At 51.4% G+C, this 56,383-nt stretch carries 60 protein-coding genes and 1 pseudogene (1 of these 61 cut by a window edge); 31 read left to right on the top strand and 30 right to left on the bottom strand.

Features of this window, described 5'->3' with window-relative positions; translation table 11 throughout:
• On the top strand, window positions 1–913 hold the 3' portion of the coding sequence (locus L3N51_RS07500) for a serine/threonine-protein kinase (protein ID WP_238026444.1). It extends 716 nt beyond the left edge of the window; 913 of the gene's 1,629 nt are visible here — the last part of the coding sequence; its start codon lies off the left edge, out of view; it ends in the stop codon at window positions 911–913.
• Between the two features lie 82 nt (window positions 914–995).
• A complete protein-coding gene (locus L3N51_RS12565; protein WP_255776214.1) occupies window positions 996–1,127 on the top strand; it encodes a hypothetical protein in 132 nt (43 codons plus the stop codon).
• Window positions 1,128–1,316: 189 nt separating this feature from the next.
• Here the strand turns inward: L3N51_RS12565 and L3N51_RS07495 are convergent, their stop codons facing one another.
• Window positions 1,317–2,369, bottom strand: a complete 1,053-nt coding sequence (locus L3N51_RS07495) for an AAA family ATPase (protein ID WP_238026442.1) — start codon at window positions 2,367–2,369, stop codon at window positions 1,317–1,319.
• A 279-nt stretch (window positions 2,370–2,648) separates the two neighbouring features.
• Between L3N51_RS07495 and L3N51_RS07490 the strand changes: the two genes are divergently transcribed.
• The 4 genes from L3N51_RS07490 (at window position 2,649) to L3N51_RS07475 (ending at window position 6,568) form a co-directional block, all read left to right on the top strand.
• Window positions 2,649–3,623: a hypothetical protein gene (locus L3N51_RS07490; protein WP_238026440.1), complete on the top strand. Its 975-nt coding sequence runs from the start codon at window positions 2,649–2,651 to the stop codon at window positions 3,621–3,623.
• A 537-nt stretch (window positions 3,624–4,160) separates the two neighbouring features.
• On the top strand, window positions 4,161–4,763 hold the full coding sequence (locus L3N51_RS07485; RefSeq protein ID WP_238026438.1) for a hypothetical protein: 603 nt from the start codon (window positions 4,161–4,163) through the stop codon (window positions 4,761–4,763).
• A 192-nt stretch (window positions 4,764–4,955) separates the two neighbouring features.
• Window positions 4,956–5,318 carry a hypothetical protein gene (locus L3N51_RS07480; protein ID WP_238026437.1) on the top strand — a complete coding sequence of 121 codons (363 nt, stop codon included), beginning with the start codon at window positions 4,956–4,958 and terminating at the stop codon, window positions 5,316–5,318.
• A 227-nt stretch (window positions 5,319–5,545) separates the two neighbouring features.
• Window positions 5,546–6,568 carry an AAA family ATPase gene (locus L3N51_RS07475; RefSeq protein ID WP_238026435.1) on the top strand — a complete coding sequence of 341 codons (1,023 nt, stop codon included), beginning with the start codon at window positions 5,546–5,548 and terminating at the stop codon, window positions 6,566–6,568.
• Between the two features lie 79 nt (window positions 6,569–6,647).
• On the opposite strand, the gene L3N51_RS07470 is transcribed toward L3N51_RS07475, so the two are convergent.
• Window positions 6,648–7,628 (bottom strand): UbiA family prenyltransferase, encoded by a 981-nt coding sequence (locus L3N51_RS07470; RefSeq protein ID WP_238026433.1) that lies wholly within the window; start codon window positions 7,626–7,628, stop codon window positions 6,648–6,650.
• 744 nt (window positions 7,629–8,372) lie between these two features.
• On the opposite strand from L3N51_RS07470, the gene L3N51_RS07465 reads away from it, so the two are divergent.
• On the top strand, window positions 8,373–9,065 hold the full coding sequence (locus L3N51_RS07465; RefSeq protein WP_238026432.1) for a helix-turn-helix domain-containing protein: 693 nt from the start codon (window positions 8,373–8,375) through the stop codon (window positions 9,063–9,065).
• A gap of 47 nt (window positions 9,066–9,112) precedes the next feature.
• On the opposite strand, the gene L3N51_RS07460 is transcribed toward L3N51_RS07465, so the two are convergent.
• Window positions 9,113–9,538, bottom strand: coding sequence for a GlcG/HbpS family heme-binding protein (locus tag L3N51_RS07460; RefSeq protein WP_238026431.1), 426 nt, complete (start codon window positions 9,536–9,538; stop codon window positions 9,113–9,115).
• Between the two features lie 895 nt (window positions 9,539–10,433).
• Between L3N51_RS07460 and L3N51_RS07455 the strand changes: the two genes are divergently transcribed.
• From L3N51_RS07455 to L3N51_RS07405, 11 genes and pseudogenes are all read left to right on the top strand, one after another.
• Window positions 10,434–11,441, top strand: a complete 1,008-nt coding sequence (locus tag L3N51_RS07455) for a VOC family protein (protein WP_238026430.1) — start codon at window positions 10,434–10,436, stop codon at window positions 11,439–11,441.
• A gap of 554 nt (window positions 11,442–11,995) precedes the next feature.
• The gene (locus L3N51_RS07450; protein ID WP_238026429.1) at window positions 11,996–12,796 is read left to right on the top strand and encodes a toluene hydroxylase; all 801 of its coding nucleotides are present in this window, start codon (window positions 11,996–11,998) and stop codon (window positions 12,794–12,796) included.
• Between the two features lie 711 nt (window positions 12,797–13,507).
• Window positions 13,508–14,440, top strand: a complete 933-nt coding sequence (locus L3N51_RS07445) for a YHS domain-containing protein (RefSeq protein ID WP_238026428.1) — start codon at window positions 13,508–13,510, stop codon at window positions 14,438–14,440.
• Window positions 14,441–14,442: 2 nt separating this feature from the next.
• The gene (locus L3N51_RS07440; protein WP_238026427.1) at window positions 14,443–14,874 is read left to right on the top strand and encodes a hypothetical protein; all 432 of its coding nucleotides are present in this window, start codon (window positions 14,443–14,445) and stop codon (window positions 14,872–14,874) included.
• A gap of 1 nt (window position 14,875) precedes the next feature.
• Window positions 14,876–15,280 (top strand): Rieske 2Fe-2S domain-containing protein, encoded by a 405-nt coding sequence (locus tag L3N51_RS07435; RefSeq protein ID WP_238026426.1) that lies wholly within the window; start codon window positions 14,876–14,878, stop codon window positions 15,278–15,280.
• On the top strand, window positions 15,258–15,605 hold the full coding sequence (locus L3N51_RS07430; protein WP_238026424.1) for an MmoB/DmpM family protein: 348 nt from the start codon (window positions 15,258–15,260) through the stop codon (window positions 15,603–15,605). Before L3N51_RS07435 ends, L3N51_RS07430 begins: the two co-directional genes overlap by 23 nt.
• Window positions 15,606–15,608: 3 nt before the next feature.
• Window positions 15,609–16,739, top strand: a complete 1,131-nt coding sequence (locus L3N51_RS07425) for a toluene monooxygenase (RefSeq protein WP_238026423.1) — start codon at window positions 15,609–15,611, stop codon at window positions 16,737–16,739.
• A complete protein-coding gene (locus L3N51_RS07420; RefSeq protein WP_238026422.1) occupies window positions 16,736–17,200 on the top strand; it encodes a metal-sulfur cluster assembly factor in 465 nt (154 codons plus the stop codon). The genes L3N51_RS07425 and L3N51_RS07420 overlap by 4 nt, the downstream gene beginning before the upstream one ends.
• Before the next feature lie 362 nt (window positions 17,201–17,562).
• On the top strand, window positions 17,563–19,218 hold the full coding sequence (locus L3N51_RS07415) for a thiamine pyrophosphate-binding protein (protein WP_238026420.1): 1,656 nt from the start codon (window positions 17,563–17,565) through the stop codon (window positions 19,216–19,218).
• A 214-nt stretch (window positions 19,219–19,432) separates the two neighbouring features.
• Complete coding sequence (locus L3N51_RS07410) at window positions 19,433–19,771, top strand: hypothetical protein (RefSeq protein WP_238026418.1); 339 nt, start codon at window positions 19,433–19,435, stop codon at window positions 19,769–19,771.
• Between the two features lie 468 nt (window positions 19,772–20,239).
• Window positions 20,240–21,506, top strand: a pseudogene (locus L3N51_RS07405) (ATP-binding protein).
• A gap of 72 nt (window positions 21,507–21,578) precedes the next feature.
• Here the strand turns inward: L3N51_RS07405 and L3N51_RS12560 are convergent.
• Window positions 21,579–21,701 (bottom strand): hypothetical protein, encoded by a 123-nt coding sequence (locus L3N51_RS12560; RefSeq protein ID WP_255776213.1) that lies wholly within the window; start codon window positions 21,699–21,701, stop codon window positions 21,579–21,581.
• Between the two features lie 113 nt (window positions 21,702–21,814).
• Between L3N51_RS12560 and L3N51_RS07400 the strand changes: the two genes are divergently transcribed.
• Window positions 21,815–22,981, top strand: a complete 1,167-nt coding sequence (locus tag L3N51_RS07400) for an AAA family ATPase (protein WP_238026416.1) — start codon at window positions 21,815–21,817, stop codon at window positions 22,979–22,981.
• A gap of 351 nt (window positions 22,982–23,332) precedes the next feature.
• Here L3N51_RS07400 and L3N51_RS07395 read toward each other — a convergent pair whose 3' ends face one another.
• Entirely contained in the window at window positions 23,333–24,499 is a 1,167-nt protein-coding gene (locus L3N51_RS07395) for an FAD-dependent oxidoreductase (protein WP_238026415.1), read from the bottom strand.
• Between the two features lie 687 nt (window positions 24,500–25,186).
• Between L3N51_RS07395 and L3N51_RS07390 the strand changes: the two genes are divergently transcribed.
• The 3 genes from L3N51_RS07390 to L3N51_RS12555 all read left to right on the top strand — a co-directional run bounded on the left by L3N51_RS07390 (window position 25,187) and on the right by L3N51_RS12555 (window position 26,841).
• Window positions 25,187–26,368, top strand: coding sequence for an MFS transporter (locus L3N51_RS07390; RefSeq protein ID WP_238026414.1), 1,182 nt, complete (start codon window positions 25,187–25,189; stop codon window positions 26,366–26,368).
• Window positions 26,369–26,468: 100 nt separating this feature from the next.
• Complete coding sequence (locus L3N51_RS07385; protein ID WP_238026413.1) at window positions 26,469–26,717, top strand: hypothetical protein; 249 nt, start codon at window positions 26,469–26,471, stop codon at window positions 26,715–26,717.
• A complete protein-coding gene (locus L3N51_RS12555) occupies window positions 26,710–26,841 on the top strand; it encodes a hypothetical protein (protein WP_255776212.1) in 132 nt (43 codons plus the stop codon). Before L3N51_RS07385 ends, L3N51_RS12555 begins: the two co-directional genes overlap by 8 nt.
• A 210-nt stretch (window positions 26,842–27,051) precedes the next feature.
• Here L3N51_RS12555 and L3N51_RS07380 read toward each other — a convergent pair whose 3' ends face one another.
• The 6 genes from L3N51_RS07380 to L3N51_RS07355 form a co-directional block, all read right to left on the bottom strand.
• Window positions 27,052–27,513 (bottom strand): DUF2258 domain-containing protein, encoded by a 462-nt coding sequence (locus L3N51_RS07380; protein WP_238026412.1) that lies wholly within the window; start codon window positions 27,511–27,513, stop codon window positions 27,052–27,054.
• Window positions 27,514–27,643: 130 nt separating this feature from the next.
• Window positions 27,644–28,396, bottom strand: coding sequence for a hypothetical protein (locus tag L3N51_RS07375; protein WP_238026411.1), 753 nt, complete (start codon window positions 28,394–28,396; stop codon window positions 27,644–27,646).
• Between the two features lie 74 nt (window positions 28,397–28,470).
• Window positions 28,471–28,824, bottom strand: coding sequence for a nucleotidyltransferase domain-containing protein (locus tag L3N51_RS07370; RefSeq protein WP_320056943.1), 354 nt, complete (start codon window positions 28,822–28,824; stop codon window positions 28,471–28,473).
• Window positions 28,817–29,200: a HEPN domain-containing protein gene (locus L3N51_RS07365; protein ID WP_238026409.1), complete on the bottom strand. Its 384-nt coding sequence runs from the start codon at window positions 29,198–29,200 to the stop codon at window positions 28,817–28,819. Before L3N51_RS07365 ends, L3N51_RS07370 begins: the two co-directional genes overlap by 8 nt.
• A gap of 429 nt (window positions 29,201–29,629) precedes the next feature.
• Window positions 29,630–30,103: a hypothetical protein gene (locus L3N51_RS07360; RefSeq protein WP_238026407.1), complete on the bottom strand. Its 474-nt coding sequence runs from the start codon at window positions 30,101–30,103 to the stop codon at window positions 29,630–29,632.
• Complete coding sequence (locus L3N51_RS07355) at window positions 30,093–31,397, bottom strand: AAA family ATPase (RefSeq protein ID WP_238026405.1); 1,305 nt, start codon at window positions 31,395–31,397, stop codon at window positions 30,093–30,095. The genes L3N51_RS07360 and L3N51_RS07355 overlap by 11 nt, the downstream gene beginning before the upstream one ends.
• A 1,089-nt stretch (window positions 31,398–32,486) precedes the next feature.
• On the opposite strand from L3N51_RS07355, the gene L3N51_RS07350 reads away from it, so the two are divergent.
• The 4 genes from L3N51_RS07350 (at window position 32,487) to L3N51_RS07335 (ending at window position 33,874) form a co-directional block, all read left to right on the top strand.
• A complete protein-coding gene (locus L3N51_RS07350) occupies window positions 32,487–32,714 on the top strand; it encodes an AbrB/MazE/SpoVT family DNA-binding domain-containing protein (protein WP_238026403.1) in 228 nt (75 codons plus the stop codon).
• Window positions 32,698–33,081, top strand: a complete 384-nt coding sequence (locus tag L3N51_RS07345) for a PIN domain-containing protein (RefSeq protein WP_238026402.1) — start codon at window positions 32,698–32,700, stop codon at window positions 33,079–33,081. Before L3N51_RS07350 ends, L3N51_RS07345 begins: the two co-directional genes overlap by 17 nt.
• A 177-nt stretch (window positions 33,082–33,258) precedes the next feature.
• Window positions 33,259–33,504: an AbrB/MazE/SpoVT family DNA-binding domain-containing protein gene (locus L3N51_RS07340; protein WP_238026401.1), complete on the top strand. Its 246-nt coding sequence runs from the start codon at window positions 33,259–33,261 to the stop codon at window positions 33,502–33,504.
• Window positions 33,482–33,874, top strand: coding sequence for a type II toxin-antitoxin system VapC family toxin (locus L3N51_RS07335; protein ID WP_238026400.1), 393 nt, complete (start codon window positions 33,482–33,484; stop codon window positions 33,872–33,874). The genes L3N51_RS07340 and L3N51_RS07335 overlap by 23 nt, the downstream gene beginning before the upstream one ends.
• 1,826 nt (window positions 33,875–35,700) lie before the next feature.
• Here L3N51_RS07335 and L3N51_RS07330 read toward each other — a convergent pair.
• Window positions 35,701–37,209: an ankyrin repeat domain-containing protein gene (locus tag L3N51_RS07330; RefSeq protein ID WP_238026399.1), complete on the bottom strand. Its 1,509-nt coding sequence runs from the start codon at window positions 37,207–37,209 to the stop codon at window positions 35,701–35,703.
• A 148-nt stretch (window positions 37,210–37,357) separates the two neighbouring features.
• On the opposite strand from L3N51_RS07330, the gene L3N51_RS07325 reads away from it, so the two are divergent.
• Window positions 37,358–37,558 (top strand): hypothetical protein, encoded by a 201-nt coding sequence (locus L3N51_RS07325; protein ID WP_238026398.1) that lies wholly within the window; start codon window positions 37,358–37,360, stop codon window positions 37,556–37,558.
• A gap of 187 nt (window positions 37,559–37,745) precedes the next feature.
• Here the strand turns inward: L3N51_RS07325 and L3N51_RS07320 are convergent, their stop codons facing one another.
• Window positions 37,746–38,195: a tetratricopeptide repeat protein gene (locus L3N51_RS07320; RefSeq protein ID WP_238026397.1), complete on the bottom strand. Its 450-nt coding sequence runs from the start codon at window positions 38,193–38,195 to the stop codon at window positions 37,746–37,748.
• A 338-nt stretch (window positions 38,196–38,533) separates the two neighbouring features.
• Between L3N51_RS07320 and L3N51_RS07315 the strand changes: the two genes are divergently transcribed.
• The 3 genes from L3N51_RS07315 to L3N51_RS07305 all read left to right on the top strand — a co-directional run bounded on the left by L3N51_RS07315 (window position 38,534) and on the right by L3N51_RS07305 (window position 41,283).
• A complete protein-coding gene (locus tag L3N51_RS07315) occupies window positions 38,534–39,757 on the top strand; it encodes a YeeE/YedE thiosulfate transporter family protein (protein WP_238026396.1) in 1,224 nt (407 codons plus the stop codon).
• On the top strand, window positions 39,754–40,023 hold the full coding sequence (locus L3N51_RS07310; protein WP_238026395.1) for a hypothetical protein: 270 nt from the start codon (window positions 39,754–39,756) through the stop codon (window positions 40,021–40,023). Before L3N51_RS07315 ends, L3N51_RS07310 begins: the two co-directional genes overlap by 4 nt.
• A gap of 483 nt (window positions 40,024–40,506) precedes the next feature.
• Window positions 40,507–41,283 carry a hypothetical protein gene (locus L3N51_RS07305; RefSeq protein WP_238026394.1) on the top strand — a complete coding sequence of 259 codons (777 nt, stop codon included), beginning with the start codon at window positions 40,507–40,509 and terminating at the stop codon, window positions 41,281–41,283.
• Window positions 41,284–41,678: 395 nt separating this feature from the next.
• Here the strand turns inward: L3N51_RS07305 and csaX are convergent, their stop codons facing one another.
• From csaX to L3N51_RS07235, 14 genes are all read right to left on the bottom strand, one after another.
• Window positions 41,679–42,731 (bottom strand): type I-A CRISPR-associated protein CsaX, encoded by a 1,053-nt coding sequence (gene csaX, locus L3N51_RS07300; protein WP_238026393.1) that lies wholly within the window; start codon window positions 42,729–42,731, stop codon window positions 41,679–41,681.
• Window positions 42,721–43,479 (bottom strand): CRISPR-associated endonuclease Cas3'', encoded by a 759-nt coding sequence (locus L3N51_RS07295; RefSeq protein WP_238026391.1) that lies wholly within the window; start codon window positions 43,477–43,479, stop codon window positions 42,721–42,723. The genes csaX and L3N51_RS07295 overlap by 11 nt, the downstream gene beginning before the upstream one ends.
• On the bottom strand, window positions 43,476–44,960 hold the full coding sequence (gene cas3, locus L3N51_RS07290) for a CRISPR-associated helicase Cas3' (protein WP_238026390.1): 1,485 nt from the start codon (window positions 44,958–44,960) through the stop codon (window positions 43,476–43,478). Before cas3 ends, L3N51_RS07295 begins: the two co-directional genes overlap by 4 nt.
• Window positions 44,938–45,663 carry a type I-A CRISPR-associated protein Cas5a gene (gene cas5a, locus L3N51_RS07285; protein WP_238026458.1) on the bottom strand — a complete coding sequence of 242 codons (726 nt, stop codon included), beginning with the start codon at window positions 45,661–45,663 and terminating at the stop codon, window positions 44,938–44,940. The genes cas3 and cas5a overlap by 23 nt, the downstream gene beginning before the upstream one ends.
• A 2-nt stretch (window positions 45,664–45,665) precedes the next feature.
• Complete coding sequence (cas7a, locus tag L3N51_RS07280) at window positions 45,666–46,637, bottom strand: type I-A CRISPR-associated protein Cas7/Csa2 (RefSeq protein ID WP_238026389.1); 972 nt, start codon at window positions 46,635–46,637, stop codon at window positions 45,666–45,668.
• On the bottom strand, window positions 46,634–46,945 hold the full coding sequence (csa5, locus tag L3N51_RS07275) for a type I-A CRISPR-associated protein Csa5 (protein ID WP_238026457.1): 312 nt from the start codon (window positions 46,943–46,945) through the stop codon (window positions 46,634–46,636). The genes cas7a and csa5 overlap by 4 nt, the downstream gene beginning before the upstream one ends.
• Complete coding sequence (locus tag L3N51_RS07270; RefSeq protein ID WP_238026388.1) at window positions 46,911–47,174, bottom strand: hypothetical protein; 264 nt, start codon at window positions 47,172–47,174, stop codon at window positions 46,911–46,913. The genes csa5 and L3N51_RS07270 overlap by 35 nt, the downstream gene beginning before the upstream one ends.
• Window positions 47,164–47,304 carry a hypothetical protein gene (locus L3N51_RS07265; RefSeq protein WP_238026387.1) on the bottom strand — a complete coding sequence of 47 codons (141 nt, stop codon included), beginning with the start codon at window positions 47,302–47,304 and terminating at the stop codon, window positions 47,164–47,166. Before L3N51_RS07265 ends, L3N51_RS07270 begins: the two co-directional genes overlap by 11 nt.
• Window positions 47,292–48,110 carry an RAMP superfamily CRISPR-associated protein gene (locus L3N51_RS07260; protein WP_238026386.1) on the bottom strand — a complete coding sequence of 273 codons (819 nt, stop codon included), beginning with the start codon at window positions 48,108–48,110 and terminating at the stop codon, window positions 47,292–47,294. The genes L3N51_RS07265 and L3N51_RS07260 overlap by 13 nt, the downstream gene beginning before the upstream one ends.
• Complete coding sequence (gene csx7 / locus L3N51_RS07255) at window positions 48,085–48,912, bottom strand: type III CRISPR-associated RAMP protein Csx7 (protein WP_238026385.1); 828 nt, start codon at window positions 48,910–48,912, stop codon at window positions 48,085–48,087. Before csx7 (L3N51_RS07255) ends, L3N51_RS07260 begins: the two co-directional genes overlap by 26 nt.
• Complete coding sequence (gene csx7, locus L3N51_RS07250) at window positions 48,912–49,649, bottom strand: type III CRISPR-associated RAMP protein Csx7 (RefSeq protein WP_238026384.1); 738 nt, start codon at window positions 49,647–49,649, stop codon at window positions 48,912–48,914. Before csx7 (L3N51_RS07250) ends, csx7 (L3N51_RS07255) begins: the two co-directional genes overlap by 1 nt.
• 13 nt (window positions 49,650–49,662) lie before the next feature.
• Window positions 49,663–50,076 (bottom strand): hypothetical protein, encoded by a 414-nt coding sequence (locus L3N51_RS07245; RefSeq protein WP_238026383.1) that lies wholly within the window; start codon window positions 50,074–50,076, stop codon window positions 49,663–49,665.
• A gap of 68 nt (window positions 50,077–50,144) precedes the next feature.
• Entirely contained in the window at window positions 50,145–50,510 is a 366-nt protein-coding gene (gene cas6 / locus L3N51_RS07240; RefSeq protein WP_320056942.1) for a CRISPR system precrRNA processing endoribonuclease RAMP protein Cas6, read from the bottom strand.
• A 1-nt stretch (window position 50,511) separates the two neighbouring features.
• Window positions 50,512–50,670: a hypothetical protein gene (locus tag L3N51_RS07235; RefSeq protein ID WP_238026381.1), complete on the bottom strand. Its 159-nt coding sequence runs from the start codon at window positions 50,668–50,670 to the stop codon at window positions 50,512–50,514.
• Window positions 50,671–50,799: 129 nt separating this feature from the next.
• Here L3N51_RS07235 and L3N51_RS07230 point away from each other — a divergent pair, with 129 nt between their 5' ends.
• A complete protein-coding gene (locus tag L3N51_RS07230; protein ID WP_238026380.1) occupies window positions 50,800–52,443 on the top strand; it encodes a TM1812 family CRISPR-associated protein in 1,644 nt (547 codons plus the stop codon).
• Between the two features lie 345 nt (window positions 52,444–52,788).
• Here L3N51_RS07230 and L3N51_RS07225 read toward each other — a convergent pair whose 3' ends face one another.
• The 3 genes from L3N51_RS07225 to L3N51_RS07215 form a co-directional block, all read right to left on the bottom strand.
• Window positions 52,789–53,571 (bottom strand): BtpA/SgcQ family protein, encoded by a 783-nt coding sequence (locus L3N51_RS07225; protein ID WP_238026379.1) that lies wholly within the window; start codon window positions 53,569–53,571, stop codon window positions 52,789–52,791.
• The gene (locus L3N51_RS07220; RefSeq protein ID WP_238026378.1) at window positions 53,571–54,953 is read right to left on the bottom strand and encodes a purine-cytosine permease family protein; all 1,383 of its coding nucleotides are present in this window, start codon (window positions 54,951–54,953) and stop codon (window positions 53,571–53,573) included. The genes L3N51_RS07225 and L3N51_RS07220 overlap by 1 nt, the downstream gene beginning before the upstream one ends.
• 752 nt (window positions 54,954–55,705) lie before the next feature.
• On the bottom strand, window positions 55,706–56,383 hold a 678-nt coding region (locus tag L3N51_RS07215), incomplete at its 5' end, for a DUF3782 domain-containing protein (protein ID WP_238026377.1).

The raw sequence follows: 56,383 nt of genomic DNA, 5'->3' as shown, positions 1-56,383 counted from the left end.
CGAGGTCATCTCAGTGGTGGGAAGGGGAGGTAACGGCTACGTCCTCAAGGCCAGGATGGGGGAAAGGTATTATGCCATAAAGGTTCTATCCCTCACCCCATCGAACAATGCCACCCTGGTTGCCAGGTCCACCTATGAGGATCTCTATAAAGAGTCTGATAACCTCAAGAGGCTCTCGAAACATCCGGCTTTCGTGGAGATATTCGGAATCTACCTGGACTCCAACCTCATAGCCAGGGTGGTGAGGGGAGATGAGGAGACCTACCTGAGGTATCCCCCGGCAATTGTGATGGAATTCATGGAGGGAGGTAGCGTGGACAGGTTCCTGAGCGACGAGATGATCAATCAGTCAAGTTACTGGCCACTCATTGTTAAGACCATCATGAGGGAGATGGCAAAGGCTCTGGCGTTCCTTCACTCCAGCGGTTACGTTCACCTGGATGTGAAGCCCCAGAACATTTTCCTGAGAAAGGAGCCGGGAAGGACCGGGGAGGAGGCTTACAGGGACCTGCAGGGGAACCTGAAGCTTGGGGACCTGGGCACAACGGTGAGGATAGGGGAGAGGGTGATGCAGGCAACTCCGTCTTATTGTCCACCCGAGCAGGTTGAGGCAATAGTGACGGGGAAGGGAGCAAGCCCGGAAATGGATGTGTTCGCGCTGGGCATGACGGGCTACAGATTGCTGACCCTTAGGGATGATAACCCCGCGTCCCAACTGCTTGATGAAGCGTTCAACGTTGCAGGGGACAGGGCAAGGGCGCTAGGGCTTGTGGAGAGGGCGAGGGAAAGTCTAACCTCGTGGAGGCCTGTTGTGGAGGGTCCTCCAGAGCTCAGGGATGTAATTGTGAGGGCCCTGTCAGTTCAGCCGGAAAGGAGACCCAAGGCTCATGAGATCGCCATAGCGTTGAGGTAAGCAGATCTGACTCCCTCATTGGGGTTGGTTAGCATGATAATCGCATCACCTGTTCCTGAAAGAGAGTGAATCTTCGCCCTTTATGTCAGCGCTGATTTTCAGATGTCGCGTCCCCCTTCTCTTTACCCCTCTGGAAGCGCAGAGGACGTTGACCACACGTCTCTTTCAATTTAACATGAAAGGGTTAGCTGTGAGAGGAGTGCCCGAGGAATGAGGTACCCGTAGCAACTCGTGACCTAGTATCGCAATGCTTCCTCGAGATTCCGCATAGGCTTCAGGGAGTAACCGTGATCCAGATCGCGCTGGCCTGGAACGTGGTAACCTGAACAGCCCCTTGTCAACGCCGTCGTTCTCAGATCATCACTGACTTGGACCCATTAACGCGACCCATGTCCATTTCCCCTCACAGGCGTTTCACGGCCTCCCTGTACACGGGATCCAGGAACTGGTACCCGGATATCACGCTCATTCCCTCCAGCTGAGAGATGACGTTACTCAACACGCTTGACGACAGCGCAACTCCTTCTCTCTCGCTCACGCACCTCTCAAGCTTGCTCCATGAGTTCGCCCCCTCTCCCACACACTTCAGCACTTCCCTGTATCTCCTCCCCGTCACCTCCGAGATCCTGGCCTTGCTCTCTATAAGGTTTCTCAGCTCGTTCAACGCCAGCCTCACGCTCATTTCCTTCACTTCACCCAGATCCCTCCTGGACAGGTAATGGTTCCCCGCAACGGTTAACCATCCCGGTATTCCGTCAAAGAACTCCACCATCTCCTCAATCACGCTCTCCTCCACCTTCATCCCGGCCTCACTGAATCCCCTCTCCAGGAACTGGAAGCTCTGTTCCCTGCTGAACCTCTCCAGCCTCACCTCGTGATAGTACCTGGAGTAGAGTGGCGAGCCCTCGTCCTCTGTCCCCAGAAACTCGTGAAGGAGGCCTACCTCCGACCCAGTCAGGACAAAGGTCAGGTTCCTGTCGTAGTCGTAGGCGTGGGCCATGGCGTTCTTTATCTCCCCTGAATGGGGTCCCCTGAGCCTCTGGGCCTCATCCACTGCGATGATGATCCTCTTCTCGTTGAGGTGATCGAAGAGGTCACCCAGGGACACGTATCTTTTACCCTTCCACGACAGTTCCACGTAATTTCCCATTATGCCCACTCCCTGCACCCTGGAGAGGACATCCTTTAACCTGTCCAGAGAGGAGGAGAGGGCCTGGGATAGGAGGGCGTAGAGGTCCCCCAGGGAGTAGTTATCCCTCAATTTCCTTGCATCCACCACGAGGAAGGGCAGTCCGCTCTCCCTAAGCGCAACCATGAGGGTTGAGGTTTTGCCTATCCTTCTCACACCTGTGACCACAACGAGGGGTCTGTGAAGGTTGTTCACCAGTTCCTCCAGTTCCCTCTCCCTGTCGAAGAGGTCCCTCCTCTCGGTTTTAGGCCTCTCATCGAATAACAACTTCTGCCCCAGAAGTATACTTCTGCCCCAGAAGTAAAAACTTTCCGTCAGCGTTGAGGATCCTGGACGGAGTGATCCCTTCATTCAGTCGTGTAGCGGGAGTGGGGAAGTTTCGCCAGTGGTCCTTGCCAGCTTTATCCTCTGGAGTGGGCACCGTTCAAGGAGAAGGGCAAACACTTACACAAGGTACTGGCGTAACTTGCTCACGTGGAACTTTAAACTGGACTTGTCCGCCCTACCCACCTCATAACCTTTTAACCTGGGAGGAGAACCCTTCACATGGATGCCGATCAGATTGCCTCCATCCTGGAGGAGAGGGCCATCAAGGAAATTGAGGAACTACCCGAGGGCAGGTACAAGGAGGTGATTGACGGTTTCCTGAAGTCTCCCTATTTCCTCGGGATTTACCCCAACGAGGAGGTTATGCTCAACGATCTGGTTGCCTGGTTTGCCCTGGAGTACGTGAGGTCCAGCACCACCATACTGGACGAGATCCTTTCCAGCCTGGGGATTGACCGCAGGGAGGTGAAGGTTCTCCACGGTCCTTTCAGCATAAGGGATGCAGTGAAGGTTAACGACAGGTATTATGTGAAGCTGTTCCATCGTGACGCGGGGGAGGTTATGGTTGAAGTTGACCCTGAGCTGTGGAAAGACCTGAAGGGCTCGAAGAGCCGGATAGCGTTGCAGACCACAGTCCTGGTGGTGGGGAACAGCGCCACCACCATGGGGAACCTGTTGAAGGAACCCCTGATGACGGATTTGGGCTTCCTAACCTCAGGCTTCCTGGATAAGGCCATGGAGATGATTGACAGGGTGAGGCTGGAGGACCTTGAGGGCGTGCAGGTGTCCTCCCGGATGACGGTGAGGCAGGTGCTCAACAAACTTCCCGCCACCTGGGTGGAGGAAGCAAGCAGGTTACTCAAGGTTAATGGAAGGGTGAAGAAGGAGAGGATTGAGGCGCTGGAGAGGCTCTACCTGAATGAGACGGAGAGGGTGGTGAACGGTCTTCCAGCGGAGGCTAGGGAGGCGCTCAGGTTCATACTGGAGAAGGGAGGGATGGTGAGATATGGGGACCTCACCAGGAAGTTTGCAGATGATACAACGTATTTCTACCACGAACCCAGGACCCCCGTGGGACTGCTCAGGCTCTACGGCCTGGTTTTCGTGGGGAAGGCAAGGAAGGGAGAGAGGAGTTACAGGGTCGCCATAATCCCAGCGGACCTGAGGGAGAAACTTGAGAGGGTCCTGAAATGAGAGGAGAGGATCAGGAGCCGGTCTCGTGTAACGGAGTTGGTCGATCCTTATGTTGACTGAGGGGTGAGCCTCCGTCCAAATGTGGAAGCTGAAAGGCATATTTGGGCCCCTATGATTCGTTGTGTGTTCCACGTTAGGATCCCAATACGCGCGAAGTGATCCACAAGTTCACGGTGTGATACCTGCCAAGAGTTGCATCTCGTCACGGGAGGAAGTTTTCAATCCATGGTGCTGAGAACCTGTTCACCCGCCTCCTGACGGGGTTCGGTGCTGATTGATCCTGTCCTCCCCCGGCAATTGGAGCGCAGATACCTAGTACCCCATACTACTGTTTGTTCAGGGGCCCTTTAACGTGAAAACAACAACTCAACCAGTTCAATACCTAGAAGTGCTGGATATCCTCAGGTGAACTCCGGTGTCGGGGACCCACGGGGGAATCCTTGAGGACAAGCGGATTTCCACGACCGACACGGCCTCAAGACTCATCACTCCCACCCTGCTCTCAGGTTTATTTATCTCGACACTAAATTGAGTAATATGAGCGACATCGTCTCCCTGGCCACTGACATAGTGGTGGAGTACGTCAAGAGCCTCGTGGACAAGTCCAGGCAGGGGAAGAAACTCACGGAACAGGAGTACAACGTTCTCCTCACCTTCCTGACCAGCAAGAGAATAGATGACTTGAAGACCTACCTGGAAAGGAGCGTTGACGATCTGCGATCTGAGGTAAAGGGAGTGAAGGAGGAGGTTAAGGGAGTGCGGGACCTGGTGGAGAAGAAGTTTGAGGAATCCAGGGAGTACACGGAGAAGAAATTCGAGGAATCAATGCGATTCACGGAGAGGAAATTCGAGGAATCAATGCAATTCACGGAGAAGAAATTCGAGGAATCAATGCGATTCACTGAAAAGAAGTTCGAAGAGTCAAAGCAGTATACCGATAGGAAGTTCGAGGAACTTAAAGCATATGTGGATAAAAGGTTCGACGAGATGAAGGCCTACGTGGACTCGAGATTCGACGGAGTGGAGAAGAAATTTGATACTAAACTTGATGGGGTTAACATGAGAATAGATGACCTTCGGAATGACCTGAACTCTAGGTTTGATCAGCTCATAAACATTCTAACCAAGAAGGGAGAGTGACCTCTTCACTTTCCAGGGACCGGGGACGCGCCCTCAGGTCCGTTGTGAACTTCACGTCCCTTCACGCATTGCGTAACCTGGAAATCTTCCAGGGTTTGACGGGTTAGAGATTAACGTAGCCCCATTTCGTCTATTATTTCACGTATTTGAATAAAAACTATTAACAATGTACCGTTCCTTCGCACGTCAAGGATGGATAAAACTGAAACTAAGCACCATCAAGTTGTAAAACTTTTAAGGAGTAAGGTAACTCGCTTCAATTTCGCATATAACCTGTTCGGGATTTTATCTGCATTCGGGGGACCTGGATCCTTTCTGGTGGAAGGATTGATCCTGCTGGTGGTGTATATCATAGCTGTAGCTGTAGTCGAGGGAGGGAACACCGATCTCGGCAGATGGCTGAACTGGTACTCTCAGGTTTTTACCAGGGACGGCGCGTCTTCAGCCATATTACTCGTGGGTGTGATTCTGTCCATGGTTCCCATGCTGAACATATTCATAATACCCTATTCGGAGTTGCTGGCCTCGTTAATGGTCAGGAGGTACTATTGGTGAACATCGCGAGGAGGTTAACGATCCGGGCCTTCCATCAACTTAACAAGAACACATTCGGTGAACCCTTCACGGGTATCCGTTGCGTTTACAGTTAGTGTTGCCGGTTAAGGGTATCTAAGTGAACTGCCCCGCCCTCACGGATGGAGTTTTCCTCCCCCTTAACCTCAACAAGACAATCTTGAATAGCTTTATATCCGATGTTGGGTAACTTTGGGGGGTAAACTAGTTTGGGGGGCAAATCTTATTTCACCACAAAGCCTAGGGATGATCTGAGGGAGATCTTTGATCGAGATAGTGAGGTTGGGCAACTCAAGTTTCTCTTAGAGAGATATCAATGGGCCACAGTATTGGGCCCAAGGATGTCTGGAAAGACCAGTCTCGCCCTGGCTGTTTCCAGATCATTCTCGAGGAGAGTTGTGTACGTTGATCTCACTCAGGTAAGGGGAATGGGAGATTTTGTTCAGAGATTCTATCTGTCCATTCCCAAATCCTTCTCGGACAAGGTGAGGGATGCCTTGGAGTCTGTGGGAGTTAACGTTGGCCCTCTCTCCCTCAGTTTCAGGCTGAAGAATAACGTGGTCCTGGCCACAATGATCAGGAGTATTTGTGATGATACCATAGTTATCTTGGACGAGGCTCAGGACCTGAGACAAGGGATAAATCACGTGATTGCGACTCTACACGGCCTCCTCAATTCCTGTCCTAGACTGTCCATGGTGTTCACAGGATCTGCCATAGGGCTGATAAGAACTCTCCTCTCCCAGGAGGGGAAGGATCCCCTTGCAGGTAGGAGACCGACAGAGATTTCGCTGAAGTCCTGGGATGAGGACACAGCCAAGGAGTACCTGAGGACAGGTCTTCAGGAATGCAACGCTTCATTTTCGTCGAGCGAGCTGAACGAGACCATCAGGGAAATTGGAACCCTGGTGGGATGGCTGAACGTGTATGGAGTTAACAGGTGTATCAAGCCCCACGACGAAGCCCTGAGGGTCACACTGAGGGATGCCATCGAGATAGTTAAGGGGGAGATAAGAAACGTGGTTGAGGGGAACGCGTGGAGGAGAAAGGCCATGAGGATGCTCGCCTTGGGGGCAACATGGAGTGAGCTCCTCAGGGAGACAGGAGTGTCCACTAGGACCCTGTCCAACTTCCTGGATAGGCTGGAGAGGTTGTATATGATTGAGAGGCGGGGTGATACTTACGTCCTCTCAGACCCGGTTTATAGGAAGGTGGCCACTCTGAGGGAGTAAAATATCAGGGCGAGTGTCGATCTGTCTTGAGTTAAGGTTAACGCCCTTCTTTACGCTACCCTGTGTGCTCGGTAGTGTCTCACGTCCAGGCTCCCAGAAGAGTGGATATCACGTAAAGCGCTCCAAACAACATGAAGATCTGGGAGGTTTGAGCCGGGGAGTCAGGCGGAAGTTCCCTTGAAATCCTCAAAGACCTGCTGATTACAAAGTAACCAGTTAAAAGTGAGATCGTAGCTGATAGGGGAAGCAACTTCACAGCAACCAGTGAGGCCAGAGCAAGGTAGGGACAGGTCATGAAGGCCACATACAGCCTTCTCGAAAGGTCAGGGTAAAGGATTGCCAGCGTTTTAGCGCCCTTCCCCCTGTCACTTTCAATGTCTCTCAGGTTATTCACCATGAGGACTCCAGCTATGGGTAGGGCCAGGGGAATACCGTCCAATATTCCCGCCATCGAGATCGTTCCCGTGGATATGTAGTAACCGCCAAGCACTATCAGGTCATAGGTCACGAAAACCAGGATCTCCCCAAGGGCCCTATGCTTCAGGTTGAAGGGAGGCCCATTGTACATGTACAGAAGGAGAACACCCAGCAGGCCCAGAGGCAGGGCCAGGGGTCTGTAAAGGGTGAGGTAAATGGCCGTGCCTAGCCCCACCACTCCCAAAGCTATGCCAAGGATTAAGGTGTCCCTCTGGCTCAGCACTCCGTGAATGATGGGATGTACCCTGTAACCGGTGTTCTCCCTCGTGTCTATACCTCGAACGTAATCGAAGTAGTCGTTGAGAACGTTCACGGACGCATTGAGCAAAACGGTTCCCAGTAACACCAGAATGTAGAAGAGAGGGTTAAACGACCTGGTCATGTAATATCCCAAGGAAAAGGCAAAGGAGGTGCAAATCACAGGCATGATGAAGGACCAGGGCCTGCTCACCACGAAAAGGTTTCTGGAGGTGGTGATGAACCGTCTTGCTGAGATTTCAAAGGTCATCATTGCGCGATATTTTCCACGGCGCGGGATTAGGTGCCTGAGTTTAGTATCACTTAACTCGGCTAGCGATATCATAATTAAATTATAGTTTGCAAAAATTTATGGTAACTTTGCTATATTTATCCTCAAACCCATTAACGTGGTTAAACCGACAAGTAATATACCATGGCGACATATAATGATAGAGGGGAAAAGCGAAAACATATCTTAATCTGACCATGATTTGAAGGGTATTAGGACTCACAGCTATGTGAAATCGAATTTGAAATCAAGATTGATTCCTGTAAAGACTTGGCCACTCATCAGGTTAGCAGTTCCATGATAGAAATTCACAAAGAAAGAAGATGAATGGAATCAGGAATACATCTCCGCAGTTCGTATTTACATAGAAGCTGTAAACCATTGACCTATCAACGCTCCAACCGGGAGATTGAAAGACCAAGAGCGGGAGACTGTGAACTAAAAACATGAACTGAAACCTATTATCCCTACCGTTCGTATCTCAGAACAACGCGGGATCAGTTGAGAAGGCGAGGCCACGTGCGAATTTCGCGATGCTGACGGGACTCAGCTCTTCCCCTCATTCACCCATTGCATCACTTCCACCAGTGAAGTTCAAGAAATGACGGGGCACAGGTTTGGAACATGCTCCAGGAGAACGGGTGGGGACACATGAACCCGAACCACGTGTTTAGTTCCGTGTGGTTTCTTCTCCATACAGGACTCCGTTTACTTGCGTCGTGAATTTTACAATGAAAAACTCGGTTCTTTAGAGAAAGTTTAAAATCTAAAGGGCGAAAACAATATGGGTTATAGTTATTGAGGAATAACCTCAAGGAGGTTGTCATAGCCATAAATCACGAAACCTGCTGGACTAGCCTGGTTGGCAATTACCCCGTTAAAACCCTCCATCTAAACGTAAACAATGAGAAAGATTACATACGGTCCATAATAGTCGTTGACAGGAAACACAAGAATCTCATCTCTGAAATAAAGAGAACAAGGAGCTTCCTGGGTTACTCTTCACTCTCTCTAGATGACGGGGACAGGATTCTGTTCGATTTCAGGAAAAGGTACAAGAACAGTGTCATGGACACGATCCAGTCCCATGATGGTATAGTTATGGAAGGTTTAAAATTCAGGGGCAGGGAGTTCTGGAGGTTGCTGATTTACGAGAGTTATATACACGAGCTGGTGGAGGCCCTCAAGTCCAAGGGAAACCTGGAGATAATCTCAACCGGGGATCTGCAGGTTGAGGAGGATGATCTATCACCCAAGGAGTTACAGATCCTGATTACGGCATATAAGAACGGGTATTTTGACTTTCCCAAGAGGATCAAGTCTGACAGCATTTCAAAGCTTTTCGGCATGAGTAAGTCCACATTCACCTATCACCTGAGATCTGCCGAGCAGAGCCTGATAAGGAGATACCTGAGGGACCTGACGTTTCAGAACATGGTTAATGCAGTTTCCAGGGATGAAGAAAGTAATAAGGGGAGAGGATCGTTCTAATCATCCCGGGCCATCTCGTACTCTCTGGTTGCCCCGTGTTAAACAGTTCAGGAGAGGCCCAGGTATTCCAGCGCCGCCTTGGCCACTTTCATGTCCTCTTCCGCCGATCCTCCGCTTACCCCTATTCCTCCCACAACCCTACCCTCAACCGTTATGGGGTAACCTCCTCCGAACACCACCAGTTTCTCTATTTCGCAGGGAGCCCCCAGTTGAAGTGCAGGATCTCCCTTGAGCATGTCATACCACTGGTGGGTTGGAATGCCAAAACCTGCGGCAGTGTAGGCCTTGTTCATAGCCACCTGGACACTTATGTAAGGTGCGTTATCCATTCTAAGGAAGGCCTTCAGGACTCCGCTCTCATCCACCACCGCTATGACAAATGCCTTCCCCATCTCCTTTGCCTTTTTCACGGCCCCCTCCACGAGCTTGAGGGCAAGGTCCTGGGTTATACTCTTCTTCTCATATACCTCCATCCTACCACCCGATTACACTATCATACAGGCAGTTAAGAATTCGACCCATGGGTCTATCCTGAACTCGTGAGGGACCTGAGTCGCAAAATGTCTGCATTCCTTGGGAACAGCCTTTCTCAATGGTCGAAATTTGCCGAACAGCTACACGGACAGAACTCCTGTCCAGGGACAGGGTACTCGCCGGGATCCGTGTCCCTGGCCCCTGACATCACGCATGGCCTCGAATTTCGCCAGGCGAATCCTGGACACGAAAGTAAAGCGTGCACGAGCCCACATCCCTGGTAAAGCACTTCTCAGGTTGTACGTGGAATTGAGGCTGTCTCTCTCACAGCCTGGTGTGCGGAGTCATGGATCAAAGGCCTCCAGGTTTCTGCGATATGTCAAATTGAAAGAGAGCCGAAGGTGTCGCTTAACAGATTCTCCGCTCACTGCTCACCAAAAAGTTTTACAACATGGTCAACAAGTTTAAACGTCCGCCTATCTCCAACACTCCGTCATTTGGCAGAATGGTATTTTTCAGTTTCACTGGTGTGTGGAGTACCTGAGTGAATCGCAGTAGGATGAGGCTTGGTTGAGCCATGTGACACGATGGGTAAGGCTCAGTTTTCAGAAAATCCACTCTACAGTTTTATACAATAAAATTTAGTGTGTGGAGTATTTGAATGAATCACGTCAGGATAAGGCTTAGCTGAGCCATGTGACACGATGGGTAAGGCTCAGTTTTCAGAAAATCCACACACTAAATAAAATTGAAGAATATAGTTTATGTCAATCTCTATCATGTTCTAAGCCTCAAACAAGGATCATGATCTAAAGATGATGTATGCCATCATCGTGAAACTTGTTCGAACAACGCTTATTATTTCTGAGAAGATGCTACGTTATTAGTGATTTTATGGTAAACAAGTTACTCTCCCAGTTAGCTAGCGTGGAAATCCTCACGCCCAAGATTGATGATACCCTGTGGTTTTTCAAGGACATACTTGGGCTTCATGAGGTGGGGAGAAAGGGTAGATCCGTCTATTTAAGGGGATGGGAAGACTGGTACTCCTATAGTCTGAAAGTTACAGAGTCCGACACCAGCGGTGTCAATGAAATAACTTGGAGAACATACAGCGAACAGGATTTGAGGGATGCGGTGGGAATAATTGAGTCAAAGGGTCTGGGCCTTGGCTGGGATCAGGGAGAACCCGACATGGGAATAGGTAAGGGTTACAGGTTTGTGCTTCCAAGTGGTCAGGTGGGCAAGGTAGTGTGGGAGATGAAGACATGGAGGGCCTCAGGCGATCTGAGATCCGGTTACAGGGCAAGGCCCATGAGGAAACCACTGAGAGGAGTTCAGGCGAGGGATCTGTCTCATATATTCATCTTTGCCCATGATGATAACGCGTTAACTCAGACAGTGGGCCTTCTCAAACAGTTGACCTTCAAAGTTAATGAAATTCTAAAGGAGGGTGAACATTCTGTGGCTTACTGGATGGCTGTGAACGGCACAGCGCACGATCTTGCGATAGGCCTTGATCCGGAGGGCGTGCCAGCTAGATTGAATCACGTCACCTTCAATGTGGACTATGCGGACGACCTGCTGAAAGCTGCAGATTTCTACACAGACTACGGGCTTGAGATTGTGGGTGGTCCGTTACGTCACGGAATAACCGATAGTCACTCCCTATACGTCAAGGAGCCCGGAGGTAACGTTATAGAGCTACTGCATGGAGGCTACATCAACACCGTTCCTGATTGGGAACCTGTTGTCTGGAACACAAAGGAAGATGGGGATAGATGGTTATACTACTGGGGACACGTTAAGGAGGCGTTCTGGCTGGGTAGTCCAATACCCGCGAATAAGGTAAGTGATGATTTGAAAGAAATTGTCAGGCAGAAGCTTGGAGCCAAAATCTAAGTTCTCATTTTTTCCTACTTTCTCGTTCTAACTGGAAAGACGGTTCTTCATTTTCCCCGGTTTCTTCTCTGGTTCTTTAGTATGTGAAGCATCTGTTGAGTGACGTCTTTGACTCTCTTTCAATTTGACATCTGGCAGAAACTAAAGACCTTTGATTACAGTAACTCCACACACTACTCGTTCTTTTGATTATTTTTATCCTCTGGCCAGAACACCACACACAGAGCACCGGGTAAAAACTTGCACAAAGTATTAACGCCCACAGAAGGTATTTGAGGGTAATACGCTTCTTGATTCATCCCAAGGTCTGTTGCGCACTCCCTGATCCCGGTGAGGGATATCTAATATTACGAAGTTAATTTGATATATCGCGTGATAATATAAACTATTTATCAAATATTTAAACAGACGGGTCCTATCTCCTCGAAATCTATAATTTCACCATTCTTCTGAATGGATCTCATTGGGAGTAGCGCATCTAACGGCAGGCGATTCTGTTTAAACATGTTTGAAATACGTTTTTTAAAAACCAAGATCACTTCAAGTAGATGTATATGAACCCACAGGAACCTAGGTTGCCCACCAGGGATGAATACTATGAGCTAGCTAACAGACTGGAGTGGACCCCAAAATACGTGTCAGAGGAGGAACTGTTCCCAGTTGATATGACAGGTGTGCCGAATCTTCCCATAGGGGTCTGGGAGGAGCTTTATAACGCACCTTACAGGGTGACCTACAGGGAATACGTTAAGAATCAAAGGGAAAAGGATCAGAGATTTTTCGCTGTAAGGGAGGCAGGGTTAAGGTCCGAACTGGTAAAGAAGCTTGATCAGACGTATCATCAGGGCTCGTTCTGTTTTCACATAAACGCGGTCCCAATCCCAGAGTACACCGCGTCCATAGCTGAGAGCAGGATGGCCAGGTTCGGTAAGTCCGGCGAGTGGAGAAACCTGTCCACTTTCGGTTCCATGGATGAGGTAAGACACGCACAACTTCAGTTATTAATGGCCCATGATAATGTTCAGGTTAATCCAAAGTTCGCATCAGCCCACAAGATGTTCTGGGAGGACGGATGGCTTCCCATAGCTGCTAGGTCATTCTTCGACGATACCATCACCGGTACCACTGCCATAGAATTTGCCCTACTGACCACATTTGCGTTCGAGACAGGTTTCACAAACCTGCAATTCATAGCCTTTGCTGCCATGGCAAATAAGTCCAACGATTACGTGTTCTCCACCGCTACCCAGAGCATACAGACGGACGAGTCCAGGCACGCCCAGATAGGGCATCCAGTGCTCAAGGTCTTCGTGGACACCACCACATTGGCCAAAAACCTGGAGAAGAAAATCTAATTTTTTTTATTTTAGCGAATATTTAGTTAGAATTTTTCAAAAACTAGGCCCATGTTAATCATGTGGTAGCTCGGTTAAACCATGTGTTAAAGGGAAACCTTTACATAATTCAAAGCCCTCCTGGGAACATTACTAGGTAGATCTTCTGAAAATAAGCCTTATTTATCGTGACAACATGGTTCATCCAAGCCTTGTCTTGACGTGATTCATTCAAACACTCCACACACTGTAGGGACGTTGAGAAAGTTGAAGACAAGAGATGTTCGGGAATCAGGGGCGCGTTATACATTGCGCTGTAAAGTACTGTCATTGAGCCGTGCGGAGATTCAGTCAAGATTTTCGGAAACCCCTCTGATACAGACTCTCCAACTCTTTTAGTTAACACATGTGTACCTAGTGTGAGGAGTTGATGTAATCAAAGTGGTATGTGAGTCGCTTATCAAAGACCTACAGGTTTCTATGAAATGTAAAATTGGAAGAGAACCGGAGACGTACCTAAACAGATACTCCATACTCCAATATCCGGTAATATTCGTGATTCTACGTGACAAAGTCCCTGTGTCAACGTTACATGAGGGCGCAACAGTCCGGGATGGATCCATGAAAGCACACGTATCAAAATTACAATCATGATAACTAACCCGTGAAAATGTTAACTTTGTCAAACCTGTTAGAGGAATGGTTAAAATATATAAGGGATAAGCCCTGTTGATGTCGAGCGAAACAGGTCTGGGAAAAACCAGGGCAGAGGTCAAGCAGAACCTTATGGCCATATCCAATGATCTAGCCAAGAAATACAGGAGCTCGGTGGAATTTGCTCTGAAAATGAGAGAGAAGGGCCCCGCTTACAAGGAGGCGGGAGAATACCTGGTCGCTAAGGGATTCTGGCTCTCACTCAGGCTTATTGGGGCACTCACTGGAGTGTCAATGGACTACTTAACTCCCCTCGACGCCAGAATCATGTCCTACAAGGAATTCATAACAGAGTGGGTTGGGGCACAGTTCAAGAGGCTACTGGAGGATTACGGAATAAGGATACCTTGGTACTGGAAGTGGTTCGAACTGGAGGTGGACTACTGGCATCATACGTTCTTAATAGGCCTTTACACATGGAGGAGAACCATCCCGGTTGCCTTCAGGGGGCCAGCCCCGGATGAGAGGAAGTGGCTCAATGAAAAGTATCCTCATTGGGAAAACACCTTCGGGAGTGTGTGGGACTTCTACATCAAAAAGATAATAGATGGACAGATTCCTCTTCCCTTAACGGCCGTTCACCTTTGTGCCGTTTGTCAGGTTCCGATTCAGGCCCCTGTTCCCAAGAAGCATTTGAGAATTTACCTGAGAGAATACAAGGGGAAGATCTATACCCTTGATAGTCCTGCATGCGCCTGGATATTTGATCAGGAACCCGAGAGATATGCCGGTAAAAGAACCTATACCCAGAGAGTGCTTGAGGGACTGATCCAGTTCACCGATCAGGCCTATGCTGACCCTAAGAGGCTTCTTGACGAGGTGATATGGGACATGGGTCAGACAGAGGACGGAGAGGCTGGACTGGATCCCACTGATGGTGCCTACGCCCTCCTGTACAAGGAAAAGGACAGGGATTTTGAGAACAGGATCAAGAAGTACGTGGAGGGATAGAGATGAGCGCTGATCTCATTCCCGTGGTCTTTGTACCGGAGGAGGGGACGGTCTGGCTCCCAGGGATATTACCCACCAATATAACGGTGAGGGAGGCTACGGAGATACTCAAGAGCCTCACGGTAAATGTTCTGGTATGGGATAAGAAGAAGGAAATGCGCCTTGTGGACTACTTCACCGGTCAGGTCCTGGACCCTGAGGCCAAGGTCAAGGACGTGATGCATCCTTATAGCGTTCTATGGCTGGTGTGGTGGCCTCCCAAGGAGGAGTTCTGGAAACCCGAGAATCAGAATGACGAGATATACAAGATCATCAAGGAGACCGAGGAGATGATCAAGGAAGCTCCAAGATCCCCGGCTAATCTTTTCCAGGATGAGATCGAAAGGTTGAGTATAATAAAAAGACTTGAGAGAGAGGGAAAACTGAGGCGATAACATGGAGTACCCTGGAAAGTTCGAAAGAGTGTGTTCATTAGACGAAATCTATGACGGAGAAGCAAAGGTATTCGAGATCAATAGATACGAGGTTTTAATTTTAAATAAAAACGGAGAGTTGAAGGCCTATTATGCCAGATGTGCTCACGCACTGGGTCTGCTGGATGAGACCTCCTTCGATGGCGAGAACAGGATAGTCTGCCCCGTTCACCTGTGGGAATACGATGCATTTACGGGGGAGAGCATTAACCCCATGGGGAGTACACTTTTCCCCCTCGATCTGAAGGTGGAAGGTAATGATATTTTTGTGAAGATTCCATCCGTGCCCGTATCTGAATTCAAGGTAAAATGGTTCTCCATGTACAAAAGAGGAGGTGTAATAGGTGAGTTTGGATTTAACTCTTGAATCAATTTTAAATAAATATCAGATAACAGATCTGAGCAAACTACCCCCAGACATGGTGGGGCCAGTTCTGATGAAGGACGACTTCTCCTACGTCATAGTGGAGGCCATTGCGCTGGACAATCCTAAGACCTTCATGGGAGTTGTGGATAGGGGATCATATCTCAGGGTCCTGGGAGAGAGGGAGCTGGTGCTTAGGAAGTCAAGACTTGAGGAACTGGACGGCAGAGAGGTGAGGTTCCCGGGCGAGGTGGAGATAAGGATGAGTTCCTTTGCAGGGAAGATTCAAGTGTCTGGGGAGCAGATAAGGTGGTATCTGGAGGTGTGAGAGATGACAAAACTTGAGGAACTGGAGTGGTACAGGAGGTACAAGGAACTCTTTGGGGCATTTAAGAATAAGCCTGAAGGCGATCCCTTCTTCAGGGATTATGAGTACAGGGGATACAGGAGGGTCTGGTCAACATGGCCGATGCTGGAGAAGAAGCTGGGCAGGAAGAAACCCTCTGAGTATCAGGTGGTGACATACGCGCTCTCCTATTGGTCAGATCCCAGATCGCCGACCTACATTTACGATCACGGACCCTTCGAACTTGGAGAGAATCATCTTACACAGAAGTGGTACATACATTTCAGGGATAACTCACCCCTGATCAAACCCCTCTTCATGAGAGGTCAATGGCATGACTACGAAGATCCCTACAAGCTCACCTACTGGACCTACAATTCCATGGCGGACGATAACGAGACCTATCTTGACAAGTTATACGAGGAGATTGTGGCCACCAGGTACGACCAGAGGCTAACGGAGGACGTCCTTAAACTGTACAGGGATGTGTATGATCCCCTGAGGTTTGTATTCCATACCATGCAGATGGATTCGGCCTACCTTATGTCCATGGCCCCCACAAGTTCAATCTCCAACGTTTTCGTGTTCATGGAAATGGACCACATGAGGAGGGTGCAGAGAGTTGCGCAGAGGATAAAGATGCTGGACATTGTTTATCCGGAGTTCGGGTTCGGGACCTTAGGGAGGAAACAGTTCGAGGAGAGTCCGGTGTTCCAGCCCACCAGGAAGCTCATGGAGATCCTGCTGGCCACATACGATGTTGGCGAGAACCTGGTGGGTTTCACCCTCGCAGCCAAGTTCGTGCTGGACGAGCTCCTCGTGGACAAGCTTCCTGAGGTCTTCGCCAGTAAGGGGGATGAGATGATGAGGCACATACATATGTCATTCCATAACGACACGTTGAGGCATAGACATCAGATAGCTGAACTGTTCAGGTATGCCTTGGGTAAGGAGCCAAGCCTCAAGGGAGTGATTAAGCCTTGGCTGGACGAATGGTCGGCCAGGTCATATGAGGGAATACAGGGCTTCAGGGATATCTTCGGTGAGAGCTTCGACAGGGTTGTTTCGGAGATAAGGAGAAACCATGAGAACTACCTCAGGGAGGTAGGAGTTTGAAGGACAGGATAGTGGAAATACTGAGGCAGGTTTACGATCCCGAGATACCTGTTAACATATACGATCTGGGCCTGGTCAGGGAGATAAGGGTAGAGGATGGCAGGATTTTTGTCAGGCTGATCTTCACCGCCAACAGGAACTGTACCCTCGCTGACATGGTGGCCGTTCAGGTGAAGTACAGGCTGGCAAAGGCCTTCCCGGATTACAGGGTTGAGGTGGTCAGCGATTACAATGCTGAATGGAACATAGGATATGTTACGGAGACGGGTCTCCTCCTCCTTGAGGAGATTTACGGGAAGGAGGCCGTGGAGCAGTTGAAAAACAGGAAGAAGGTTGAGGACCTGGTAAAGAACTCCCTGAGAATAAATAGGGAGGATCCAATTCAGTTCATGAGGAGGGCTGTGGAGGAGAGATATCAGGGATTGAAGGACTGGCATGAAAGGAACAGGCTCCTTCAGTGAAAATTTAGCCCTGGGGTTTTAGTCCGATTTTCCTCTCCTTGTAAACTATGATGGTCCTACCTGTTTCACGGGCGATGCAGGGGAAAAGTTATCTTGGCGTTCTCCGCTGGACGCTTCATATCAGCGTGAAGCCAATTGGTTTCCATTGAGATGAAAAACCTGGTAAAGGAAACACATGGACAGGGAATTGCGGGGCTACCGCATTTTGCTGTATTAAAGGAGCCCTGACTAGGCCTAGACTGTAAATTCCGGTAATGGACCACCTTTCTCTTCAAACGTGTAGTATGTCTGTATGGTCCACATCATGACCTTAAACAAGGGTCCAGGAACAAAGTTTTAAACATGGTTCACTCCTATCCCCCATGAAGGGTTCAACTCTTCTCTTGAGTCTTTTGAAGGATTATGACGTGGAACACGTTTTCGGTTTGCCCGGAGAAACCTCGATCCCCTATTACCCTGAACTTGCAGGACTCCACGTGATAACCAGGGATGAGAGGAACGCAGTTTACATGGCCGATGCCTACGCTAGGGCGAGCTTCAAACCTGGGGTTGTGGAGGGTCCCAGCGTGGGCTCGCCATACATGTTACCCGGAGTTATTGAGGCTTACAAATCCTCTTCCCCCGTGATCGTGATCACCACCGACACAGACCTTTACGGCGAGAAAATGAACATGCTTACCTCACTGGATCAAACTGCCCTGTTCAGGCCATACACCAAGGACTCCATCACCGTGATCAGGGCTGACGATCTCTCTCACGCCGTGAGGAGGGCCTTCAGGCTAGCCACCGCGGGGAGACCCGGACCAGTTCACCTCAGGATACCCTCCCACGTACTTGAGGAGGAGGGCTCCATTACTCTCCCCCCACAGAGGGAGTTCTCGAGGTATCCTGCGCAGAGACCGGTTGCCGACCAGGACGCCATCCGGCTCGCCGTCTCTGCCCTCCTTGACAGCGTAAATCCGGTCCTGGTGTGCGGACAGGGGGCCCTCTACTCGAGGGCGTGGGACGAGGTCGCGGAGCTGGCGGAGTTGCTGGGAACCCCCGTGGGAACCACGATCACAGGGAAGGGATGCATCTCAGAGTATCACCCCCTCTCCATAGGAGTTGTGGGAGGAAGGGGAGGGACGAGTTTCTCCAATTCCTTCCTCGAGGAGGCGGACCTTGTCTTCCTGGTGGGATCCAACGCCGATTCAGCCAACACTGACAGGTGGAGGTATCCTTCCAGGTCCAAGACCGTGATTCAGCTGGACGTGAGCGAGGCAGAGGTGGGAAATAACTACAACGCCATCTCGCTCATTGGAGACGTCAAGGCCACCCTGAGGGAGATCATCAAGGAGTTGAGGTCCCGTGAAGTGAGGAAGAGGGAGATCAGGGTGAACAGGAAGGAGTTCGACTCAAGGATAGAGGAGGTAGCTGGCGTCAGGGGAGACCGCGTTAATCCCGTCAGGTTCATCAAGGAGCTTGAGAGGAGGGTGGAGGACCAGGTGATCGTTGCCGATCCGGGAGTTGGGGCCATTTACACCTCTGCCCTGTTCCGCACCAGGAAAGCGGGAAGGCACTTCATTTTCAACTACGGGCTCGGGGGACTGGGTTACTCCATCCCCGCCTCAATAGGTGCACAGCTGGGATCGGGGAGGCAGGTTCTGGCCATGAGCGGGGACGGTAGCTTCGGCTTCTCAGCAGGGGAGCTGGAGACCATTTCCAGGTTAAAGAGTGACGTGGTGGTATTCCTGTTCAACAACTCCAGCTACGGATGGATAAGGGCAGAGATGAGGGTTCAGGGCAGGGACGTCAGGGGAACTGATTTCTCCTCCCTGGATTACGTGAAGATAGCCGAGGGGTTTGGGCTCAGGGCTTACAGGATCTCAACTGACGAGGAGATAGGTGATGTCGTGGATCAGGCCATGAGGACCACTCCAAGTCTCGTGGAGGTGGTTGTGGAGCCTGAGGACAGGTTCTTCCCACCCGTGGCCCACTGGGCCAGGTCCCTGCCGGGAGACGTGAAACACGTGTACTGAGAACAGTTACGGTAAAGGATCCAGACAGGGCCTCTTTCCAGCCTCAAGCCAGTATAAGGAAAGTTGGAGGTAAAAATTCAATACGCTAAAAGGGCCAGACAATTTAATACCAGGTCCAGATCCTTCGATGTAACGCGAATACTCTCACTCTCCTCCCTCTCTCCTTATCCTTCAGGAAAATGGGTTTTATCAGACTCATCACAGTACGGCATTCATGCTACTGTCGGATCAGGATTGGATTCAGGGTATTATAAACTGCCTCAAGCGGAGGTATGATGAGACTAAGAGTTTCGACCTAGCTTACCTTATATCCATAAGCCAGGAGATGAACGTTTCTGACTTCAGGATCAAAGGGGACTCTCTTTATTACTATGACGAAAGTTCCACGTGGGTAGATTGTTCCAGGTATCTCCAGATGTTTGAGGGTTTCTCGGATAGCGAGATACATGAGGCCGCCCTCGCAGCTTTCAGATGGCTCAGACTTGATGTGCCTCCCAACGGGAATGAGAGGGTGAGGGAGATTCTCAGGAAAGTTGGTCTACAACGGATCTGATCTTCTTCCAGTTCTTCGTCCAGCTTAGAGTCACCTAAACACTTGAGGAAGTCCACGGTTTCGTCGTGTTAGCATATCATCATTACGACATAACGGGTTCGCATTATATTCCCTGAAAGTTAAAATATGCCTGCGCGATCACATTATGTGGAGTTTCCACCCAGCATTTTTGATTAAATTTTTAGCTTTACTGGCACTCAATCTGGAGCATCAGGTAGAGACATACATGTACCATAGTACACTGTTAAGCTACGTCTTCAGTTCTCTTTCAATTTGACATCTCACAGAACTCAACGGTCCTTGATCGCGGTTACTTCACACACTGAAGGTACCGTAATTTCACATCCTGACATGATTGGAGACGGCCCACAAGCTTAATCAACTATTCTTGCCACTTAACTATCAACTTTTCCGGTAAACTTGCCATCAATCACTCAACTTTATAGGCAAACTTGCCACCTAACTATCATGTCTCTTGTTTCCCAGATGAGCTTTCAGAATCCGTGGTGGACCTAATCCCTCCAGCATAGAGAATGACGAACACGTGAGGAGGGCCAGGTACTCCCTTCCAGTGCTCAGGGAGAACCTTCTCCTCCTTGGCCCCAGGCAGGTGGGCAAGACCACTTACCTGAAGACCACCATAAGGACTCTCCTCCAGGAGGTAGAACCGAGAAAGGTGTTCTACTTTTCATGCGATTCGCTCTCAAGGAGGGAGGATCTGGTTCAGCTGATTCACGAGTACAGGACCCTAGTAAATGGGGAGGAAAGCTTCATTTTCCTGGATGAAATCACATCGGTGAGGGAATGGAACATTGCCCTCCTCCACCTCTTCAATGCAGGTTACCTGAGAAACTCGCTGGTCTATGTGTCGGGATCGTCCTCCATAAGCCTTAGCAGGGAGACCCTCCCTGGAAGGTCCCTCCGTAAGACCGTGTATTACCCCCTCAACTTCAGAATGTACTTCAACCTTTTCTCCAGGAAGCTGGAGGCCCCCACGGTTCCCGTGAACGATCTGGAGGGAATGCTGGGAGAGGCAAGGAAGCTTCTCCCACACCTCTCATCCCTTAACAAGGCTCTCCTGGACTACCTGGAGAGGGGAGGTTTCTTCGCCACAAACCTGGGACCCGGTCCCCATTACGAGACCTACAGGGACACCTTCCTCAGCGAAATAGCCAAGACGGGAAGGAGTGAAACCGTGTTCAAGCAGATCATCTCCAGGATAGTGGAGAGTTACGGAAGCAGGATATCAGATAACGGGATAGCCAGGGATATCTCGGTCTCGCACACCACCGTGTCCGAGTACCTGGAGTTAACGGAGAGGCTCTTCCTCACGAGAACCTTCAGGAAGTGGGAGAACGGGAAAGTGAACTACAGATCGCTGAAGAAAGTCTACTTCGTGGATCCATTCCTTTTCAGGGTGATGAAGAGATATTCCCTGGGAAAGGACGTTGAGACAGAGGAGATCCCGCTGTTGATAGAGGGAGTGGTCGGGGAACATCTCGCCAGGGAATACGGTGAAAGTCTCTTCACCTTTTTCAAGGATGGGAGGGAAGTGGATTTCGTGGTTAAGGGGATCGGAGTGGAGGTGAAGTGGAGCAGTAGGGTGAGGGCCAGGTCCAGGATGCCTGGATATGTTCTCACCATGGACGAGTATGACCAGAATCAGAGGAGGATCCCGGTGTCTCTGTTCCTCTACCTAGTCTCCTCGGAGAGGGTGTTTTACGATCTGGGTTAGCTTGAGGCCTCCATCCCTTCACTGACGGGATAAGAGCACCCGGTTAGAGTTCTTTCCTGATTGGTTTCGCCTTCAGAACGATTTCACGTTCCCTGACCTTAACGTGGGATTGAATGTGACTATCCACACGACCAACTCAGTTCTGTTCTTGGTATGTCTTGGCGCTCTCATGGTTCCATGCTTTCTCGATCTCATGATGTCCATACCAGATGGCTCAGTCCGAGTCGGTTGGGCCTTGAGAGATCATGATGGTCCTCAAACCTAAAATTTTAATTATACGGTGCCGTAATCATTACGGTGCCGTATAATTGCTGTTCAGCACACGACCCAAGGAGGATAGGAGGGACCTTTACGACAGGGAAAGGGAAATTGACATGATAAAGGAGAGCATTGAAAGAAGGGAGTGGGTCTCAGTAATTGGCCCCAAGAGGGTGGGAAAGACCAGCCTTGTAAACGTGGCAGTGAAGGAGACAAACAGCGCCGTTATTCAGGTAAACCTCATGAGGTTGTACGACCCCAGGAAAAAGCAGTACCCCAAGGAAGATTTCATAAGGCTCTTTCTGGAGAGCGTCAACACTTCCATCAGGAATTACACGGCACTGGGGAAGGCGATCAGGATTGTCTCTAACATTCTTGGAGTGGAAGGGCAGGGAGAGCTGGACCTTAACAGCCTGAAGTTGAAGGCGAGGCTCAAGAGGTTGAGGGGGCAGGACATATCCTACTTGCTCTCCGAGATGAACTCCCTTGCGAGGGATAACGGAAAGAAACTCGTGGTGGTGCTGGACGAATCGCAGGAGCTTTCCAAGGTTACGGGGGTGAACTTTTCCTCCATATTTCACCATGTTTATGACAACTGCGAAAACACGGTAATCGTGTTCACCGGCAGTCAGTCCAGACTTGTGGAGAGGGTCCTGACCATGGAGTACTCGGAGCCATTCTTCGGTAGATACATTCGTACTGTACCCCTGGGAAGATTCACGAGGGATCAGAGCGTCGATTTCCTTGAGAGGGGATTCAGGGAGGAAGGAGTCAAGGTGGAAAGGGACGTAATTGAGGGGGTGGTGGACCTTCTGGATGGGATACCAGGATGGCTCACCCTTTTCGGCTCGGAATACTCCTTTGGAGTAAAACACGGTTTGAAGCCCAACCTTGAGAAAATAGTGGATAGGGCAACGGAGGAGGTCAAGAGCGAGGTTTTGAATTTCCTTGAGGCGAGCCAGTCACCCTTCAGGTACTCAGCCATAATTCTGGCACTTGATCGGGTTAGGAGCGCCACTCTAAACGAAATAGTGAAGGTTGCCAGTTCCATCCTGGGTGAGGAGATTCCAGAGCCCAGGGTATATGAAATGTTGAAGAGGCTGGTTGACCTCGAGTTCGTGATGAAGGACGGGGATAGATATAAACTGCAACCTGATGAACCTGGGATGAGGGGAACAGTGATGGCTGCAAAGGAGATACTTCAGGGAAGAGAGTGAGCCTTCTGATGGGAGATGCTGTCGCTTCATACATCTGCCCAGATAACGTAGAACCCCGTGGACCTATGGGCCTGGGTCCCACGCCAACTATGCGATTTTTATCCAGTGTTCTTGAATGATGCTCATGCCGTGTAGTGTGGATTTTCTGAAAACTAAGCCCTATCCATAGGACACCATGGCTCAGCTAAACCTTATCCTGACGTGAATTCAAAAACTCCACACACCAATGCCGTGTGACGAAAATCAATCAAAACCACTACCGATGAGTAGAAGATTACTCCCGTATTTCCCGACCAAAAAATGAACCCACCGTGAGAGGGCACAGGTAATCCATAGGTTCAACCAAAAAACTCATACCCTGTATCCGAACAGCCTCTCCAGGTAGGCCTGTTCCCATTTATCCTTCTGTATCGTGTACTCCCTCTTGAGTTGCGGGTCCTTCCCCGGCTTCGGAGGTTGCGTAGTGAGGTCCAGCTGGAACTGCAGGCTCATGGTCTCGAGCTTGCCCTCCAGGTTGCCCATGTAAGCCCATCCCACGAAGGCGTACTGGACCGGAACCCTCTCCGATACTCCCTCCATCTCCATTATCTTGTTGGAGGCAAAGAGGGAGCTCTCAAAGGCTATCTCTTGGTTCTTGGGGAAAGGCAACTTCGCCACGTCACCCACGGCCAGGACATCGTCGTACTTGGGATGTCTCAGGTCCTGGGGAGACCTGACATCAACGAAGGGAGAGCCCAGCCCAGCCTCCTCCACAAACCTGGGAGCCCTGTTGGGTTCCAGGAGGGCAAGGATTGTGTAGTTGTACCTCTCTCCAGACCTGGTCACAACCTGGTTCCCGTTCACCTCCGTTATCTCCTGGCCGGTTACCAGCTCAATTCCAGCCTTCTCGTAGACCTGCTTCACCACGTCGGCAATGAAGGGTGGCTGGGTCTTGTCATTAGCGTCAATGTGAACTATCCTGAACTTCCCCCTCACTCCCCTGTGGCTCAGCACCGTGTGTGCAAGCAGGGCAGTCTCCGTGGGCGCTGGGGCACACCTGTAGGGTGCCTTGGGGGCATAGACCACCACCGTTCCCTCGTTCTGTGTCCACAGCTTCTCCTTGAGCACGTTCACCCTCCCTGGATCGTACACGGTGGTGTTCTTCCACCAGAACCTGTCCATTCCCGTGATTGACGAGCCGTCAAAAACTATTCCCGTGGCCAGAACCAGGTAGTCGTAATTCATCTCCCTCACTGCACCGAAGCTTGACTCGGCCAGGTACACCTTCCTGTTCTCCGGATCCACCCTGGTCACGTTGCCCACAACCACCCTTATCCCCTTCTCTCCAGCCTTCTCGTAACCCCTTATCGCCCTGTCATATGTCTGCTCCCCCGTCAGGATCAGTGGCCTCGACGGCCCTGCAAGGTAGTAGTCCTCCTTGTTCACCACGGTGATCTCAGCGTTTAACTTTCCAGCAAGGGTGGTGGCAACTCCCATTCCACCTATTCCTCCACCAATAATCACTATCTTCTTGGTCATATGATACACTATCATTAACGCTATTTAGAGCTACTTTCAATCAGACAAATCAGAAAAACTTTTATTCCACTAAACTAGATTATCTGAAAATTTCATAACAAGAGTAGGAATGTTTAGAACAGAAACTTCCTTAACTAGTTTTAGGAATATTGAAAAGAATTGATAAAATCCGGCGTGTGTTGGTGTGGAGTATTTGAGTGAATCACGACAGGATAAGGCTAGCTGGGCCATGGTCTCACGATGGATTGGGCTCAGTTTTCAGAAAATCCACATTAGCGTGGTGTGGTCAAACCTGCACAAATTTGTTTTAGAACATGATAGAGATTAACGTAGCCTCTATTTTGTCTATTATTTCACGTATTGGAATAAAAATCATTAACTATAAACCGTTCCTTTACACGTCAATGATGGATAAAACTCAAACTAGGCACTATCAAGTTGTAAAATTTTTAAGGAGTAAGGTAAGTCACGTCAATTTCGCATATAACCTGTTTGTTTTATGGCCTCGTGGCCTCGCATTCAACTCCTTGAACCTTAAAACAAGACGACACCACGAGATAGGGTCATCACCCCATTCAGTTTCAGGGGCTTAACTTACCCATTCACGGAGTGAGTTAACCCTACGACGAGCTGAGCTTCACCGGATCGCGTAACCCTTAAATAGGTAACATTGATATCCATATCCTCATGAACAGGAGAAACCTGGAGTTCATACAGGTTTTGCTGATCATAGTTTCCATGACCTTCGCGGTGAGGGCCTCGAACAACATGATAGGCACCACCATCCCGCTACTCTCCAAGTTCTACTTTCACTTCACCCAGACGCAGGTGGGCTTCCTGTCTGGACTCATGTCGCTTGGAACCTTCGTGACCAGCGGAATAGTGAACGCAAGGCTGAGAAGCCATGTGAGGAGGAAGGTATTCGTCATTTCCTCCCTGGCATATGCGGTGATCCTTCCATCCTTCTATCTGGTTAACTCCATCACGATCTGGATTGTGTCCCTCCTGGCGGGGCTCTCCCTGGGGTCCATTATGCCCAACATCATTAACTCAGCGGGTCTCCTTGAGGACAGGAGGGCCAGGGAAAGGTTGCTCTCCATCTATACCCTGGCCCTTAGCGCGAGCCTGGTCGCAGGTCCAGCCCTTGAGAGCGCGATCCTTCGCTTTTACCCTGTTCCCTTCACCTTCCTGTTCTTTGCTCCCCTGGGTATCGTGGCGGGAGTGCTCTCCCTGTTCATCAGGTTTCCCGAGGAGAGGAACGTCAGCGCCAGGGTAAACGTGGTCAGGAATCCAGGTTTCATCACTGCGGTAATAAACATACTAGCGTATAACGTTCCCTTTTCCGTGATTCTCTCCTTCGGAGGTATTTACGCTGTTCAGCAACTCCACGTGAGTTACGCCGAGGTTGAGGGACTCTTCTCCCTGTTCTTTGCAACCTCCTTCCTTGCCAGGATTTACCTCTCGATCAGGCCACCTGATTCGGTCAGGGCACACGCCGTGCTGGCCATCTCCATGACTGGGCTTGGTCTCCTCCTCCTGGTTCTCTCGGGGAACGTTCTCCTGTTCACCCTGGCCCTACTGATCCTGGGTTTCCCCCACGGTCTAACTTACCCTCTCTCCATCATCTCCATAAGCAGAACCTTCAAACCTGAGGAGAGGAACCCGGCCAACAGTCAGTTCTTCGCAACCATGATGGTGATAGGAGTTGTGACCCCTTCAGTTGCGGGGCTGGTGGCCGACGTGGTGGGATTAAGGACGCTTTTCGGAGCCCTGATACCCATCGTAGTAGTGCTACTGCTCCTCCTGAACAGGTATGTGAGGGTGGTAGACGAGGTCACCAAGGTGGAGAAGGTAGCCAAAACCCCATAATTCGTCATCAGTCAATTATCATCGATTCTCTCTGGAGAACGCAGGGTCACAGCAGGTGGACCAGGGCCTTCTTTGAGGAGCACTACAGGCTCACGGCCCTGTGGATGGTTGCCCGTGTCCAGTGGGACCGGTGTCAGCGTGGACCAACTGGTCCAGGAGTGATGAAGGGCGAGAAAGTTGCGGGAGAGTTCAGTTCGTGGAGAAGATAGGGGAGATAATGTCCAGGGCGAGCGTACCCAAGTTACAGGAGGGAGATATCCCTGAGGGAGTCCTCCTCACAGATCTCAGCCCTGGTGGGAAATCAGGAGGTGGTGTACAGGGAACTGGAGAGTATGCAACCCATGTTTGACAGATCGAAGGCACCCGTGATCATGGACGTCCTGAGGAGGCAGATGCTGTGTCCAAACCTGCAAAACAGCGGTAGGGTGCTATTCATCACAGCTGACAAGGGAAGGAGGAGAGGGAATACTTGAGACAGTCTACTACATGGATCATGAACCGCTGTTCATGGACGGGGAAAGGTCCTTAAGGGTGATGTTGAAGAAGGCCGTAAAGGGGAGAATGCCGAGAGCTGGAGGCCCACGACTACGTCTACGACATTCCTTCTTGAGGAACAGGTTTTTCTCCCTTCATCGTTTCAGGCGGAAAAGGCTCCACTTTCCCGTGATGGTTCATGGTAAAAATCAGATTGACTTGGTTAACTGTTCAAGGGTGGCCTTAATCTGACTGAGTTCCTTCTTCATCTTCTCGTATTCCTGACTGATGGCAGAGTTCATGGCCCTGCACTGTTCCTCCGTGTAATATCTGGTTATCTTCACGTTCTCGAAGTAAAGCTTCTTCTCATCCCTGTTGAACCTGACCTCAACCACAATCTTAACCAGGTCCAGCTTCCCAATCTTCATTTCCGTTAACCTGTTGAATAGCTCCTTGTTCAACTCCGACACGTCCCTTATTATCACGTCCCTTGGAACTATCCTGTTCAGGGAAACTAGGGCCACCCTCCTCAGCTTGTCGGCGAACCTGGCTGCGATTATGATGCCCGTGGATAGTTCAAACCTGTTCTCCCCCAGGGGTGAGACCCTCGAGGTGGTCTCCTCGTACTCCTGGGCCCTCTCCATATCCCGATTAATCTCCTCTACTGACATATACTAAATTATCGAATGATTAATTATAAGGTTTTCCCGTCCCTGTACGACCGGGTACCGGGTCAGCTCTCCTCAGCCGTGGATTCATACTAGGGATGGCGCTCCCCGGGGTTCAAGGAGACCAGATCCCCTATCCTGACCTCCTGGTCTCCCTTCCGGTGAGGGTTCCGGCTATAACCCTGATCCCGTCCTCCTCGGCCATCCTCATCAGTCTCCTCGAGATCACGTTACACACCAGGTAGGGTATGATCTCCTTCCCTCCCAGACTGGAGCTGTTCTCCACTAGCTTCCTTCTCACGATCAGCTGATCCAGATCGTCCTTGGAACAGTTTGTCTTTATCTCGAAGACGTAGATCCTCTCTCCCTCCTCGTAGAAGTCAATCTCGAATTTTCGCCCCTTCACTATCAACCCCTTCTCGTCCTCTATCTCGCCGTGCTTTACCCCTGAGGGATTTATCCCGTGAAGTAGCAATGCCTCCCTGTAGAGATTTAACATGGCCCTCTCCATGTGAACTCCTCCTCTTGAGGTGTATGCCTTGAGTTCCCACCTCATGTTTCTCATTTCCCTTTCCAACCGGTCCAGCTTGGCTCCATGTTCTGTGACCAGGGTCTCCAGCCTGTCCAGCCTCTCACCCTGTCTTCTCCCGTTCTCATTGACGACTTTAAGCTCCTCCTTCAGCTCCCCGACATCCTTCTTCAACCCATTCATGTCTCCCTTCAGCTCCCCGACATCCTTCTTCAACCCATTCATGTCTCCCTTCAGCTCCCCGACCTCATCCTTAACCTCTTCCAGAGATGATATGACCACTTCATTCTTGATCCTTTCCAGAACAGCCCTCGCTACCTTCTCAATGAACTCCTGGTTGTTCAAGAGGTCTTCCATGTTAAGTCACTCACTAATAAAGAGGAGACTGTTCACCGTAATAATCCTTACTGTAGCAGACGAGTTCCCCGGCCTCACCACATCCAGACTTTTCCCTCCCTCCTATACCTCTTCCTCACTTCCCTGAAAATCTCCATTGTTAACGAGATGAACTCCTCATCACCGCACAGCACCTTACCGTCCTCAATGACCTCAAGCAGGAAGGTGCTCCCTTCTCTCAACTTCCTCAGGAACACCTCGCTATTGTAGGCTGTGGGCATAACCCTCGGGTACCTGTACGCCAGCGCAAAGGCCTCCCTGGGGTCCTCGGGAAGCCTATCCGACACCACCAGCACGTCTATGTCGCTGTTGTTGGTGTAGTCTCCCCTGGCGTAGGATCCAAAGAGTATCACCAGCCTTGGTTCCAGGTCCTGAATCAGCTCACATATCCACGTGGCTCCTCACCCAGTCTAGTACCATCCTTGCACACTCCATACAACGCTCTCCGTTGGCCCTGTTGTAGAAATCCAGGGGAGCACCCTCGGCATACGCGTCGGGGTAACGGGAGGGAATATAGTGCTTATCCAGTTCCTGGGCGCACTCCATCACCCCGAGAATCTCCACGGTCACCTGCTGAAGAAGCAGGGTTATGGCGCTTCCCTTCTCCTCCCTGTGCAAGTGGTTCAGTAGGGCCTTCACCGCCTTCTCAGCAGTCTGCTGGGACTCGTAACACGTCTCCTCGTAAAGTCCGTTCTGGTAGTTGACCTCAGCTGACCTGAGGTTCCTCTCGGCCTGCCTTAACCAGTCCCTGGCTCTGCTGGGCATACAATAAAGTCCGTGCGGGGAGTATTAAATACCTTGTATCGTTGGCCACTAATAATCTACAGGTCATGATCTATTCTTTCCTTGATGACAATCCTTTCAGGAAACCCCGATAGAGAATGTGCCTACCTCCATTCATCAGAAGCCTTTCCATACCTAGGGCATCTTACGATGAAAGAGATACTCCAAAAAAGTTCTCGTTCAAGTGTTTAAGCGTTAATGCTGAAGGGATAGGAAGGCGTGAGTTCGTCCGTGCGGATTATGGAACATGAAAAGAGCATGATAAATGATGAGAACCACCCCAAAACCGAATTCAGGAAGTTTATGGGATCAGGATAACAATGAACGAATTACGCAGAGAGCGGAGAGGCTGTGAAGAGAGGAGGGATGAGGACAACCATCATGACAGGCTTGCCCAAACCCATCCCGATATCAAAAATTTATACAGTTCCAATTTTTATCAATCTTATTAATACTGGAACCGCAAGCTACAATACAAAATTCATCAAATCTTCCCTTCAGAAACCTGAATCCCTTTATTGTGGCATAGAACGTAGAGATGAACATAGCTGGAACCACTAGGAAAAAGCTGACTCTGCCTCCTCTTATCTGTTCAATTAAGAACTTTGAACACTGGATGTAATTGTTATTAAGGTACCCCTCATCTGATTTTCCCCTGTGTATATCCACCTTACTCATCTTCTCTCTTATATTATCCAAAAGATCATCTGTGGGGTTCGAGCTCATATACTTCATCTCGATGTAGATTACTTCTCCGTTCCTAACACAAACTCCCTCTGGATGTTCTCCGCTTCTTACCACCCTGGCATTCTCGAAAGAGAGATAAAGTATGCAGTCTGTCACCAGTTCACACTCACCATCCTTTATAGAAACATCAGTGGTCATTTTCTCTACCTTCTTTACCCTCTTTTTCTTGGCACTCCCTGGACCATTTCTCATACAGGGCCGAGTTAACCTTCAGTAACCTCCTGTTAACATCCAGAAAAATCTCGTCGTTCTCAAGGATCTCCTCTGACGTCTTATGGTGTAACTTCCCATCCTTTACAAAATAGAAGTTCACCTTCGTAGGTTCCCCCAGTGGTATCCCTATATCGAACTCCTCGCTAAATTCGTGGATATCCTTGAGGCAGGAATGATATTGTGAAAGCATGGCCAGCGTCAGTAGTATGACCTCGCTATGCGTAGTAATGATTAACCTGAACCTCTGTGAAAGGTTGTAAAGGATCAGGGCCATTCGTACTTGGTTATATATGTCCAGCTGTGATTCTGGTTCCTCAATGAGCACCAGTCCCCCACTACTGTCAGCCAGGGAAAGGTAAATGGACGACATCTCAACCAGGCTTGCGGAAGAATGCATGATGTAATGCCCATTCACGAAGAGTCTTCTATCTCTTACCTCGAGGTTCAGCCCGAATAGTTTCGCAATTTCCTCATTAACTGAATCTAGTGTGTTTAGATTTCTAGAGATCCAGTAAGACGAGCTTCTAAAATACCGAGGTCCTGTCCAAGGTGTTCTTAATGTGCCAGTACCCCCCAATAGCTTAAGGAACCTGCCATAGCTTATGAACCTCACACTAGGTAAACCTAGCCCTACTCCCAGGGAGTTAAATATCCTTCCGATAACCTCCCGGCTCAGATAGAAAATTATTCCTTGTCTTACCTCACGGCTCAACGCTCCCATACATGCCTCCTCATCATTCACTCTATCATAGTTCTTGGCTACTATATTCAGTACCCCCTTCACCATTCTCATCTCAATGCTGTATCCTGTATCGGGACAGATGACGGGTGTGACACGTTTTACTTGTTTAAACTCGGTCCTTACGAGCATTGTCGTTGCCGATTCCATTATATCTCTTATGGACGATTTGCCAATGTTAATCTCGTAATCTGCATCTCCAACAAAGCTCGCCCTATATGTCCCGATTAACTCCTCTAGTTTTAGGTTCACTGGAATATCCAAATAAACCTCTTTGGGAGAGTCTACCCTAAAGTAGGGGATTGAAAGGCTGGCTAGTTCAATGTTGTTGCTCTTGTCCAGAAAGCTGAGGGAAGAGTAAATCGCCTTCAGAACGAAGGACTTTCCTGAGTTGGACCTGCCAAACAGGACAGTAATGGGCGAGCTGAAATCCAGGGAGGTGTCATGAAGGGGGCCAAGGGAGTTAATGGTTATTCTCATTATCCACAAAACCCACCATTTCCTTAAAAGTTTAGATAACTGCCCACTCCCGTGAGGTATCGGGATCGGCCGTTAGCGGATTGCCTTCGGGTCATTCCATGAATATTCCGCAGATAGCCGATTAACCCGCACCTAAATTCCTGTACAGATGGATCACGTCACGATAAGGTTTGGCTGAGCCATGGTGTCATTATGGACAAGGCTTAGTTTTCAGAAAACACATTAAGATAGATAACATTAAGATAGGGAACTTCCTGATCAGGCAGGTGTGGTCACGGTTTGTTCATGGAACCAGGTGCCGGACCTGGACCCATGGATCCCTCCTCCACCGCATCCCACTGGTTTAACTCTAAACCACAGGTAAGATAAACTTTTAACAAGGCATGAGCTCGTGCCGAATTCCCTGGACCTTAACGTGCTGAAGGTGGTGCAGGGTTACCCAATCAAGGACCTCCGGCTTTCACCAGATCTCAAATTGAAAGAGAACGGAGGACGTCACTTAACAGATACCCATGCGTGAGGGCATCGCGACCAGTTTTCCAGATCTTTCGAGGAGAACGTGGTGGGATACCGACACACCCGTGAACTGAGCTGGAGGGTTCACACTCACAGACGTTTCGCCATGAATGATCTTCTTCCATTTGATAATCCAGGTAGTGGGGTACACTGGAACGGGTCCCGCAGGTAGCGAGACGGCAACTAAATTCTCAGTTCACTGGTGAACCCCGGACCCGATACTAGTCCCCGGGACTCCTCTCAAAGTCCTGGTGGCTTTTCCGGTGAGTATCTACCCAGGTCCCCGGTCCCTGGTGCTCTCCACATCACTCGTAACTAAACCTTCGCGAGGCACCATCACCCATGAAGCGATGGCACCTGTTTCCATCATCTTCACCAGCGGTTTTGATCAATTTTATCCTCTGGCACGGACTCCGTTCAAAGAGCACTGGGTAAAAATTACACAGGGTACTAACGCTGTGGCACGTGAAGCCCGGGCGCAGACTCACGTAACGGCATCTTTCCCGCTGAAACTGTTCTCCTGGACGTTCCATACTAGAAGTGTTTTTATTCCAGTTATTCGCCCAGTAACTCATGGAAAGGGTCAAGGTAACAAGGAATTACCAGGTTACCATTCCTGCATCCATAAGGGAGAAACTGGACATAAGGGAGGGCGACATCGTGGAGATCACCCTCAACAACGACGAGATCGTAATAAGGAAGGCCAGGAGCAGGAGGCCCAGGATAAAACTGAACAGGAAGCTCACCGTGGATGAGGTGGAAAGGGACATAGAGGAGGGAATGAATGAGGGCAGTGGTTGACACCGACGTACTCATTTTCGATTACGTTGAGGACTCGGAGTTCCATAAGGAGAGAGAATTCTGGATCAGCTTGAGAGATGGGTTATCCCTCCTCTTGTGGCATGAGATGGTCTGGTTTTTCAGGAGGAATGGGCTGGACAGCAGGATAGGTGACGTGATCTCCTACCTGAATCATGAGAAAGCGGAGCTCTCGGAGGACAACTCCAGGGTGTTGAGGAAGGGACTGGAGATCATCTCGTCGGAGAAGCTATCCCACTACAACGGCGTGATCATTCTGTCCCATTCCATTATCAATGAACTGCCCCTGGTCAGCTTTGACAGGAATTTGATGAAACTGGCCAGAAAGTACAACGTGAAAACTCTCTGACTCCCCGGGGATGGGCCGGGGACCGAGTTGAACCCGCGAGGATAACCTCAGGTCTGAACAGATCCAAAGAGCTGGGAGTACCGCGTTTAACCTCGTTCCAGTATTGATCGCATTCAGGGTTCGGATGACTGCGCAGGGGCAGGATAAGCTTTTGATCGTGAAACACCAATCTTCTTCATGAAAATTTTCATGCTCAAGGTACACGGGAAAGGGGTAGTGGTCCTCCCGTCAGAGGTGATGAAGACCCTGGGGATAAGGGAGGGTTCCATCCTGGAGCTCAGGGTGGAGGGTAACAGGGCTGAGATGATTGCCCCGAGGTCCCTCCTTGACCTCTTTGGGATAGACGGCGAAGGGGCACTTGAGGTCGTGAAGGGGATGGAGGAGGAGAGGAGAAGGGAGATTGAAAGAGAGTTACGTGATTGATGCCGGAGTCATTTCCTTATTTGCAGGCCACGTGGTGAAGAGATATTTTGAGGACATGGTGGGGAACAGGGTGAGGCTGGTCACCAGCGAGCTGACACTTGCCGAATTCATCTTCCATTACGCCAGGAGGTTTGGGAAGGACGTAGTGGTGGCCAGGTACAGGTCCTTAAGGAACAGCCCCCTTGAGGTGATATCACCCGACAGCTGGATAACGGAGACGGCGGGAGTGGTGAAGGCCAGCCATGGAGAGAGGTTATCCCTAGCGGATTGTTTCCTTGTGGCAACTGCCATGAAGGTGAAAGGCACAGTATTGACGACCGACTCCAGGATAAGAGACGTTTACGGGAGGGTGATCAAGATAGAGTACTGAGCGACAACTCTGATCGGCTTATCCCGTTAAAGGCGACTGGGGTTGCCGGAACTCAGGTCCTCTCAGGTTATGGGTCAGCGTTATCTTCACCCTGGGCCATGGGTGTGACGGGACATTATGGAGCGTTCACGGGTGGCCTTGAAGGTAATGCGTAATCGGTTCTGATTTTCTTGGATGGGCGTCGTTTGAGGAGCACCATGTAAAGTTTATACAAGGTAGTGGTGTGCGGAGTTACCTTAAATTAAAGACCTCCAGGTTTCTGCGAGATGTCAAATTGAAAGAGAACCGGGGACGTCACTTAACGGATACTCCACGCACAAGGTACTGGTGTTTTCTCTGATAACAAGTTTGGCTCTCGAGATCTCATGTAGTACTTTCTTGAAAATCCCTTCAAGCCCATTTTATCTAAAACTCTTTCAATTCAGTCCCAATAGTCTCACAATTATATTTTCATTTTAAGGTCTATGGCATTGCTCGTCTGTGAACGATTTTTATTTCAATATAAACTTCCTAGAAGAGTATCTTACCGCGTTAAAATCAGTGAAACACTATTTCAATGGGTTCCCTCTGACTTTAACCCGTTTAAGGTGGTGACGGATACTCCGCCGGGTTTATCATAACCTCCCGTGGAGATCAGTGCTCTCTCCGTAAAGATCTAAGAAACGTACTTACCATATTCTGGAGAGAGTAAAGGGGACCGTCTAGATCTCTAAGAATCTCCACAAACTAGTTATTTATAGGGAGAAGGGGATGAGGGAAGGTGAACCCCACGCGCCCGATCATGATGAACGGCTGACACTCTGACGGAGATCCCTCATCCCCTGAGGTTTCGTTATCCTCATCCCTATAAAGCTTTTTCCTCAAGTTTTTCTTGTTTTCAAACCCTCAAAGGATATCTACAAACTGTGTTATCTATATCTCTTCTCTCTATAAGACCTCCCGCTTATCCCTGTAATTTCACTCCTCCTCCCCTGTCACTATAAAGCCAATTTCCCCCTAGAAAGATACGTTCATCATCTATATATTTCTCTTATCCCTTTCGCCGCCGATTTTTAATAGAAAAATAAACAGACTTTTACAAAATACCCCCAACACAAACCATTGAAGGTTCGAAATAGTCACCAAAAGCTAAATTAAATCGAATAGGACATAATAGGGGCATAGGGGACCGATCTGACCCCACCTAGTCATGGTGAGTGCCTTGCCGGGCGGTCATACCCTATCCCCTTTTCAATTTCCAAAAAGTTTTTGAGAACCTTTGAGGGTTTAGGCCCCCGATCACGAGAAAGCCTTAGAGAACAATCAAGGTGGTAATGGGAAACATCTTTGACCCGCCTCATCTAGGTCAGATTATGGTCGTAATATTCCTACCAGTTTACAGGGATCACCTCAGGTACCGAAATGCCTGTTTCCTGGCACTACCCATCAAGGCGGACCGTGGTATTCAGCGCCAATACGTATAGTCCAGGGATAGATAACTCATGTTACCAGTGCATCATGGTAAAGGCTCAGTGATATTTCGGTCTCTTCATGTAGACATCCAGTATTTCGCCATTTGAAGGTATCTCCATGGAGATGGGGGACCGGTTCACTTCCACGCTCCCGGGCCTTCGCAATCTCTCTCGAACTTGAAGGGTGACTGATCTCCCGGGACTACCCCACATTGTTGTATATTTGAGGGGCCTTTAACCTGAAATACACAACAAACCTAGCTAGGCTCTATCTCCCAACACATGCTCAGGTCAAAACATGGTGTGCTAGATAAATATCACCCTGACGCTGTTCATTAACCAGTACCACCAGTCTCCAAACAGTCCAGGCATAATCTAGATCACGATCTTCTCGCAGTTTGACACAACGGCCACCTCCCTCACATCCATTCCCATGGCGTCCCTCCACTCAAGGTCGGCCCCCGCCCCAATGAGGTACCTCGCCACATCCTCACGGCACTTCTCAACGGCCCAGAACAGGGGAGTCCTTCCGTTGGCCTCCAACCCGTTCACGTCAGCCCCTCTCCTCACGAGCTCCTCCACCAGGTTGAGGCATCCCTCCCCTGAGGCCACGTGAAGGGGAGAGACTCCATCCCTGTCCTTAGCCCTGACATCCGCTCCACCCGAGATGATGAGCTGGGCAATCTCCGGCATATCCCTGCATAACCTGAGGGCGTAGTGCAGTGGAGTCCTCCCCTGAGAGTCCCCCACGTTGGGATCCGTTCCGTGGTCCAGCAGGAGGGAAACGATCCTGATCAGATCATCAGGGCAGATGCGTGGGGGTGACGGCATTCCCTCACTGCTGGGATCCTTCCCGTGGTCCCTAAGCTCAGGTAACGCAGATAGGCCCCACCTTCTCAAAAACCAGGTAAAACCAGTCAGGACCTTGGGGGTGAAGCTGTCCAGGATCTGGTCCTTCCACGACCCGTCTTTGGACTTCACACGGCACAGCACTGCCAGGTGCAGGGGTGTGAGCCCCTGGTCGTCCCGGGCATTGGGATCAGCCCCCAGCCTCAGCAGATACCTGATCATTTCCTCGTCTCCCTCATCCACAGCCATGTGGAGGGGGGTTCTCCCTTTCCCGTCCCTCTCGTTCACGGTCCACCATAGCCTCCCTATCACCTCCCTGCACATCTCCTCACGGGGATCCCTTGCCCCGAACTGGCTCAGGTCCTGGGATTGGGAGAGGGGAATGCACTTTTTCACCATTGCGTGAATTGGCGCAAGCCCGCTCGGGTCCCTTATCCTGGGATCCGCTCCCCACTTGAGGAGGATCGGGATAGCCCTGGGGCATTCCCTGACCGCCACGTGAAGGGGTTTCTCCTTCCCGGCGTTGGGGTTGGCACCCCTCTCCAGCAACTTTCTCACGAGATCAAGGTTGCACATGGAGACGGCCACCTGCAGGGGGCCAGGCTCGGACATGTTCAGGTTCCCTCCCCAGTCCAGGATCAGGTCAAGGAGGGAGGGACAATCGCAGATCGCCGTGACCACCGGGTTCTCTCCCCTCACCGGAATGGCACCCCTGATCAGGAGGAGAAGGACGAGAGATCGGTCGCAGGCGGAGACTGCGAAGTTGAGGGGAGATAGCCCCATGTCAAGAACGTTGGGATCAGCCCCAAGGGTTATGAGGACCCTCATCATCCTGGCCCTTATCTCCATGACCAGTTTCCTCTGCATTTCCCTGTCCTTCACAAGCCCAGAAATTCCCGCGGGGACGTGATCGTGAACGTGAACTATGTACCTCATGGCCTCGTCCAGTCTCTCCCTGGGCTGAAATGGTGCAATCTCCATGAACTCCAGGAGATTGCACGCGTAAATCGGTTCAAGGAGAGGATTTGTTACCATCCCTTGATTGTTTCGAAGTAATAGTGGAAAAAGATATCTGGAATTTTGGATGCGAGTTCGCCTCCCAGGGGGTGCGTGAGGAGGGTGAAGGGGGTAGCCGTGGAGGGAGTGACCAGTTCGTTGAAAATACATCATGGGATTCCGGCGTATGATGGGGCCTCGTCTGGATATGCAGGACAGGGATGGGAGCAAGGACATGGACCTCCAGGGAGATTACAGGGAGGAGAACGGCACGCATTCAATTGGCGAGATTAATCCCGTTGCCTGGATCCCATTCAAGGCTCATGTGAGAACGTACTGGGTACCGGTGTGGCAGGAGGTCAAGGATTGTATTTTGTGGAGTATTTGAATGAATTGCGTCAGGATAAGGCTTAGCTGAGCCATGGCGTCTGGATGGATGAGCCTAATTTTCAGAAAATCCACACATTACTAGTAATTGATTAATCCTCTAATGTGGGCACCTCTCAAAGTCGGGGAAAACTTACACAGAGTCATTGGGCTCAGTTCAAGAAAAAAGAGAGAATGTGACCGTCCCCCTACCAGTAACTCCTGTCAAAGGACATGACCACGGTGTACTCCTCGGCAGCCTCCTCATACCTTCCAAGGTAGTAGAGGCAGTCAGCCTTCCTCCTGTGCGCATCCACGTCATTCTGGTCAAGGCTGATGACCTTGTCAAACTCCTCCAAAGCGTACTCATACCACTTGAACTCCTCCATGAGGATCACCCCCTTGTTGTAGTGGGCGTTAATGTAACCGGGATTTATGCTGATCGCCACGTCGAACTCTTCAATGGCCTCAAGGTACTTTCCGGTGTAGAAGAGGGCATTTCCCAGTTTATAGTGAAAGAGGTGGTTGTCGCGGTACAGGCTTATGGCCTTCCTAAATTTCCTGACAGCATCGGCGTAACGCTTCTTCTCCATGAGCTTAAGGGCCAGGGAGTAGTACTCTTCAGCCAGCTGGATGGCCGAATAAGAAGTTCTGGCCACACGGGGGATCGGGAGTTTGCCTATTTAAACTTCTGGAGACCGTTCCGCGATCCAGGTGGTACAGCCTTAACTATTTCTCAGTTTTATCCCCTCCCGATTAAATAGTGTTCAGTGGTCATTGTACCCAACCCTTCTCCCTCCTCCCCCCCGTTATCCTTAACACAGCTCCTCCTCACCCTGTTCCCCACACCAGCTTTTCACTTATCAAATCATCCCTCCCCTCATCTTTTTGCCATTATTTCTTAGAACTCTAATAAACCTGGTTAATGACTTTATTGCATAAAAACTATATCAAGATACTTTACCTTCAAATGCGATAATACATTTTGGTGTTCGAGTTGATAACCTTTACAGCACCCATGTGGGTTGGAATACTCATAGGGTTCGTGATAGGAGCAGCTGCCGAGGCCTGGGGCATAGCCAATCCTGAGACGTTAATAAGGCTAGCAAAGTGGGAGGACAGGCTCTTCGTGATCTGCATAGCCCTGGGTCTTGCCATCTCCACCCCCGTGCTCTTCGGGCTATACGCCCTCGGTATCGGTTTTCACTTCAGTCCCAAGCCCCTTTATCTGGTGGGCGTGGGTCTGGGCGGTGTGCTCTTCGGAGCTGGACTGGCCATAGCCGGTTACTTCCCTGGCTCAATCTGGATGGCCCTCGGTGAGGGCAGGAGGGACGCAATCTACGCCCTGCTGGGAGCCCTCCTTGGAGCTGCTTCATGGACTGCCCTGTTTCAGACCAGCGCAGGTCAGTGGCTGGTGAAGACGCTGAACTTCGGAAGCCTGGTGATAGGAGGGAAACATGTATCCGCGTTCGTGATTCAGCCCTTCTCCGGACTTACCCCCGTGGACCTCTTCGGCATATCCCTTGTTTACGCCGTTGGCCTTTTCCTGGTGGCATATTACCTTCCCAGGTATAAGGGAGGAACAAGGAGTTGCATAAGGGAGAACATTGAGAGGAGAAACACTCCCTTGGAGATACAGAAGCACCTGGACACTGCAATCTACCTGACGGACGGAGGTCTTCCCTACTCCCAGACATCCCTGGCGAAGAAGGTGAACGAGTACTACGCAACGGAGAGTAACGTGACCAGGTGGTTCATGGTGTCAATAGCGGGCATAGTTGGGCTCACCGTGGTCCTGGAGATGTTCCTCCACCAGATCTTCGGCGAGTCCACAACGTACTCCTGGATAGTGGGCCAGCTCTTCATGCCCTCCTTCACCTACAGCCAGATAGTGTTCAAGGGAATAGGATGGGAGCCCTTCAGCGACATTGGGACCCTGATGGGAGCGTTCTTCAGTGCAGTGTTCATAACCAGGAGGTTCACCTCCTTCAGGAACATAATACCTCCCAGCTGGGTTAACAGGTTCGGGAGTAACCAGGCACTGCGATTCGTGGGATCCTTCATGGGTGGTTACCTGATGCTGTTCGGTGCAAGGATGGCGGGCGGATGCGCAAGCGGACACATACTGAGCGGGGACATGCAGATGGCCCTGAGCGGTCTTGAGTTCACGGCCGCGGTGTTCGCTGCAATGATCATAACTGCGAAGGTGATGTACAAATGACCGAGCAGAGGGAAAGGAACCTGGAGAGGATGGACAGGGCGTTCAAGGTCCTGTTCATCGTGGGGTTCATACTGGAGCTGGTGGTCGCGGCCCTGGTGACGGGAAACACGGCAACGAAGCCCCTGACAGCTCAGCAGGTAGCAGCGGTGGGAATAATACCCGTGATCCTGCTGGTGAGTGCCACCGTGGTCTATGAGCAGTTCCCCTACTCCGTGCTGGGTAAGCCCAAGGAGGAGAAGCAGAGAGAGGTAAAGGCCAAGTCCTGAATGAAGATGAAGGCAACGTTTTTTCCTTGATCTAGTTTTTTGAGAATCTGGGAAGATACCTTCATGTTTTCCCGTGATGTAGGCATTGTTGGGAAGGATTATGCAAGGCCTTAACCATGCAAGTCCGTGGGCACCAAGAGTGTGGATGAAACTTTACACTTGAAGAGGGTGTAATCAGGTCTCCTTTGGCCCGTTTAGTGGTTCCTGATCTCGTCAAGAGATCCTCCCTGGTGCAGAGATCGCCTGGTCCCGTAATCCCTGTATTTCCCTCCCTCAGTAACTAGACGGATTAGTTCAATGAAGGCATAGATATTACCTCATCGCTCACTGGCCTTGGGATCCTGTGCAATGAACATCCCACGGTGATACCGTGATAGTGCAGGATTCTTGTCAGCAGGGTTCCGGGTCCACTTAAACCCGTGTCACGGGTTGCCGGCACGGGCGCAAAGTAATCTTTTTAAGTTCATGTAACTTTCTAGATCAATGGAATTTGTATATGGAATTGGTGAAGAGGCCATTCCCTATCCCAGAACGAGAATGCAGATAGCAAACAGCAAACCCATAACCTTCGCCTCCAGCGTGGTGAGATCCCTGGGGGAAGCCCTGAGAGTGTCTCCGGTCCCCGTTACTGTGGGAGTGGCGAGAGACGAGCTGGTTCGCAATGTTCACGCTCTGGGGGATCGAGGATACCTGCACGGGGAAGTCTACTACAGTCCCGCCCTGATCAAGAGTAGAATGCCAGACCTGGATAACCTGCTTGCGTACAACCTGAACAGGAATAATGGTAAGAAATATGATGATGCACTGAGGGAGGGCTTTATCTTCGAGACCATGCCACGTCCCATTAGAGCAGATGCGAAGGCCGAGTACCTCTTCTACAGGAGTGAGTCTAAAGACTTTCTGCACTATGAGCTGGAGGATCCCATCCTGAACATTGAATTTCCTCCTAAATTAGGGAAGGAAGATATAGAGCTTTACGTATCCGGGAGGGGAAGGGCCACCGATCGTCGCCAGCTGGCCATCTCCATTCAAGCTCCTTCGCGGATGTCCTCTAACTATCTCAAGGTGATTATTGATGGGGTTATGGATGGCCTCTTCGGAAACAGGCCAGGGGCGAGACGGAACATTGTTGACCCTCCCGACAGCCTGGACAGGTTGGTTGCCATCAGAATGTTTCCCGGGGAAGGCAGTACGAGAGTGGAAGTGAATCCAGTGAAGAGGGTCATCTACCCCCACGTGGAGATAGGTCAGTCATCCTGACGAGTCTGAAGGTGATGCATCCCTGCTATTTGCACGTCGGGCCAGGCTTCTAGGGAGTATTGTTCTCCGCTCATCAGTGGGCTTATCTGAAAGAGAGAAGGATTTGATGCTCAACCACGATAACTTGATAACGGGTCTGTACTACGCACTGCTCCAGGTTCTACCATGAGACAGAATTACCTGGGTAACGGACCTGAATCTCAGAGACCACCGGTTGCATAAGTTTTTACTCACGCTCTGGGTGGTGCTCATGTCAAGGAAAAAGACGATGAAACCAGTGTGTCAAGTACCAATCAAAAACCTTCAGGTTTCCGTGGCACGTCAAATTGAAAGAGAGCTGAAGACCTCACATATGCTTCACTGGAGGAAACGTGAAAAAACTCTTAACATAACCACTAACTTACCCCCACTATCTCCATCACCCTGAGCCCTAGTCTCGAGGCCATCTCATACAGTTTCCTCTCCTCATCGGACACCTTGGATTTCCTCATCCTGATGGACAGGAGTTCCCTGTTGGTGAAGTACACTAGCTCCTCCACCCTCCTCGACCCCATGAGAATCTCGTAAAGGAGGTTGGAGATCCTGATGGCGAAATCCCTCCTGCTCGAGTCGTATCTCAGCGCCTCACTGCTTATTCTCTCCACCACGTAGGCCACGTCACTCTTGAATATCTCGCTCCTCAACAACCTTTCAACACTGGTGGTGAAACCTCCCACAACCGAAGCGGGAGACGATCCCCCTGCGTCCGATACCGCGTAAATATTCATGCCTGAAGTTATTTCCGCCCTCCTGCTCACCATCTGATATGCCAGCCACAGGAGAAATGCCGTGCTAGGATAGAATCCCGGTATGAAGGGAGAGCTCTTCACCAGTGAGGGAAGCGGAGAGAACAGGTGATCCACGTCCACTGGAAACAGGTGAATTCCTATCCTGTCGTTGTTGCCCACCTTGGCCTCTCCCAGTCTGCTGATCACCCAGCCCGCGGTTGCAACCATCAGGTAGATTGGATCCACCTTCAACTCCACCTTAGTGGATCCCCTGTACCCGGGGTACTTACCATACTCGTACATTTCCGGCTTGACGAAGGACGGAGCGCTGATCTTCGAGCATTGCGGAGTCACTTTCATGTTGGGAGTAACCTTATTGAGGATCTCAGAGATTGTGGACTGCGTTGGAATATTGAGACAGGTAAGGGCCTGTTCAAAGGGTTTCTTGTCATTACCGCTCAGGGGAAGTACTCTCAACACTCCCTTAATCTTCTTTGTCTTCTCAATCCTCTTCCTCCTCTCCTCCTCCCTCTGCCGTGCCAGGGAAGAAGCCGTCTGTATCACGTTGAGAAACTCCTGATCGGGAATCTCAACCCTCCCGTCGCTCCACCTTCCCCCGGCCAGGGAAGCCACTGTGATTACGTAATAGTCTCCAAACACGTCGTACGTGTTAACCAGCATGGTACATCTCCTCCAGTGCCCTGATGAACCTCCTCTTCCTTGCAGAGTCCTCATCCTTTTCCCTTTGGGCAGAGCTGTCCAGATTGTCCCCAACTATGACCGGCAGGAGAAGAAGGATGTATCCCTTATTGAACCTGAGGCCAGCCATTTTACTCAGCCACTCCTTCATCTCCATGAGATGGCCCAGACTGTAGTCCTGGGGAGGAGTGACCTCCACTGCCCAGGAAACTCTTCTGGCCAGCCAATCCAGCTCCTGTATCCACCCGTATCTCTTCAGGTGGAGAATCCCTTGCCTGTCTCTTATTTCGTGTTCTGCCCAGTTCAGGTCCTCCACGCTCCTTATCGCGTTCAGGTGATTCATGGTGGTCAGCACGGACCAGAACCTGAGAAGTTCATTCTTCCAGTTCAACCTGAACAGATAGAGCGAACTGCCCACCTCGTGATACTTGAAGCTGGCACTTCTCCTGGGAGTGCAATCGTCGTTGAAGTTTTCCTGATAAAACTCCCCGGCCTTGCCCAGGTCATGAAAACCAACCAGGAACATGGTCAGGTCCATCCACTGCCCTGCTGAGATGCCGGTGATGAACCTGTAATCCTCTGGATACCTGCCCTCCAGTCTCCTGGATATGAAGTCCATTCTCCTCTTCATAACCCTGAAATAGCTCTCCCTGAAAACCCTCATCATCTGTTCCACCGAACCGAGGGAGTGATCCCTCAGGGTTTGTCCGGAAAAGGCGCACGGTTTCATATGATCGCCCCCGTCTCCCTGTCGTAATCAACGGAAACTCCGTCAATCCCGTTCAGCATGAAATCTATGGAAAGGCAATACCTTCCCCTCCTCTTCCATTCCACGGGACTCCCGTCCCTAAGGGGTGTGGCCCCCTTCTGCAAAAGGTGCTCTGCCTCCTCCTCAGTGAGAGGAACACCGCACGCCGGTGACCTGCATCCCCGGGGGAAGCCCATGATCAGGGAGGTTTCCCTGGTGATGGAGCACTCCGTCTTCAGCAGTTCCGCTGTGGTCCTGGAGGAGAAGAAAGCCCCCTCATCCAGGAGATCCAGGGAGGTGAGGAGAGTGCTATCCAGTGGATACTCCGCGTCGTAGTTCAACAGAAGGGAAGAGTCGAGCTTCCTCTCCTTTTCAACAATTTCTACACCCTTCTCCACCTCCTCCCTGTCGTAAACCTTTCCTGAAAAGGGCAGGATATGGATCTCTCCCTCTCCCCCGTACCTCGCCACCCTTCCAGCCCTCTGAACCATGCTGGGGATCGGGGCAGCCTCGGTGTACAGCACGTCGAAAGATACGTCCACTCCTGCCTCAATCACCTGGGTTGAGATCACCAGCTTTGCGTCCCTGAGACCCTCAACCCTCCTCCTCCTGTCCTCGGCGTTGAGCTTGGAGTGAATGAGCACCGGGGAAAGGGAGTGCTTCCTGGCCTCCAGGTAGGTCTCTATGGCCTTCCTCCTGGTGTTAAGCACCACGAGCGTCCTCCTCTCCCTGTCAATCCTCTGAAAATCCAGCGTATCCACGAAATCAACCGTCAGTTTCCTGTTCACTGAAAAGTTGTCAGATACCTCCTCCACCGTCACGTCCGTTACCTGATTCCTGATTAGCGTCTTCAGGGACTGGGGCAGGGTCGCACTCATGATCACGAATGGCACTCCCATCCTGCTCAGTGCCCTCAGCGAAGCTATGGTGGAGGTTAGACCTTTACCGCTCTCCTCCGGGAACAGGTGGAACTCGTCGAAAACGACCACAGAGGAGTATATGGCTCCCCTGGGAACCTCGTAATGGGTGCCCATCCCCTTCAAACCCCTGGAAATCTCCGATACAGGTAGTTTGAACATGTTCAATACGAAGGAGTCCAGGGTGGTCACGTTCACCTTCCTCAGGAAGTAGGGGGTATCGTGAAAGTCCATGTCGTAGGCCCCCACAACCCTCCCTGGATAGTTCAGCCTCTCGACGAAGTTGACCAGTTTAGCGTTGAGGTCCTGCACCACGCTTCTCAGGGGGAGCACGTGTATAACCCTTTCGAAGTAATCGTTACCCCTCAGGCTGGCCAAACCCAGGGCGTAGGTGAGGGAGGTCTTGCCGTAACCTGTCGGGGCGGTGAGTATAACCGAGTTTCCCTGCTCTATCATCTCCAGGGTTCTCTCAATCCCCTTCCTGGGCTCGTGGCCCAGAACGTGACACACCTCGTAGTAGTAATCAACCAACGACGACGTACTCATCACCAACCCTGTAGGCTTCCTGCGCCTCTACTCCCACCTCAACGCTTCTCAGCGGAACCTGTTTCAGGGGAATGGCATATCTCACCAGTTTCCCCTCCTTCCCCCAGCTCATACCTCCCTCCCAGAAGTCGGCGTAAACCAGGTCCCCCAGGGAGTGGGGTACAGAGGCCCTGAAGTAGTAACTTGTCCTCACCTTTCCCCTCACGGGTAAGGCCCTTCCCACCTCCACGTCCTCCACGCTAACCAGGCCCTCCTTTGAGCCCAGCCTGATAATGGACCAGCTCAACCTCCTCAGCTCATCCTCAGGGATCTCAGTTACGTAGACCAGGGTTAGCAGACCTCCCGGAGTGTAAACCCTCCCAGTGGGGACAACATTGAACATGTACCTCCTGTCGGCCTTCCTCTCTGGTTTCTGGAAATAACTTACCGTGTTTCTCACAATGTCCTCTATGTAGGTTCCCTCTCCCTCAAATCTCGCCGAGGCAACCCTAACCTTATCCATTATGGAGATCGCCGGGGAGCTCCTCAGATCGTCTCCCGAGTCCACTCCCCTGAACCTGCCGTAACTGAGGGCTCCCACCAGGGTGGTGGGAGGAGGGAGGAGAGTGCCCCTCTTCTCCTTTGAGGCTGTGGGGTAGGAGATGGAGAAGCCCCAGTGCAGTCTCACCTTCACCCTGGAGTAGGTAAGCTCGGAGGGAGGCATCCTCATCCCTTCACTTCGCTGATGAGGGCCTCGATAACATCCTCAGGGCTCCCCTTCACCTCTGCCTTACCCGCGTCAAGTCCCTCCCTGTTGATTGCGTAGACCCTCACCTTGTTTCCCTTGAGCACTGACCTGGCCTTCTCCGCCCTCTCCTGGCTGAGCCTTATGTAACTGTCGGAGTGACCGGGTTCCACCATGAAGGGGAAGTCAGTCACCGAGAACACGGCGGACTTCAGTTCAAGCTGTGGAAGGAACCTTGACCTCTTTGCCCCGAAGTTTCCCGTGAGGAGGTGATACAGCGCCCTCACCGAGGCCTCCACCCTTGCCTTTCTTGATCCCAGCAACTCTTTCTCCCTCTCCGCCACACCTGGGTTCGAGGGAACCCCCACGAACTCATCGTCCAGAACGAAGCTCACCGTGTAGAGGGCGGAGCCCACCTCCACGTTGTATATGGCCTGTTCCTCCTTGGAGCCCACAACCGAGTACCTGACGTGAAACTGGGCCTCCAGCTGGGCGGGGATGTCGTCACCCTTCAGGGCAGGAATCATGTAACCCACCATGAACCTGGAGCTCCTCCTCACGGGGTTCTTGCCCGCATACATGAACCCTCCCACGTCAGCCACAACGTCCTTCAGCATAACGTCCACCTCGAATCTCCTGGCATCCTTTTCGTCATTGGGAGGGGTTATTTTCTCCTCATTCAGTACGTTATCTATCCCGAACTTGATGAGCTCACCCTGCCTGGTCCTGTTGCTCACTGGAAGGTTCATCTTCCCGGCAATGTCCACCAGCGCCATCTGATACGCGTGGGCCAGTGACTCTCCCGATATGACGGGGACATACCTAATCACGTACTCCCCGTTGGATTTCCTCGTGACTATTGGGGCTGTCCTGTGCCTGCTCAGGTTCCCCACTGACTCAACTCCGTTCAGGGACTCCACGTTCACCAGAAACCTGACGCTTCCCGAGATCATGCCTTAACCTCCTCCTTCCTCGGTGATAATGCGCTGTTCACCATGGCCATGGCTATTGCCCCCACCTTCCTTGCAGTGTATATGTCCTTCTCCACATCCTCGATGAACTGGTTAACGTCCTCACTTGTGGAAAGCTGTCCGTAGAGCTCGAAGGTCTTCGTGTTGTCACCCTCCTTAACCGTCACGATCACCCTGGAGTTCTCCCCTGTCTGAACCCTAATCTCGCCCCTGTTGATCCCTGTGTTCACTATCCTCTCGCAGTCCCCTATCACCTTAACCGCTGCCTCCTTGGAAAGCGCGTTTGAGATCCTGTCTATCAGGGTTGGAGTTTCCGCGTACAGTGAAGCAGTGGCCAGAAGTCTTCACCTTGCCATTAAGGGTCCCTTTACGGTCATCCCGGGACACCTCTAACCCGTCCACAATCCTGGCCAGCTCCCTGAGCAACTTCACCAGTTCCTCAACAGCCTCGCTGGCCCTCCCTTCATCAACCTCGTAAACGTCAGTCTTGCCCTCCGTAAGGAAGAGCTTACCCCTCATCGTCATCACCCTCCTTCACGTCACTCTCCTCATATTCAACCCTGACCGGATTCTCTCCTCCCAGTGCAATCCTCGGATCGCACTCCTCCAGGGGCATCAGTGACTTGGAGAAGCATATCATCCTTCCCATATGTCCCTCACCCTGTACTCCCTCACGAAGTTATTTATCTGAGCGCACTGGTCCTGTTCCTTCATGTTTGCCGTGAACTTAACCCTTCCGAACTCGGACCTCTGAAACTTGAACCTTCCAAGCAGGATGGTCCTGGAATTCACCTTCCCTGCATCACATCTGATCCCGAGGCCGTAAAGGATGGCCCCAATCTCATTTCTAGTGACGTTCACCAGGAAGAATCCAGAGAACCTGGAGCCCTTGAGGGCAAGTTCGTAGTCCTGATTTTCCACCCTGGCCACTCCCAGGCGACCCGATACCATCACCATGTCGCTGAAGGAGACCCTGCTCCCCAGTCCCGGACTGCCCATGAGGTCGCACACGGGGCACACCCTGTTCCCGTTCACTGCCATCCCCCTGGCGTAGTTGTCGCTCCTCCTGTTGGGATCAGGTTTGAAGATGCTCACGTATTTCTGGGACTTGCTCACGCCGGGTCTATCCACTATGTAGCAGGAGTTGGGCACAGACATCTCCAGCCTTGTCCTCACGGCTCCCTTTATGGTGCTCCCCGGTATTACCACCCTGTCTCCAACCCTGGGGAAGGCGTTGAACTCCAAGAACAGGTCATCCACGACGGAGTAAACCCTGGTATCGCCCATGAGGAATGCCTCAATGATCTGGCCGGGGTTCTCAACCTCCTTCCTGGGCATCACCACCCTCCCCTGACCCACGTGGAGGTAATCCGAGACCACCTCCAGGTTTATCTCCACCCTGGTGGGGATGCCCTCATCCCTGGGAGTCCTAACTAGGGTATGAGATCCTTGCATTGTTGAAGGCCTCCTTAAGCGGGGAGGTTATTTTGAAGAAATCATCCCCGGATAGGTTCTCCAGCTTACTCACGTCGAGGTTAACCTGAACATCATCGTCATCGAGCCTGGGGAGAGCGGGATCTCCCTCCATCACCTTCATGGATAGCCTCTCAAAGGAGAGGAAGCCGAATCCCCTGCTCTTGTTACCTCCAACCTGAACCACGTGGGTGTGGATTCCCTCCATGATCCTCACCAGGTAACCGAGGGCGTAGTTGGGGAGATTATAGGTGTAGAGGGTGAAGGGGAAGTGGGAGCCCACATCCACGTATTCCAGGGTCACCAGCGCTCTCCCCGCCACAGCTCCATCCTTCCTGCTTATGGCTATCATGGCCCTCGTGTTGATCTTGAAATCGGTGGAGATCGAGTCCAGGAACCTGACCTGGGCCAGAACGGACATGGTGCCGAAGATCTTGCAGTTGATGCATGTGTGGTTCCATATTGTCCCCTTAGCCTCCTCCACGTCTCTCCTCAACTGGTCCATGAAGGTCCTATCAAGCCTCTGATTCTTTAGGCAGTTGTCGTTGGTCAGGCCTGAGCATACCCTGAGTCCCCTGGCCCTGGCAATCCTCTCCCCTGCTGACCTGAACACGCCCTTCCAGGAGCTACCGGGGATGTAGGGTCTTCCATCCACATCCTTGATCACCTCCTTGAGGGGGCCCCTCTCCCCTGTACCTACGGCCACGGGTGAGTCCGCCCTCAGAACTCCCTCGAACTTCACAACCCTCTTTATCACGTCCTTCCTTATCATGTACATCTCCATCACATCTTCACCTCCGCCCAGTTCACCTTTCTCCAGGAAGAGCCGGGCACAAGGCTCCTGACCTCTATCTCCTTCAGCTTCACCAGGCCCGCTCCCGTGCTCTTCCTTGCCCCCAGGAACATCCCGTCCTGAAGGGACCTGATTAGGAAAACCACTCCCCGTCTAACCTGCTCCCTCCACTCCTCACTCTCTCCCTCAAGGTTAACGTTGAGGATGACTGACCTGAAGTTAAATCTGGCCCCCGGGGAAACGAAGTCAAAGTTGAAGAGATGTCCTGGAAATTGACCCCCGAAGACCCTGCTGATGGTCACACCCGTATAGGACTCAATCCTGTAATTTCCCTCCACGGTGGCGTCCATCACGTTCATCCTGGCCGAGAGGTCCTTGTGACCGAAGATTATGCATGGAATGCAGTACCTCTCCTCCTCCGGAGTCTTCACGCAACTGACCACTTCCTTCTCATCCACAGGGTAAACCTTCATGTACTTCTCCCCCAGGGAGGAGTAGAGGTTGTGAACGTTAGCCTCAAGCCAGGAGCGCAGGGCTCCCTTCAAACTGCTCCCGGGAATGTAGGGCTTTCCCCCTCTGGTGATGATGGGATTGTCCGAGGCGTCCCTGAAGGTTGCGGAGCCCCTTCCGCTACCTATCCTGAGGGGCGTCTCGTTCTCGAGGATGCCCCTTACCTCTGTTACCACCCTGATTCTGTCCAGATCGTAACACGGGGAGGTCTCCGACAATCAGTTCACCCGTTTAACGCCTTCCCTGGAATTGCCTTGGGGGCTGGCCTCCCTGTATCACGTGTTTAACTAGGGAGCTGAAGTCCCTGATGTTGGAGCAAGTCCTCTCGTCCTCAATGCTTTCGTAGGCCCACTTCACGTAGCCAAGGAAGTCAAGGATGATATCAACGGCGTTTGCAGGGCTGGCCCTCTTGATGTCCTCAATTGTCTCCAGAATTTTCCTCCCGGCGCCCTCGCCTATCAGCCCCCTGCCGATTTGCCTCATGATGAGAAGTTCCAGCTTCTCAGGATTCTTGAAGTTCTGCATCATGGTGAGCAGGGTATTGATCTGGGTCTTCTCAGTCCCCTCAAGCGAAAGGCAGGCAATCTCTGCAGCCCTGTCCAGAAGGAACTTATCGTCCACCTTGACCGTTGAAGTAGAAGACATGTTATCACTCATCTATTTCACCCTATTTAACCTTTTGGATGCGTGAAAAATGGCTGACTTACGCACTCTCATCTCACTCTCACCCTGATCCTCCCGAATCCATTTCTCCTGGACGTACCGATTCCAAGGGAAATTGCAGTGGATATCACTCTCCTGATCATGTCCATGTCCCCTCCCGCAATGGAGTACCTCAATTTCCCTGTGAGACCTGTTACCACTTTCCCGGCATACACCACCTGAACGTAATTCATATGGGAGGGTTCAGGCCACAGCCATTCCCTGAGCTTCTCAACCCACGTCTGGACGTCCTCCCTGGATAGCCCTGTGACGTCCATGAGATTCATGAAGAACACCGTACCCGGATCGTTAGTGAACACCTTCCTTTTACTCTTTAATCTTGGGCTGGTTAGAAGAGCGGGGGTCTCAACCGAAATTTCAAACTGTGAGAACTCCTAGGGAGACCTGCTTCACCTGCACATCCCTGATTCTCCAGTGGCAGTTGAACACATTCCTCTCCTCTAGGTTAAGGAGAGCCCTTGTCAGCGCTTCCTCCTTTCCACCGATCTCAAACTGGTACTCCTCTCCTGCCTCCACCTGTATGTACGACGGTGTGGTTGAATACCGGATGAGGTACTCGCCATTTCCTCTGAGGGGAGAGATTGAGATGTTACGCGGGTTACCAAGTCCAGGGAGATATTTAACCTGGGGCGCGCATCTATCTCCATGACCCAGACAGGAGGATGCCTCGCCTTCATTGCAGGGGATGTAACAGGTTATGAGGTCATAACCTACAACTTCCTTCCCACGTCCCAGAAGAAGGTCACCTTCTTCTCTGCCCATGCCCTGGACAGCTTCCTGAACCCCACCCGCGTGATCGCCCTCCTTCCCGACAGCCTCCTGGAGATCTCAGGGGTTAAGGAACCATCACCTGAAATGCTGAGCAGAGCGTACAGGAACCTTCTAACTCTCAGGGCAAGGGAACTCTCCGGCCCGGAACAACCCCTCCTGAAGGAGGTGGAGAAGTTCCTGGAAAAGATGGAGGTCATTCTCGTCCCCAACACTGGATATGGTTCCAGGATAGTGGTCAGGGAGAACGGGGAGAGGGAGAAGGCTAGAAGCGTCTACAACAGCCGGATCAAACCCAACTTCATCTTCAACGTCTTCTTCAGCAACCTCAAGCTCCTGGTGGAGCAGGGCTGTTCACCCCTCTACCTGGACGTGACCCACGGTACCAATGTCCTGACCTCCATAATGCTATCCGTTGGGGCAATGCTCGACGCCCGAATCTTCGCCTCTCCCCTCATGGGAAGGCCAGGAAAGGACGCGGAGGTGAACGTGATTGAGCTTACCTCGGTGGTTGAGGCCATGAAGAGCTCCATCCTGGTGCAGAAGTCCATATCCCTGGTGGATGAGAGGTATCTCTCGGATTTCTCAGGGGACCTCCGGTCTCTTAACGTGACCAGGGCTGAGAGGGAGGAGGAGAGGAAAGTGCTCTCCAGGGTGAAGGGTGCGGATCTGGGCTTTGCCAGGAACTTTCTGGCTGACCTGAGGATGGGACTGACAGTGAGCGCCCTCGTGGAGGACATGAAGGAGGTTGAGGAAAGGCTCAGGGAGATAGAGGAGGATGAGAGGTCCCTCTCCTCCTTCTACAGGGAGTGGTACCGTCATGTCTCCCTGAACGAGTTTGACCCCCTGATACTTTCAAGGTTCTCCTCCATCCTGAGATTGAGGGATCTCGTGAAAGAGCTCGAGACTGAGGAGGGAGGTCATCTGGGCAGTGCGGAGAGGCTGGTTCACCTTTACGCCAGGGTGAAGTACTACGACAAGGCGCTTTCCCTGGCCAGGGAGCTACCCGTTGCCCTCTGCATGAAGGTTAACGGTGGGGGCAAGTTCGACGTTCCTGAGCCTGAGGGATCCAGGGAAGGAGGGGAGAGGATGAGGAACACCTATACCTGTTGCAGGGAGATGCTCAACGATCTCATGTCCAGGGGACCCGAGTCCGTCGTTGTGAGGTACAGGAACTACCTCATGCACGCGGAGTTATCGGAGGATGAAAAGGTTGAGGTTAACGCTGATGGAGCGCTCATCAGGTCCGGAAATAAGATAGGGTTCTCCAACCTTGAGAAGATCTTCAAGGACAACACTTTCAGGAACGCGTTTGAAAGTCTCATGAGGAAGGCGGAGGGGCTGAGGAACTGCACCTCAGGCGAGGGTCCCTCAAGTGAGGAGGGGGTGAAATACGTGGTTATCACGGATGAGGAAACAAGGGAGTTCACCGGCGGAGAGGAACTGCACCGCTACCTGGAACAGCTCAGGTCCAGGAACAAGAGGTACAGGGTAGAGGCCAGGGGTATCCTGAAGATGTGACCCTTCCCCTGGATCCTTCATATTGGGTATCTGAGGAGTCTCTACATGGAATGCACGACGAGCCGAACCGGCCCTGAACTGGCGGAACACGGTTGGGACTGATCGCGTAGGTGTGAAGGTCCCGTGAGCCGGGGGCAATTAGATAGATTGGTATCTGGACTACTCTTGTCCCATCCTGGGGATCCTCTATGGTAAAACGTTGGGAGAAACTTTCATCCAGGGTTGACAGGAACACTTTACCTGACACTTCATGAGTGTCACCTTGAAGTCCTTGTGCTCCCCAGCAACTCAACGCCTGAAATCCCCTTTACGGGCCCTGATCTCTGGTTTCGACCGGGCACACACTCAATCCCCCGCCCTGCACTCCTCCACCAGCCGTCTGTACGCCTCAAACTTGCTGGGACCCCCAACCTCTCCTCTCTCCTTGAAGTCCCTCTCCCCTATGATGAGGCCGTCCGCCTCCCTGCAGAACTCCCTGAAGTTCTCAAGGGAAATTCCGCTTCCCACCATCACGGGGAGGCTCACGGAAGCCTTCACCTTCCTCAGGTCCTCCATGGAGGGCGGGAGCGAACTGCGCCTCCCCGACACGATCACCGCGTCAGCCCCACCCCTCTCTGCCATGTCCTGGGCCACCAGCTCCACAGGCAGGTTGTACAGGGGATATGCGTGCTTGACGTGAACGTCAGCAAATATCTTCACTCCGGAGTTGAGGTACCTCTTCCACCTGAGGAGCTCGGCAGCCCTTCCCTCCACCACTCCCTGATCCGTAACGTAGGCCCCAACGAGAACGTTGCACCTTATGAAGTGGGCCCCCGTAACGTGGGCGATGGAGAACGCGTCCACGCATCCGTTCCTCAGCACGTTGACCCCAACCTGAAGGTTGAAGTTCCTCCTCACCTCCCTCACCACCACGCTCATGGACGCGACCGTGATGGAGGGTATCTGATCCTTGAAGAAGGGGTAATCCCCTAGGTTCTCAACTATGACCCCGTCCACTCCGGCCCTCTCCAGCTTCTCGGCCTCTGACCTTGCATACTCAACCACCTCCTCCAGGGACAACGTGTTCCCGGGAGAGCCCGGTAATGGAGGGAGGTGGATCATACCCACGAGGAAGGGTCTTCCCTTCATCACGTCACCCTCAGGAACAGGAAGTAGAGGAGTGCGCCCACAAGGGAGCCGAAGAGGTCCTGCGGGAAGTAGGCGTAAAGAGGGGTCAGCGCGGGTATGCTGACCACGTTCAGCAGGGTTCCCACCGCTGTAGCCCCAAGGGAGTAGGGATTCACGTTATCCCTCACCTTCCTTGAGGGTGTGTAGAAGTCCCTCACCGTGATCTTCCCGCTCTCCATCTGTGGCCTCAGCCTCAGGTACCAGTCCAGCAGGACTATGAAGGTGTAGGGGAAGATGATGTCCCCAACGAAGTTGAGGAAGGCCGTGGCGTTCTGCAGTATTCCCAGGATGGCCGCAACTGCCCCGGCAATGCCTATCACCACGGTGGAAGTGGGCTGGGATATCTGTTCCACCCTCCTTGAACGGAAGGCAGGCTGTACCGCGGTGATGAAGTCAGCCACGGCAGGGTAGAGGTTCATGGCGTTGGTGTGCAGGATCGCCAGGGCTGCCCCCACCGAGGCAACTCCCGCAACCACGGCCAGGGCGCTGGTGACGGGGAAGGAAACGGCTGGCAGGTTCCAGTTTCCAGCGCTCTTCTGGGAGATGAATCCCAGGATCCCCATGAGGTAGACCGGTACCATGATCCCCAGCGGGGCTGAAAGGAAGTAACTGGCGCTCCTCCTCTCGTAGGGCCTGGCGAACCTGGTTGCGGTTGAGATCTTATACGTCCATGAGAGGAGGGAGAAGGCGAGGACCAGGCCAATGGAGGCTCCCCAGTCCACGCTAGATGAGGTCAGGAGATCGTGCAGGTTCACGGGGTAATACCTGAAGAGGAAATAGGTGAGGACAGCGTAGCAGGCAACCAGGACCACTGCAGTGTACCTGTAGAAGTACTCAAGGATCCTCGCCCCATACATCACCAGGATAACCTGTATCACCCCGAAGACCAGGTACCACAGGACCGGACTGCTGTGCAGGAGTGAGGCCACGATCAGTCCACCGGTGGAGTCGTTTAGGCCGAACCACCCAATGTTGACCACCGTGTAGAGGGCCGAGAACGCATTGGAGGTCAGGTAGCCGTAGGTCTTTCTTGACACCACCAGGGCAGGAACGGGGAACTGCCTCCCCATCTCCGAAAAGAGGCCCGCGGGGATAAGCCCAAGGAGGAGGGAGGCGGTGAACACCAGGACAAGGTTGACGAGGCCGAGGTTCTCCAGAAGGTAACCAATGAGAGGTGTTGTGGCTGAGGCGCTGGCCATAGCCCAGAAGATGAACACCTTGGAGGGGGTCATGTAACGGGAGCTATCGGGTATTGGTCTGACCCCTATGACCTCGAAACCTGTCCCGCTCATGTAAACTTCCTGTGACTCCTTCTTTCCTGACTCCTTTTTCTCCTCTGTCATGTTTAACAGGAAACAATGCGAGAGAGAATATTTAAGAGTTACCAAACTTTCGGTAATATCCATAATAAACTTCTTTTATGAAGATTGAGAAAAGGATCATCTTGATCAAGGTTGATGGTGGGACCGTGATGGAGGCTATTCCGGGAGCGAGATTTCTCCGGTGAGGTTTAGGGATCTTGAAATTCGGATCCGGTCATGTTACACCCCCAGCATCTGTGCCAGATCCTTTGGTGGGTAGTCGGTGGGTAGTCCCACCCGCGTAGAGAACGGAGTGGCGACGGTCCAAGCCCTGATGACATGAAAAATTATCAACAACAATGCATAATGCTCCGAAAATTTTTTATAAGTAAGGTTTTATTTTACCTCAAAATTTCTTCTTCAGATAATACCTTTTTTACGGTAAAACCGCCTAAAAATTTAAGGTTAAGTATAGAGGGTAACTGCAGGAACAAATCGGATCTCGAAAGGGCTGAAAACTTTACAATTTATTTGGTAAAGGGGAGAGGAGTGGTGCGGAGTTACTGATCAATGGCCTCCAGGTTTCTGCGAGATGTCAAATCGAAAGAGGGCCGAAGACGTCACTTAACTGATGCTCCATACACCACAATCAAGTATGTTAAACAGTGGATGAAATGAGGCCTATCCATTTTAAGGAGACTTTAACGCGAAATACACGAAGGCGAGCCAGGTCCCGAAATAAACACTACATTAATCTACATCACGTTCTACATCAGAAAAAGGGAGGAGTCACTTCAGTCCTCATCCTTGCCCTTGATCTTCACCACGTCCTCGTATACCAGCTTTATCCCCAGCTCCTCGGCCCTCTTCACTGCCTCATCCATGACCGAGATGGCCAGGAACATCCTCACCACGTTCTTGAGGTTAAGCACCTTCGTGATAACGTCGCATTTAAGGTTGAACCAATCCACGTCGTTGCTCTTGGCAAAGGATTTAACCTCTATGAGATAGGTCTTTCCGTTCTTGGCCAGTATGTCAATCTCGTACTGGGTGCCCTTGGGACCATAGTTTCCTTCCTCGTCCTTGAAGGTGAACCTGTTGATGTAGCGGTAGTCCAGACCCTCTCTCTGCGCCACCTCCTTCAGGAAGTCAGCTATCACCTTTTCGTAGAGCACTCCCCACCTTGAGCCCATGCTACCCAGAGCCTTGTTAAGGTACTGGTAGTCCTTCCTCAGCTCCGCGATGCTTTTCACCAGGTCCGCAACCGTCTGCTGGAGAACTTCCTGGTTCTTGGTTAGCTGATCCACCCTAGCTCCAAGTGCGTCGAGACGTTGAGATAGCTGAACCATGGTCTGCTGGAGAACTTCCTGGTTCTTGGTTAGCTGATCCACCCTAGCTCCAAGTGCGTCGAGACGTTGAGATAGCTGAACCATGGTCTGCTGGAGAACTTCCTGGTTCTTGGTTAGCTGATC

Source organism: Metallosphaera javensis (ex Hofmann et al. 2022) (assembly GCF_022064045.1).
GTDB classification, from domain to species: Archaea; Thermoproteota; Thermoprotei_A; order Sulfolobales; family Sulfolobaceae; genus Metallosphaera; species Metallosphaera javensis.
Note: the sequence above shows the minus strand (reverse complement) of the source record. Positions and strands in the feature narration are given on the sequence as shown.

Excerpts from the sequence above, each read along its gene's own strand:
- L3N51_RS12565 (WP_255776214.1), top strand. The coding sequence starts at position 996 with ATGTCAGCGCTGATTTTCAGATGTCGCGTCCCCCTTCTCTTTACCCCT.
- L3N51_RS07490 (WP_238026440.1), top strand. The coding sequence starts at position 2,649 with ATGGATGCCGATCAGATTGCCTCCATCCTGGAGGAGAGGGCCATCAAG.
- L3N51_RS07485 (WP_238026438.1), top strand. The coding sequence starts at position 4,161 with ATGAGCGACATCGTCTCCCTGGCCACTGACATAGTGGTGGAGTACGTC.
- L3N51_RS07480 (WP_238026437.1), top strand. The coding sequence starts at position 4,956 with ATGGATAAAACTGAAACTAAGCACCATCAAGTTGTAAAACTTTTAAGG.
- L3N51_RS07470 (WP_238026433.1), bottom strand. The coding sequence starts at position 7,628 with ATGATATCGCTAGCCGAGTTAAGTGATACTAAACTCAGGCACCTAATC.
- L3N51_RS07460 (WP_238026431.1), bottom strand. The coding sequence starts at position 9,538 with ATGGAGGTATATGAGAAGAAGAGTATAACCCAGGACCTTGCCCTCAAG.
- L3N51_RS07455 (WP_238026430.1), top strand. The coding sequence starts at position 10,434 with ATGGTAAACAAGTTACTCTCCCAGTTAGCTAGCGTGGAAATCCTCACG.
- L3N51_RS07450 (WP_238026429.1), top strand. The coding sequence starts at position 11,996 with ATGAACCCACAGGAACCTAGGTTGCCCACCAGGGATGAATACTATGAG.
- L3N51_RS07445 (WP_238026428.1), top strand. The coding sequence starts at position 13,508 with ATGTCGAGCGAAACAGGTCTGGGAAAAACCAGGGCAGAGGTCAAGCAG.
- L3N51_RS07440 (WP_238026427.1), top strand. The coding sequence starts at position 14,443 with ATGAGCGCTGATCTCATTCCCGTGGTCTTTGTACCGGAGGAGGGGACG.
- L3N51_RS07435 (WP_238026426.1), top strand. The coding sequence starts at position 14,876 with ATGGAGTACCCTGGAAAGTTCGAAAGAGTGTGTTCATTAGACGAAATC.
- L3N51_RS07425 (WP_238026423.1), top strand. The coding sequence starts at position 15,609 with ATGACAAAACTTGAGGAACTGGAGTGGTACAGGAGGTACAAGGAACTC.
- L3N51_RS07415 (WP_238026420.1), top strand. The coding sequence starts at position 17,563 with ATGAAGGGTTCAACTCTTCTCTTGAGTCTTTTGAAGGATTATGACGTG.
- L3N51_RS07410 (WP_238026418.1), top strand. The coding sequence starts at position 19,433 with ATGCTACTGTCGGATCAGGATTGGATTCAGGGTATTATAAACTGCCTC.
- L3N51_RS12560 (WP_255776213.1), bottom strand. The coding sequence starts at position 21,701 with ATGAGATCGAGAAAGCATGGAACCATGAGAGCGCCAAGACATACCAAG.
- L3N51_RS07395 (WP_238026415.1), bottom strand. The coding sequence starts at position 24,499 with ATGACCAAGAAGATAGTGATTATTGGTGGAGGAATAGGTGGAATGGGA.
- L3N51_RS07390 (WP_238026414.1), top strand. The coding sequence starts at position 25,187 with ATGAACAGGAGAAACCTGGAGTTCATACAGGTTTTGCTGATCATAGTT.
- L3N51_RS12555 (WP_255776212.1), top strand. The coding sequence starts at position 26,710 with ATGTTTGACAGATCGAAGGCACCCGTGATCATGGACGTCCTGAGGAGG.
- L3N51_RS07380 (WP_238026412.1), bottom strand. The coding sequence starts at position 27,513 with ATGTCAGTAGAGGAGATTAATCGGGATATGGAGAGGGCCCAGGAGTAC.
- L3N51_RS07375 (WP_238026411.1), bottom strand. The coding sequence starts at position 28,396 with ATGGAAGACCTCTTGAACAACCAGGAGTTCATTGAGAAGGTAGCGAGG.
- L3N51_RS07365 (WP_238026409.1), bottom strand. The coding sequence starts at position 29,200 with ATGCCCAGCAGAGCCAGGGACTGGTTAAGGCAGGCCGAGAGGAACCTC.
- L3N51_RS07360 (WP_238026407.1), bottom strand. The coding sequence starts at position 30,103 with ATGACCACTGATGTTTCTATAAAGGATGGTGAGTGTGAACTGGTGACA.
- L3N51_RS07355 (WP_238026405.1), bottom strand. The coding sequence starts at position 31,397 with ATGAGAATAACCATTAACTCCCTTGGCCCCCTTCATGACACCTCCCTG.
- L3N51_RS07350 (WP_238026403.1), top strand. The coding sequence starts at position 32,487 with ATGGAAAGGGTCAAGGTAACAAGGAATTACCAGGTTACCATTCCTGCA.
- L3N51_RS07345 (WP_238026402.1), top strand. The coding sequence starts at position 32,698 with ATGAGGGCAGTGGTTGACACCGACGTACTCATTTTCGATTACGTTGAG.
- L3N51_RS07340 (WP_238026401.1), top strand. The coding sequence starts at position 33,259 with ATGAAAATTTTCATGCTCAAGGTACACGGGAAAGGGGTAGTGGTCCTC.
- L3N51_RS07330 (WP_238026399.1), bottom strand. The coding sequence starts at position 37,209 with ATGGTAACAAATCCTCTCCTTGAACCGATTTACGCGTGCAATCTCCTG.
- L3N51_RS07325 (WP_238026398.1), top strand. The coding sequence starts at position 37,358 with ATGATGGGGCCTCGTCTGGATATGCAGGACAGGGATGGGAGCAAGGAC.
- L3N51_RS07310 (WP_238026395.1), top strand. The coding sequence starts at position 39,754 with ATGACCGAGCAGAGGGAAAGGAACCTGGAGAGGATGGACAGGGCGTTC.
- L3N51_RS07305 (WP_238026394.1), top strand. The coding sequence starts at position 40,507 with ATGGAATTTGTATATGGAATTGGTGAAGAGGCCATTCCCTATCCCAGA.
- csaX (WP_238026393.1), bottom strand. The coding sequence starts at position 42,731 with ATGCTGGTTAACACGTACGACGTGTTTGGAGACTATTACGTAATCACA.
- L3N51_RS07295 (WP_238026391.1), bottom strand. The coding sequence starts at position 43,479 with ATGAAACCGTGCGCCTTTTCCGGACAAACCCTGAGGGATCACTCCCTC.
- cas3 (WP_238026390.1), bottom strand. The coding sequence starts at position 44,960 with ATGAGTACGTCGTCGTTGGTTGATTACTACTACGAGGTGTGTCACGTT.
- cas5a (WP_238026458.1), bottom strand. The coding sequence starts at position 45,663 with ATGCCTCCCTCCGAGCTTACCTACTCCAGGGTGAAGGTGAGACTGCAC.
- cas7a (WP_238026389.1), bottom strand. The coding sequence starts at position 46,637 with ATGATCTCGGGAAGCGTCAGGTTTCTGGTGAACGTGGAGTCCCTGAAC.
- L3N51_RS07270 (WP_238026388.1), bottom strand. The coding sequence starts at position 47,174 with ATGAGGGGTAAGCTCTTCCTTACGGAGGGCAAGACTGACGTTTACGAG.
- L3N51_RS07265 (WP_238026387.1), bottom strand. The coding sequence starts at position 47,304 with ATGGGAAGGATGATATGCTTCTCCAAGTCACTGATGCCCCTGGAGGAG.
- L3N51_RS07260 (WP_238026386.1), bottom strand. The coding sequence starts at position 48,110 with ATGCAAGGATCTCATACCCTAGTTAGGACTCCCAGGGATGAGGGCATC.
- csx7 (WP_238026385.1), bottom strand. The coding sequence starts at position 48,912 with ATGGAGATGTACATGATAAGGAAGGACGTGATAAAGAGGGTTGTGAAG.
- L3N51_RS07245 (WP_238026383.1), bottom strand. The coding sequence starts at position 50,076 with ATGTCTTCTACTTCAACGGTCAAGGTGGACGATAAGTTCCTTCTGGAC.
- L3N51_RS07230 (WP_238026380.1), top strand. The coding sequence starts at position 50,800 with ATGACCCAGACAGGAGGATGCCTCGCCTTCATTGCAGGGGATGTAACA.
- L3N51_RS07225 (WP_238026379.1), bottom strand. The coding sequence starts at position 53,571 with ATGAAGGGAAGACCCTTCCTCGTGGGTATGATCCACCTCCCTCCATTA.
- L3N51_RS07220 (WP_238026378.1), bottom strand. The coding sequence starts at position 54,953 with ATGACAGAGGAGAAAAAGGAGTCAGGAAAGAAGGAGTCACAGGAAGTT.